Source organism: Serratia liquefaciens, from assembly GCF_027594825.1.
Lineage (GTDB): Bacteria > Pseudomonadota > Gammaproteobacteria > Enterobacterales > Enterobacteriaceae > Serratia > Serratia liquefaciens_A.
The window spans coordinates 1,728,068-1,783,086 of sequence record NZ_CP088930.1; the positions used below are offsets into that span (position 1 = coordinate 1,728,068).

Sequence of the window (55,019 nt, forward strand, 5' to 3'; positions counted from 1 at the left end):
TCCACCCGGTCGCCATCGTTAAGCACATCGCCCAACTTGGCCGGTCGGCTATAAATGCCTACCTTGTTACTTTGCAAATCAATGTCACTGCGCAGTTCCAGCAATCCGGAGGCCACAATGGCCTGCTCAACGCTGCTGCCCTCTGCCAGTTTCACGTTGCGCAGATACTGACGCTCCGGCAAGGCGTAAACCACCTCAACCCGTATCTCAGACACTGTAAACCTCTTTCGCCCGCTGGGTGAATGCCTGCACCATATTACCGGCCAACTCTTTAAATACCTTGCCGAACGCCAACTCGATCAGTTTGTTGGTGAACTCAAAGTCCAGATGCAGCTCAACCTTACAGGCTTCCGGGCTGAGCGGCGTAAAGTGCCAGCCCCCCATCAACTTGCGGAACGGGCCGTCAACCAGTTGCATATTGATGCTCTGGTTATCCAGCAGCGTATTGCGCGTGGTAAAAGTTTTGCTGATACCGGCTTTGGCAACGTCCACCGCGGCGGTCATTTCATTGTTGGACGCGTTAATCACCCTGCTACCGGTACAACCTGGCAGAAAATCGGGATAAGAATGAACATCGTTAACCAACTGATACATCTGCTCGGCGCTGAACGGCACTAACGCAGACCGACTGATCTGGGGCATATCATTTCCTGTGAGACACAAAACATACAAATCATACCATTTATCTATCGGCAAACAAAAAATCTGCTATGCAAGACAGGAGCCAAAAATGCGAAAAATTGCGCAGGTGCTGAGCGGTAAAGGATTTCTTTCGCTGACGCATCCAGTATAATGAACGCACTATGACAAAGAAAAAAGCTCACAAACCTGGTTCAGCCACCATTGCGCAAAACAAGCGAGCACGTTTCGAATACTTCATTGAAGAAGAAATCGAGGCGGGCTTGTCCCTGCAAGGGTGGGAAGTCAAATCGTTGCGTGCCGGCAAAGCCAACCTCAGCGACAGCTACGTGACCTTCCGTGACGGTGAAGCCTATCTTTTTGGCGCCACCATCACGCCGCTCAGCGTGGCTTCATCGCATGTGGTCTGCGACCCGATACGCACCCGTAAACTGCTGTTGAACAAGCGCGAGCTGGACTCGTTGTTCGGCCGCGTAAACCGCGAAGGCTATACCGTGGTTGCCCTGTCCATGTATTGGAAAAATGCCTGGGTCAAGGTCAAAATCGGCGTAGCCAAAGGCAAGAAAGAACACGATAAGCGCGATGACATCAAAGATCGTGAGTGGCAGACGGCGAAAGCCCGTATCATGAAGCACGCCAACCGATAAGCCTCTGGCTTAACGGGCTAAACTTCTGGTATACTGCACAAAGTTACTTGGGGCTGATTCTGGATTCGACGGGATTTGCGAAGCCCTAGGAGCATGCCGAGGGGCGGTTGGCCTCGTAAAAAGCCGCAAAAAAATAGTCGCAAACGACGAAAACTACGCCCTAGCAGCTTAATACCCTGCTAAGAGCCCTCTCTCCCTAGCCTCCGCTCTTAGGACGGGGATCAAGAGAGGTCAAACCCAAAAGAGATCGCGTGGATGTCCTGCCTGGGGCTGAAGCGTTAAATCCAATCAGGCTAGTTTGTTAGTGGCGTGTCCATCCGCAGCTGACCGGCGAATGTAAAGATTGGACTAAGCATGTAGTGCCGACGGTGTAGTAATTTCGGACGGGGGTTCAAATCCCCCCAGCTCCACCAAATGATGATCCGGGTATTACCAGATAAGTCCGGAGAAGTACGGAAAGCCCGCACCCAACCTAGGTTTGCGGGCTTTTTTGTGTCTGTAGTAGTCCGAGAGTATCCAGCTAAATCCGGGATTTATTGGTATACGTTTAGGTATACGTTAAAATGTATGCCATAAACGTATACCAATTATGGAAGAATCCTTACATGGCGCGGACTACACGCCCCCTCACACATACCGAAGTACAAAAAGCCAAAGCCCTCGAGAAAGACCTCACCCTGCACGACGGTGACGGCCTTTTCCTGTTAGTCAAAACCACCGGCAAGAAATTGTGGCGTTTCCGCTATCTCCGCCCCGGCACCCGTTCACGGACTATGGTTAGCCTCGGAGCCTACCCTGCCCTGTCACTTGCCGACGCACGGCAAGTACGTACCGAAAAGCTCGCGATACTGGCAAGAGGCATTGACCCACAGGCTAAAGAGGCAGCAGAAGCGGAACAGCAGCAGATAGCGCAAGAAAGCATTTTCCTGAATGTGGCAAAGCAATGGTTCGCGTTGAAGCAGGCCAGCGTTAGCGCTAAGCATGCGGAGGACATCTGGCGTTCTCTTGAAAAAGACATACTGCCATCTATCGAAAATATCCCGGTTCAGGACATCAAGGCGCGTTTGCTGATCCAAGTGCTGGAACCTATCAAAGCCCGTGGCGCATTAGAGACAGTCCGGCGTTTGGTGCAACGCATCAACGAAATCATGATCTACGCCGTCAACACTGGCTTGATTGATGCTAACCCGGCCTCTGGTATTGGTAACGCATTCGAAAGGCCTAAGAAGCAGCATATGCCGACTATACGACCAGAAGAATTGCCTAAGCTAATGCGCACAATCTCGATGAGCAATCTATCAATCCCAACCCGCTGCTTGCTTGAATGGCAGTTGTTGACGCTGATACGCCCTGCTGAAGCTTCAGCAACCGCATGGGCCGAGATCGATATTGAAAACCGTGAGTGGCGTATTCCGGCAGAAAGAATGAAGGCTAAGCGTGAGCATATCGTTCCACTGTCAGACCAAGCACTAGAAATACTCGAAATCATGCACCCTATCAGCGGCAGACGTGAGCACGTATTCCCTAGTCGTAACGATCCTCGAAAACCGATGAACAGCCAAACAGCTAATGCAGCTTTAAAACGTATTGGCTATGGTGGAAAATTAGTCGCGCATGGGTTACGTTCTATTGCCAGTACAGCAATGAATGAAGCTGATTTGAGCTCGGATATAATTGAAGCAGCACTTGCACACAGTGATAAAAATGAAGTTAGAAAAGCTTATAATCGCTCAACATATTTATCTCAGCGAGTGCCATTAATTAAGTCGTGGGGCAAATATGTTGTTAACACAAAAAATAACATTAAGGACTAAACAATGTCTAAAAAAACCAATGACCAAATTATCTTAGAGCAAATACTCAAAGATAAAAAAAGCGAATTAGAAATTGAAATATCCGATGCTGATTTTTTTGAAATGTACACTGCATCTGAAATTTTAAAAGATTACGATGTTACCTACGATGACATTGGTTATGGCGTGGTCGGCAATGGAGGTGATGGGGGAATAGACTCAATTTTTACTTTTGTAAATGGAGAGTTGCAGAAAGAAGATACTCAATTAAACATGCAAACGAGGAAAAATCATATCGAATTAATCATTATCCAATCAAAAACCTCACCTACATTTAAAGAAGATGCAATAACTAAGTTCCGTGAAACCATCCAAGATTTATTCAATTTAGCAAATGACGTTTCTAAATTCAAACAAAGATACAATGTTCTTCTTTTAGAGAAGGTTTTAATTTTTAGAAATGCATATTCAAAACTTGCAAAAACATTCCCTACCATTGTTATAAGATTTTTTATGCTACACAGGGTATGGATACAAGCATTCATGTCAATGTATCTGATAAATCAGTAAAGCTCCATGAGGATATAAATAAACTATTTAGTGGCGCGAATTTCGAGTTCAATTTTATTGGTGCGAATAGTCTATTAGAAATGAGTAGAAATATACCTGCCAGTTCCCGGATACTCGAGATATCGGAGCAACCAATTAGTACGTCTGCTGGAAGTTATATTTGTCTTACATCTTTGACAAAGTACTATGCATTTGTAAGTGATAATGGTGCCCTAGCTAGAAGCATTTTTGAATCAAACGTGCGAGATTATCAAGGTAGCGTAACTGTAAATACTGGAATACGTTTAACTTTAAATAACATTAATTCAGATGATTTTTGGTATTTGAATAATGGAGTAACAATAATAACTCCAAAAGCTGTAAGCGCTGGAAAACAGATAACTATAGAAGATCCACAGATTGTAAATGGCTTGCAAACGTCTCATGAAATCTATCGGCATTTCTCTGAATTGAGTCCAATAAATGATGATAATCGTTCAATACTTATTAGAATAATCTGTGAAGAAAATGAAGAAGCAAGAGACAGAATCATTAGGGCAACAAATAGCCAAACAGCAATTCTCCCAGCCTCGCTAAGAAGTTCAGATGAAATCCATAGGAATATTGAAGATTATTTAAAAGCAAACGATTTTTACTATGACAGGAAGAAAAACTTCTATAAAAACCTTGGTAAACCTGCATCTAAAATAATCAGTATCGCATACTTAGCACAGGCAATGATGACTGTAGTATTATTTAGACCTGACAGCGCTCGAGCGCGGCCATCAACGCTAATAAATTCAGATATAGAATATAAAAAAATATTCAGCCTGGATATAAGCATAGACACTTACTTAAAAGTAATTTTAATTATTAAAGCTACCGAAGCTTTCTTGAAAAGCGAAAGAGAAAATTATACTCCAGATGTGAAGACGATAACAAATATTAAGTATTACGTGGCAATGACAGCCGCAATAAAATACTTAGGGGCTAAAGAAAACATATTGAACGCATTGGCCAACATTTCACAAATAATAATTAGCGATGATATTTTCAATGAGAGCTTACAGATTGTACTAAAAAACTATGTCGAATTAGGCGCTGACGATCAAGTTGCAAAGGGTGCAGTTCTTACACCTAAAATTCTTTCTGAGCTTTAAATATTTATTACACATTCGAACCCTAGAAGCATCGCGCGCGCAATACTCCCTCGCCTACGCGTTCTGACTTTATCATGCACATTTCATGCATGACACAGAGGCCCTGCAAGCCCTTGTGGCGCGGGGTTTCGGCTGTTTTGAGAGGCTGGGGATTAATGCAAAATCATGCACCCTATGCATGCACGCGCAGTTTGAGGCAGGCTAGCCAGGAAAAAGGCTGTTTTCGGGCTTGGGGGAACGGTAAACGCCCCGCAGCAAAATCAGCAATGCTACGGGGCCAGTTCAATCAGTGAAGTGTTTGATTTCGGCTATAACTGCGGTAACGATTTAATGTCCTTTTTTCCGGCGGCGGTAAATCCTCACCGGTCACCGTTTCAGCTTTAATGGGCTGACATAAAATCTTATCGACGCTCTCTACTGTTTTAAACGTGCAGGAGCACACGATGTTTTGGCACTGGTAATAGGCCTCTTTCGTCTGTTCCGTGACATAACGGCTGGTACGGGTATAAGACGAATGAGTACACAGTGGGCAACGCATCATGATTTTGCCCCCTTCTGCTGCAAGCGCTGGCGTTTTTCCTTCAGTTCTGCGACAACCTGCATTCGTCTGGCAGGACTGCTTTGCAGTTCCGGTAATGCTCCGGTTTCTTGCGGTATCGTCAGGCCAATCTCATTAAGCACCGGGTGGTCAATATTTTGCTTTGCCATGGCAACGTGAATACGGCCTTGTAGCGTTCCCAGCAGCTGTTGGACGCCTACTCCACGCACATTCCGGCGGTGATTCTGGCGGTGAATAACAACCCGATGCAGTTCAGTGACCGCAGCGGCGGCGTGTCCCGTCGCCGAGTGATCCTGCCGTTCCCGGAAGTGATACCGGCCAACGAGCGTGACCCACAGTTGCTGGCAAAAATCACCGGTGAGTTGGCGGTGATCGTACGCCACCTGATGCAGCGTTTTGACGCGCCCAATGACGCACGCGTATTACTCGAAGCCCAACAGAATTCCGATGAAGCGCTGGAGATTAAACGCAGTGCCGATCCGCTGGTCGATTTTTGTGGCTACCTGCTGGCAGTCAATGCGCCCGACGGCCTCTATATCGGCAATGCCAACATTACCCTGGCGAACCCACGCAAATACCTGTATCACGCTTACCTCTCTTACATGGAAGCGCGAGGACACAAGTCCCCATTGAATCTGACCGCCTTCGGGCGTGCCGTACCGCAAACCCTGCGTGAGTATGAAATCGCGCTGTTGAAACGCAAGACTAATCAGGGGATGCAAACCAACCTGATATTGAGTGAAGACTGTGAAGCCGACTGGCTTCCCAAATGTGAAATGCGCTAAGCGAATAGCATCACGATCGTTTATGCCGATCAATACGCGGTTATTGATCTGCCGACCCCATTGGACGCTGTTGTGTGGGGCCGCTTATAGTCGAGCGGTACAAACCGCATACACCCAACACCGGGGAACCCCGTAGCGGTGACTACTCAGGCCTGCATTGCAGGCCTTTTCTTTGCCTGAAATCTTTCCCTGCTGTTCACTCACTGTGCAATAAATCACCGGCTCAGGCCGGTATTTTGCATTTATAGGGCTGACTATTCACTGAGAGTGACCAGTCAGGGCAAACTCATCACCAACCAATCACTGGTTAATTTATTGTTTTTAAACAACTAAAATCAAAAGTGAACAGTGTGACCAGTTTTTCTATAAATCTTTTTTTCTTGGCAGCTTTGCCGTAACTTACTACTAATAACCATCCCCAAGGATTGATGATGACAGCACAAATACCAAGCACAGTTTTTACTGTCTGTGTCTCTATGACTGACTGGACATGTTGCCCTGACGAGTACGGCCCTTTCTTCCCCAATGAAGATTTAAAAGCAGCGCTGGAGGCCATGCACATCAATCTTAATCTTTGTGGTCTATGCGATTACTATTTTGACGAAATTGCGGTAGGGACTGGCGATATCCTGGTATTCACATCATCCAGGTTTACAGAGACCTACTTCATCGCTGACCTGTATCGAGAGATGACCGACCAACTAGACATTGTCACCTTTTATGTAAGTTGCCCTCAGCAAGAGGTTTTTGAGCAGGTAAAACCTTACCTGCGGAGCTTCTTCGACCATGCTAGTTGTCAAATTGCCTACGAAGAAAACAACATATCAATGACCGCCAGTAGTCTTGTTGAAAGCAAATCGGGCGATACCTACCGCGTGATAGAAGAAACGGGTTACCGACAAAAGGTTATTTTTCAATCTGGGAGTTTTGCTAATTAAAAGATGTGATCAGGCATAGATGAGACCACTCTTCCAAACTTGCTCACGGTAGTTTGCCCTACTCGTTCTGCATTGAAATATTTGCTTGGAAAGAATTCACAGAAAGATATCACTTTTATAATTGGTATACATTTAGGTATACCCAACAAATCTGAACTCAATTTTTATCAATGATTACAACAAACTAATCAAGTTATTCAGATTCCCCCAGCCAAATGATGATCCGGGTATTACCAGATAAGTCCGGAGAAGTACGGAAAGCCCGCATACCACCTAGGTTTGCGGGCTTTTTTGTGTCTGTAGTAGTCCGAGAACATCCAGCTAAATCCGGGATTTATTGGTATACGTTAAAATGTATGCCATAAACGTATACCAATTATGGAAGAATCCTTGAGTGGCGCGGACTACACGCCCCTCTCACATACCGTAGTACAAAAAGCCAAAGCCATAGAGAAAGACCTCACCCTGCATGACGGTGACGGCTTGTTCCCGCTAGTCAAAACCACCGGCAAGAAATTGTGGCGCTTACGCTACCTTCGCCCCGGCACCAGCTCACGTACTATGGTTAGCCTCGGTGCCTACCCTGCCCTATAACTTGCCGACGCCCGGCAAATACGTGCCGAAAAGCTCGCGATACTGGCAAGAGGCATTGACCCACAGGCCAAAGAAGCAGAAGAGGCGAAACAAAAGCAGGTAGCCCAAGAAAGCATTTTCCTGAATGTGGCAAAACAATGGTTCGCGTCGAAGCAGGCCAGTGTTAGCGCTAAGCATGCAGAAGATATCTGGCGCCCCCCTCGAGGACTACCAAGTGGTTATGTGAAATCGCAGCCACTTTTTCTTATTAGTGGCGGCAGAAATCCTAGCGCATAAAGTTATCCAAGGGATTCACGACATATCAAAACGTACAGCAAAAAATATTGCAGTCCTTCCCCAAAAAGATCACTCAAGCACTGGAAATCGCATCGAAAACAATAATGCATGACTGTGCTGACCTGATAAAAAAAGCCACCCAAAAAAGAAGCATTTCTTTAAAGCGGTTTCCTAGCCAAAACAGGAGGGGTCTCTCTTAAAATTTATCTCTAATTGCAAACATAAAAAATGCCACCCATTAGGGTGGCATTTTGCATGATATATGACCTTAACTGTAGTGTCTTCTAAGGTTTCTCTTTCGTTATTGTCACCAAGAATGCCGTGTAACCATCTGCTGCATCTGATTTTATATTTTCAATTGCCATCTTGCTATTTTCAGAAAGCTTTGACTGATAATCATTAGGTCTGCTGTATGTCCATGAAGTGAAGCCATCAATCCTGAACCCCGGATTCATCCAATGCCCACCATCAATACCAGAGATCCATAATTTTCTCTTTTCCGCCTCTCGGCAAACTTCAATCGCAGCCTTTGGTGTAAGCACCATAGTTGAACTACCATTTTTCTCGAAAAAAACATTACCATCATCAAAAATATCGTTATATGTAAATCCATTAGTACTCATTTTATTTCCCCCATTCAATTCGTGAGTCATCAATCCAGCCTGGTTTATTTTTTCCACTAACTTGGACTACTTCACCGGTACGATCGTTAACCACCACATATTTGCCTGGCTCACCGTATACTGATGCTGTGTCGTTACGACCCAAATAATCAGGTGGTGTTTTCTTTGGGCTGCGCTTGTCAATAGATTTACCTGTAACACCTTTAGCTACGGTATCTTTGATATCTTGCTCAGTCCATCCCCGCTCTTCCATCTGATCTTTGATTTTCTCATCAATTTTAAGCTTAGGAGATTTTCCTTTAGGATCGCTCAGCATCACATACACCGGCTCCACACCCGTCCCTGCAGCATCTGGTCGCCAGTAGATAAAGTCCTGAACTCCATTTATCTCCGCCGCTGGTGTGGTCGTTACCGTGATGGTATCTACGGGTTTCAATTCGGTGCCCGTATGTACTGGTGCTACAGGAACTGACGGGGCCGGATTAGCGGTGCTCGAAGGTCTGGAAGGCACTGCCGCCGGGTTAACCAAGACAGTTCGCACTGGCATCCCTGCTACTGCTGGAACGGTAATGCGGTCTAGCCCAGTTTTAGGATCTCGCACCCCCGTCAGCACCTGAACCGCTGCCGGCAGACTCCCACCTGTTTTCAGCAGTTTTAACGCTAACTGACCATTACTGTTCACCAGGCTACCACGTGCCGGCATATTCACCGATTTCATCCCGGCCTCTATCGCCTTGGCATCAGCCAGAGTTCGGGCCGGAAACGCAAATAACGCAGGCACATCACGCCCAGGAACTTTGTCACTCCCCTGACCCGCGGGTTTCGAATGGAACCAAAGGGTCGCCATCGAAACTTTAAGAAGTCCCGGGCTTACCGCTGGTACTGACAGTTTGGACACTGCATTGCTGATCCACTTCGTAATGTTTCCCGCGACCTCACCGGCGGGTGTCCAGACGCCAGCACCGGCCAGCGCCATTTGCGCAGATCCCGGCGTTTGATTCAGCACCATCGCCCCCGGTGCTTTTAAGGCGCCATTAGCTGCTTTGAGCATCTCTGGCGTATACACGGGCGCTGGCTTGACGCCTGCTTTTGAGAACAGCGCATCTCTGTCAGCCTTTGCTTTTGCTTCGGCTTTCACCTTGGCCTCTGCTTCGGCTTTCGCCTTGGCTTCTGCTTCGGCTTTCGCCCTGGCTTCTGCTTCGGCTTTCGCCCTGGCTTCTGCTTCGGCTTTCGCCCTGGCTTCTGCTTCGGCTTTCGCCCTTGCTTCTGCTTCGGCTTTCGCCCTGGCTTCTGCTTCGGCTTTCGCCCTGGCTTCTGCTTCGGCTTTCGCCCTGGCTTCTGCTTCAGCTTTCGCCCTGGCTTCTGCTTCGGCTTTCACCTTGGCCTGCGCTTCTAATTCCTTTTGTAACCCCTTTCTACGCTCACCACTGAACACGTTCCTGAACTGCGCAAACCGTTGCATATAGATTTTTCGCGCATTGCCCGAATCACCTCTACGACAGGCTTCTAAAAGCGCACGGTAATTCTTGTCCTGCTTGATGTACGGGCAATTTTTCTTCCCGCAAATCAAGCAAATGTTATTGGTAATGCATTTCTTTATTTCATCATCCAATGTCGGGATCGGCACGCTAGTAACCGTCAATTCTTCTTCCGGCCATTCCCAGGACTTATTGTCTTTCCAAACCAACCCCGGTTCTGGAGGTACACCATTATTTTTATTGTAGGGGTCGTAATTAACTACCCATTTGTGATCCATGAAAACTCCTTTTGATTGTTGCGATCCAACTTTACTGTACATAAACACAGTGAAATGAAGTTACAACCATCCACAACCCTAATCAATAAATGATTATCATTATCAATTGTGCCAATCAGGATACAACGCCTATCGGGTCATCGGAAATGGGTTTGATGGATCAGAAGTGAAGAATTTCCCTCTTATTGCCCTCAGGTTTAGAAGAGAAATAAGACGGGCCGTTGTCATTTAATGTGAACCGAAAATTACATCGATTGTGAGCCGTTACACTAAGCTTCAAAAATTTCAGTTTCGCCAGAAAAGCTGCACAGGCTTCAAACCCTTGCGGCGTCTGGCCTACCTCGTTCTACCGGTATCTCCGTGCGAGCAGTTCCAAACGCCCCGCGATCCACATTATTTATATTTATTTATCAATTAATTGTAACTTTTACCCGTAACACTGCGCGATCCGAAAACTGAAATAACATGAAATTCTTTTCAATCTTTTCAGTTTGGATGTGCTCCCAAGGCCACAGGGGTGGCGCGGCCAGGCGGGATGTTTTGTAGAAATTCAGAACTGAAATAATTTCCTGATCCAAATCGTGCAGGCGGGTGCGGTGTAGTGCCGTTTCCGTGGGTGTGACGTTGATTTCGTGGCGATTCTGCCGTGCTGCGGTGATTGGATTTGTTCGCGTGAGATTGCCGTCGGGGTGGTTGGTGGCTCAGAAAGACACACAGGCGCGCCAAATGGCAGGCATGAAAACTGCGGCGCGCCGGTGTTGCTGTACGTATGGACGGCAGTCTGCTGCGCCAGCTCCTGCTACACTTCCAGGGTTTCCAACATCAGCGCCATCACGTTGATTTGTTGGCTACCTATCCACACCACCGAGGCAATAACATTCTGGTGCAATGCCGCAATGCTACTTCGGATATTGCCTATTTTCTCCGTCAGGCTGCCGGCCACTGCCGTGGTGGCATATCCTCCCACACTGGCCACCAAATTACCCTTGGTCGCTACGCTGTAATCCCCCTCGGCAATATGCTTCACTGCACCGGCCAGCAAGGTTAACATGCCCAGCACCGTGGTTTTATCCTTGGCCTGCACCGTTGTAATTTCGGACGGGGGGTTCAAATCCCGCCAGCCCAAATAGGTCACCGGTGACCCCAGATAGATCCGGTGGCAATAACGAAAAAGCCCGCAATTCACGTTGCGGGCTTTTTTGTGTCTGTAGTACACCACTGGCCGTTAGTGATCCAGATAGAGATAATGCAGCCAGCTGGTCATGCGCAGCAGGACTTTACGCATGATGGAAAGATGCTCAAAGTGCTCGGTGTAAACCGCAGCCTGTGCGGTCACCCCATCGGGCAATTTGTCGAGATCGGGAACAGGGTCTAAATCGATCATCACGTAAACGCCCTCCTGCTGAGCGCCGACGTTTAGCCCTTGCATCACTCCACTGGCCTGATAGCTGCCGTCGGGGACTACCGGCAGCACCCGCGTGACCGAGCCGCCATAGATTTTCCCCGGCAAGCCGTTAAATACCACCTCGGCTTTATCACCCTGGGCTAATCGCAGGATCGAGTTTTGACGGAATACCGCCACCACCTGCCGTTTTTGCTGCGGAATAAAAATCATCACCGGTTTGAACGGCAGACGCACTGCCGTGGTGCCGGGCCTGGCCAGCACCTGGGTAACATAGCCCTCGCTCGGTGCCCGAATGGTCGTTTGTTCCAGATTGTAGGTCGCCTCTACAACCTGTGATTTCAGGCTGGCAATGCGAGCATCCTCACCGTTGTAATGGCCCGAAAGCCGTTCTTTCGCCTGCTGATGCTGAGCTTTGGCAGCCTGCAGCGCTGCGGATTGCGCTTGATATTGCTGCCGGGCATGGCTGATGTCTTGTTCAGAGAAAGGGTTAACCGCCATTGCCGCGCCTTTGGCGTAACGCTGATAATCCTGACGAGTGCGCTCATACTCGGCATAAACCCGCTGCACATTGGCCGAGGACTCATTTAGCGTAGCCTGTCGTGTTCTGACATCCGCCTGCGCGCTGGCAAGATCTGCATGCAACTTGTTCAGCCGGGCACGGTAACGGGTATCATCCAGGCGAAACAGCAGATCTCCCTTATGCAATAGCACATTGGTCTTATCCGTAACCTCGACAATCACTCCCGATACCTGGGGAACAATGGGCACCGAAACAGCGATTTTCTGCGCCCGGTAGGTATAGGGATGGTTGTAATTCATCCCCAGAATCAAAGCTCCTACGATAAAAATGCCGCCCAGTACCGCGGTCGGCACGGTCCATTTATTGATGGGGATACGGAACAGTTTGAACACGCCGTAACTCAGCGCTACGTAGCTGAGAATAATTAAGAGATCCATACCCTTTCAACACCCTTTATTGGACGACGAGCTTTCATCTGCAACGGGCTTCTGCAAACGCTGCAACTCGCTTTGTAACTGATGAATTCGCGATTGCAGCACTTCAGGGTGTTCGGCCTTTTCGCTCATGCCCCATCCCCGCTCTGGCCTATATAACGTCGCCCAAATCCACAGCAGTGGCCAAATAGCATGCAGGGTAAACAGGCTGACCCAGCCAGCCACGTGAATGGCATCCTGATGGGGATGTTGCCGTTTTTTGGCCAGCAAATAAGGAATGTCGTGAATAATTATCACGCCGTAAAATAAAATCAAAAACACGGCGATCAATACGCCTAAAGCAAAATAATCTAGAAACATGCTACACCCTGGCTGGTAACGCTAAATAACGCATCGAGGCTTATGTTGTCTTATACTCTTTGATATCTTTGGCAATGGTATCAATGGCATTTTTAACATCGTCTACGGTGAGTTTTGCCTTTTCATTATTCAAATTATTACCGGACGCTTTCCGCACCACTTTGATAACCGGCTGATTAGTCGAAGCGTCGATAAACTCGCCTTCCATATACACCGCGCTCTCCATGGTGCGGTGACCGGTCACGCTCTGTGTTGCCGCCACCAGTAGCGTTATTGGCAGTACCTCATACACCTGAAGCCCTTTTTTATGGGTATCGATAGCCGTTATAGCCCCGCGGAAAATAAGCGTATTTTCACGTGGCACATCTTCTAAGGTAAAATGGGATGCCATCGCCTGCTTAAACTGCCGGTTGGTATAGTTCAGGATATTATCAAGCGCACGCTGGCTTACCATTTCAGTGGGTTTCGGCCGTGGGAAATAGATCATCGGCTGATAAACCAAATATTTATATTTAGAATAATCAACGTTAGTCTCTTTCCAATATAAAACGTCCTTACCGGAGGCCGATTTTCCCTGGCTAATATCATTGTAATTATTTAGGAACCTGGAGTACTTTTCTTTTTCAGTGACCTTGGATGAACAAGCTGCCAGAATGAATACCAAGGGCAAAATGGCCGCACGGGTTTTTCTCATCATAATTTCCAATGTTAATTTAATACGTAAAAACAATTTGGCGAAATAATACCCGCTGGTGACGGATAAGTCATATGACAATGCCGGCAAAAATGTATATCATTTTTGATATACGGAACCAGACTGGCGTGCAAAGTGAAATCAAAAGACTTCAAGATCGACGAGCTGCGGATCGTTCGCTGCATTGCCGAAACGGCCAGCGTCAGCAAAGCCGCTCAGCGGTTGGATATGCCGCAGTCTAACGTGTCACGCACCCTGACGGCGCTGGAACGTCGGCTTGGCCTGGAGATCTTCTTACGCACCCCGCGCAGCCTGTCGTTGACCGAGTTTGGCGAACAGTTTTTACGTCGGGCAGCCCAGCTATTAGATGAACATAGCGATCTGCTGGATATCTCAGGCACCTATAAACGCAGCCTGAATGGCATGGTGACGCTGGGCGCGCCTATTGGCATCCATTCATTTCTGACCCGTTATCTGCTGCCGCCGTTGTTACGCGAATCGCCAGAACTGATCGTTGATTTGGTTACCCGAAATCCGGATGAGCGAGAGAAGAAATACGGGGCTGTTTTCGACAGCGACTGCGATCTGTTGATCAGTTTTTTCCAGCCGCAAAATGAAAGCCTGATCGCCAGACCCTTAACCCGTTTCCGCGTCGGGTTGTTTGCCTCACCGGACTATATTGCTAACGCGCCCCTTGTCGAACCGGCCGAGCTGACAGCGCATCGCTGCATTACCCTGCGGGTACTGGGGGGGAGCCGCAACACCTGGAGCTGCTACAATTCACAGGGCCAATTAATGCAGGTGCCGGTCACCGGCAGCAGCATATGCGACAACATTCTGCCGGCCATCGAGCTGGCAAAACAGGGGCTGGGCATTGTGTATGCCCCCTATTACTCCGTGGCCTCTGCGCTGGAATCGGGGTCACTGATGCCTTGCATTGAACGTGAGCGCTGTATCGATATGCAAGCCTTTCTTATTTATCGCCAGCGTGGGGTATTACCCCACAGGGTTCAGGTGATGATGGACAGCATCATGCATAATATGAAATTGCATGAGCAGCGCCTGATTTAGCGATAACGGCCACAAACACTAAAAGCAAAACCCCGCCGAAGCGAGGTGATGTTGTTCGTCTTTCCGAACCGTCGACAGTTACTCGATTATCGGTCTTTCCCGATCGTCACTGCGTTCACCACCTGTTTCGTCATCAGGGCAGACTGACACGCATGCCCTGAAGTCTGAATAGGCTGTCGAACGCTCAACTTAAAACCGGTATCCACCACCCAGCAAAGCCTGGCTGGCGATGTCTTTATCCACCATTGGACTATCGGTGATTTCACTGCTCAGTTGAACGGCGCGAACGGACGCCATGGCATACCAGTGTTCGTTAAACTGGTAATTGGCGCTCAGCTCCACATAAGGACTCCAGCTCTCTCCGGCCGAGTACGTCGAGAAACCGCTGTTTTTTGCCTCCGCATGGCCAATGCCATAGTAGTAATCGTTCTGGTTACCGTTGTTGTAGACCGCGCCAACACCGGGCACCAGGCGCAACTTGCCTGCCTTTATCGGATACAGGAAGGCCACGTCTCCCACCACGCCGTTGCTGGTATCTAGGGTATCACCGGCCAGCGAAGCGCGGATAATCCCCCATTTCTCTTTATGGGTGAAAGCCATCCCGGCCATTAATGTGCCATCGCGCTTATCCAGCTTTTTCATTTGGCTGTTATTGCTATCATCCGGATCAAAACCGAGGGGGGAATAATAGGTGATGATCGAAATCTGATCCTTTGGCATATTCAGCAGATAATAACCCGCCGCCAAAGAGTGAATATAAAAGTTCCCTTTTTCATAATTTAACGTGGGCAATCCCTGTGTTTTAGCATCGGTATCAACATAACCATAATCATTCACCATAGCGGCCGCCCCTAAGGACCAGCCCGCTGCAGCTGAAAAAGGCGAATAAATAAGGCAAGCGAAAATGAGCGAAAGCGAAATACTAAACTTACTCCCCTTAAGACGAGGAGTTAGAAAATCTGAGCACGGTTTCATTATTATCATCCATAGTGGGAGCATCAAACGCCGTGCATACTACTCCACCAGGGTAATTGTCTGATAGCGGCTTAAGTGTCCAAAAATGCACACCAGGCAACAAGCTGATTTTTAATCACATTCACTCTATTTTACCATTAACTCTTCACTGCCCCCGGACAGACAGAGCCGCTTAATTGCATAGCTACAAGGCATAATATAGTATGCGGAAAAATTCGATCCTGGCTTCACCGTAATAAACTTACGCCCCTGGAACATGACATTATGGAAACAGACGTTCCCTTCACTCTTGGGAAAAGAAACTCAGCCACTTTATTTAATAAAGATGATAAGCCGATAGAAAATATCATAGCGATTAAGCACGCTTTAATGCCCTATGGTAAGAAATGTTCTTTTCCAGCGGGCACAAAAATTCGCTTATTTCACAATGGCATTCGCCATTGGTTCTTGCTCCAGTCAGGCGAAATGTCCGCATGCCGCGACAGCGATGGTTTGAAAATAGCCAACTTTAGAGAACCCTCGCTCGCCGGTATCGCGGAAACCTTCTTCCCTAAAGAGTTGATCTTTTTCCTGGCCGAATCACCGGTTGAACTGGTGATGTACCAGGAAAGTGACGTACTGGAAACGCTGGCACGGCAAAACCTTTGGCAAGACCTGGTGCATATTCAAGCCTATGTCATTCAAGTTTTGAGCATCCGTGACAGGCTGTTGTCGGGCAACGATGCCTACGAGGTTGTCTGCAATCACTTGCTGATGCTAATGAATGAAAAAGAAGCCTTTCGCTTATCCACCACGGTCCCGCGCTATATTCAGCAACGAACGCAGCTCTCTCGCAGTGGCATCATGAAAATATTATCTGACCTGCGCAAGGGGGATTACATTACCGTCGAAAAAGGTATTTTGCTGGCGGTTAACCGGCTGCCAAAGCGTTATTGACTGGCTATCGGTGCCAGTCAATCCTCTTACAGATCCCGTGTATACACCCGCGAAGCCTCACCCCAAGGGTGGTAACCCAACCCATTAAAGGCAAACCCCTGTTTCTCGTAGTAGCCTTCCAGATCGGTACACAAATGCAACTGTGGGAAACCCAGCCGGCGAGCCTCATCCGCTACATGGTTAATCAACAACGTGCCGTAACCGCGGTTACGGTGGGCCTCCTCCACATACAGCGCACACAGCCATGGATAGAGTTCACCGCGGCTAATGAAATCATTGGTGATTAACCCCGCACACCCCAGGATCTGGCTGTTATCCACCAGCAAATACCACTGCGGCAACGGGTTAGCCGCGTCGATGCAGCGGGTAATGGCATCCTCATACATCATCAGCGTTTCTTCCGAAGCCCATTGTCGTTGGAAATAACCGATCGCCTGCTGTTTAAACTCGGGGGACTGACGCACCGAAATAATCTTCATATCTTTTCCTGAGGTGATTTTTCATTCTTTTTCTGGCGTAAAATTATGCGGTAACCCATGGAAGTTAGCACGGTCTTTATCATGGAAATCAGCGGGATGTGCAGATAATATGGCGACGCTGCCCCTTAAGCGGCAGCGATTTCACCAAAACAGGAGTCATTATGACGCAAAATATTTATGACAATCAGGCCTTCTTCGACGGCTATGCCCAGCTCAGCCGCTCGGTGAACGGGCTGGACGGCGCACCGGAATGGCCGACTATCCGCAGCATACTGCCGGATTTGCACGGCAAGTGGGTAGTCGACCTCGGCTGCGGCTACGGATGGTTCTGCCGCAGCGCTCGTGAACAAGGCGCAGCTGGCGTACTGGGGTTAGACGTCTCAGAGAAAATGCTCGGTAAAGCGCAGGCGATGACCCAGGATGCCGGCATTGAATACCGCCAGCAGGATCTGGAACAGCTTCAGCTGCCGCAGGCGTCTTTTGATATCGCCTACAGCTCACTGACGCTGCACTACATCGAAGATCTGGCGCGGTTGTTCGCCACGGTTTATCAGGCGCTGACGGCTGGCGGGCAGTTTATCTTCACCGCCGAGCACCCTGTTTATACCGCACCGCAGCATCAGGGATGGTTGGTCGATCAAAACGGGCAGAAGTCGTGGCCGGTTAACGGCTATCAGCAGGAAGGTCAGCGGATTTCAAATTGGTTGGCAGAGGGGGTCATCAAGCAGCACCGTATGCTGGGCAGCTACGTAAACTTGCTGATCCAGCAAGGCTTCGTCATTAGCTATCTGAACGAATGGGGTCCTTCGGCTCAACAAATCGCAGAAAACCCGGCGCTGGACGAAGAAAAAGAGCGCCCAATGATATTTATTCTCGCCGCTCATAAACCCGCTTAATGCTTCTTTTCCGCAATAAATCCTGAACACATCCAATATTGGGGAGGCTGCCTCCCCCCAATGGCTTAGGCCGCGGTTGCAGCCGCTATCACGTTCTAATCGCCGATCGGCAAATAGCCCTGCCACAGCGGTTGCGCCGCTTTACCCTGCGCATTGGCCTGCAAATGAACATGGTATCCCTGCAGCGAGTGCAACAGCAGGCAATCGTCCACCTCTGCCAGATCATCCTTATGCTGCTTGAAGCTGCCGGTCAGTAGCGTCTGCTTGGCTTTTTCTTTGGCTTCATCCGCACTGTGCGCGACAAACAGGCCAAACTCGTGCAGCTCCGCCAACTCGTCACTGCGGTAACCGCCCACGTTAACGAAGAACAGTTTCTCCGGCCCGACGAACGGCTCAGCCCTTAGCGCCACGTCATAACCATCCGCCCATTCAATACACGTATAGCCATCAACGTGCACCTTGTTCTTATCGCCAAACCATTTCTCGCGCAGCAAGGGATAAGCCTGTTCGGGCCGATCCGCTGCGACAAATTGCACGTCGTGCAATTCGATATTGGCACCTGGCGCGGTACCGCCCACATAGAACATCAATAATCCCGGCATTAGCTCGCTATCCTTCTGTTTTAATAATCGTTATGTAATATATTATATAGCGATTATTATGCAACCAGCGCTTCCACAAAGAGCGAGTTCGCTATTGGGGGAAAAGCTTATCAGCATGGATTACGCGCAAAGACCGCAGGTTCCGGCCAACGCAGTGGTAGCAACTTTGGCATATGCTGAGCAGCAGGACGTGGTTACGCCCCGCTATGTTTCAGGCGCGTATGTCCTGATATTCTGGCGTGGTGTCGAATTCGTGTTTGGCGAACGGGCATAACGGAATGATTTTGCGGTTTTCCGCACGCATTTTGGCGACCACCAGTGCCACCAGCTTTTTACCTACCCCCTGGCCTTTCAGCACCTCATCTACCCAGGTGTGATCAATGATGGTTAATTTATCACCGCTGGGCACAAAAGATATCTCGGCAATCATTTTCCCCTGCCGATCGTTTATATAGAAACGCTTTTCATCTTCCAAAAATTTAAGATCCATAGAATTTATTCCTATAAAAAAGTGCGTCACTCTCGGTTGTCGCTACAACAAAGCCAATATTAGTCTATTCTTTAATCAGTAACACAACATAATTGTGACAGTGGCTGAGGAGTTCAAAATGGGTGAAAGCTCAAAAGACGGCGTTATTCTGCTATCCCGAATATTGTTGATGATCCTGTTTATCATTTTTGGCTGGATGAAGCTGGTTGGCTTTGGTGCAACCGTCACGGCAATGGAAGGGTATGGTACGCCCATGCCTTATTTAGCGGCGATTATCGCCGTGGTGGTGGAGTTCTTTTTCGGCATTGCGCTTATTCTTGGGTTATTTACCCGTCCTATCGCGGTTATTTTTGCCCTTTACGTACTCGGCACCGCGTTTATCGGCCACCCATTCTGGAAAATGACCGGCATGGAAATGATGGGTAATGAAATAAATTTCTTCAAAAACATCAGCATTATTGGCGGGCTGTTGCTACTGGCGGTCACCGGCGCCGGGCGCTATTCGCTGGATTATAAATTCTTCAATAAATAACCCCCACCAGCCGGTAGTTCTGCTGCCGGCTGGCCTTCTGTTTCCCCGTTTATCGACTGCGTTTGGCGTGACGTTCGAAGTTATCGGCTTTGGCCTGTGCCGATTTGCGCAGCGTCACGTAACAGGCACCCTCACCGCCATCGCGCGGCAGCGCCCGACAAAAAGCCTGCACCTGCTCAAACTGGGCCAGCCACTTGGCGACATAGCTGCGGATCACGTTGGCGTGGCTCTCATCATCTCGCCCGCGACCGTGAACGATCAACAGCGAACGCAGGCTTTGCTTTTCCGCCTGCACAATAAAGCGGAACAACGCTTGCCGACAGGCTTCCACCGGTTGTTTCAGCAGGTTCAGGCTGGCCTGCGGCGGATAGCGGCCATGGCTCAGCTTGTCGAGCACGCCCTGCTGAATGCCCTCGCCTTTGTATTCCAACGGCTGTTCGCAGGGGATCAGTTCGAGAAAACCGGTACTGAGAAAGTTTTCCTGCTCCAGTGCCTGCGCTTCACGGCGGGCGCGCTTATCCATGGTCTCCTGCGGCTTCAGGTACAACGTCTCGGGGCCGCTGGATAACGGAATGACATCCGCCATCGCCTGTTCAAAAAAATCTTTGTCTTGGTTGCTCATCTCACAGCCACTCTTGGACACTAAGCCTTTCATGCCGGAATAAGCCTGATTGTAAGACCCACAGCTGCGGTTGCAAGCCGGGAATTTCCCGCAATCGTCGTCAACGGGTGAGGTTCTGTGCAGTTTTCGTTATACTGCAAAACCATTATTGAGTGCCGCAAAGGATCGATCCCATGAAAATGCGCGAGCTGGAAACCCAGTTTCAAAATGCCATGAGTGAGTTGCAGGCCAGCTTCGAAAAGCAGCACCGTGAATGGCAGCACAGCTATCAGGCCCTGCAGCAGCTGCTGGAAGAGGCTAAACAGCGCGAAGTCGCATTGCGTATGCAGAACGAACAGTTGGTACGCAAGCTGAGCACCGCCAGTTCAGTGCCGGAGCAGCACGCATTGGTGAAGCAAATTAAAATGCTGGGCGCCCATCTGGACGCACTGGCCAAAGATGCCGCCAGCTTCAACCACCACCTGCGCAATCAGCAGCGGGCAGCCGACAATTTCAGCGGCGAACAGCGTTGACACCGGGCGCTGTCCTGCAGCGCCTCCTGCCAAATACTGGCGTTCCGAGAGTGTAATAAATCATAAATGACCTGGATCATCATCGCTGCCCTGATCGTTGTATTTATTATTGGTTACCGCATTCTGACTTCCGATACCCGCAAAGCCATTGACTCTCTGGCCCACCTGCTGAAAGTGAAGCCTATGCTGATTGAATCGATGATTCAGGAGATGGGCAGCCGCAACAGCCAGACCTTTATCCGCATGCTGAACAACGGTTACACCGAAGAGATGCACCAGGCGGCCTATTTGCTGTTTATCTATCTGACCTTTATCAAACAGGCAGACGACCACCAGATCGCCCTGTGGCGGGAAACCCTGCTGCGTGCCGGTCTGTCGCCAGAGCTACATGCCGAGCACACCGAGGCCGCGCTGTTTTATTTTGCCGATCTGGATATCGATGCTTTCGAGCTGGCGCAGTTCCGCCGCGCCTATAACGAGCGTTTTAACCAGGAAGCCATTGCCAATGGGTGAGGATGTCCCCCGCAGGCGGGGGAAGCATTACAGAAACATGCTGTAGATATAGCGCGAAAGCGCGTCACGCGAGCTGAAACCGTGGGGAATGCCATAACGCGCACTCGGGGTATCGCTGCTTAAATCCAGGGGAAACTCAAGGTACTGATCGCTGGTGCGTATCGGCGAGGTCGGCGTGGCGAAATGCACGCTTTTCTCTTTCAGCGCCGGGTGGATCACCAACGCGGTTCTGCCCATCCGCGCTTCACGATTCACATACACGTAGTGTTCACCCTTGCGGTAACCATAGGCTTGGTCGGTGACATAATCACGCTCAAACCCGGTATTCTCCAACACTCTAGCCACTTCATCCGGCCGTAAATACATCGATTTCTCCTCTCGTTCTGGACCGCTGAGCGACCTTACCGTAATCATGAGATGAAACAATAAATTTTTCGGTATGGATGTGGGTTTAGGAATAATCCTTAACTAGGTATTTTGCCGTTTTTGCAACAGCAGGCGCAGCATCAGCATCACGCCCGGAAATCCCCTCAGTGCCGCAAAATTAAGAGGTCGACGGCACGCACGTACGGTTCATCAACAGCATTTAGCATAGCTCCGATCCTAACCCGACGAGGGATAACGAATTATTATTTAAAGCCGCTGCTGTTGCCTGCGCCACTCACTTGGGCTCACACCCTGAATACGCAAGAATTCGCGGTTAAAATTCGATTTGGTAGTGAATCCGGCCTTTTGCATAATATCAGTCACCGGCTCATCACCGGCGAGCAACCACTGCGCCGCCTGACGAATGCGCAGCTGATTCACATATTGCGACACATTCATGCCCGTATGGCGGTTAATCGCCTGCGAAACCCGTCGCGCCGGCAACCCCACCTTGCGCGCCAACCGGGCCAGGTTCAGCTCAGGCTCCAGAAAGAAGTCATCTTGCCGCAGCCGTTGTTGCACCCGATCAAACCACTCGGTCAGTTGAGATTCGTCTTCCACCACGCTTTCAGCCGCTGCCGATAGGGCCTCAACCGGGCTATCCGCAGGTCGGCTGCGCGACAGCACCAAGCATAGGCTCAACGCCACCAACAGGTTATCGATCGTTGCCAGCCAACCGGCGTGCCGCCCGTCAAACAGGGAAAAGTCGAGAGCAATCACTAGTTCGGCTGCCGCCACCATGATCAGCAAGCCCCCCAAACCGCGCCACAGTCGGTAGCTCAGCCAACTTTCCGCCAGCGCCACCTGCGGCAAAGCGTTTTCGCCGCGCCGCAACGCATACAGCAATGCGACGCCATACCCCAGATATCCCCCGACAATTATGGCATCCAGCAAAAAGGGGGCCGTCAGGCTGGCCAGCAGCGTCAGGCACAGCGGCATCAGGTGCCACAGTTCGCGCCACCGCAAACGGCCCTGGGTACTCACCAGAAACGCCAGATAAGCCAGTGAAGGGATCGCCATCGCGCCGAACGGTTGCAGCCCATTGAATTGCGTTATGCCATAACCATAACGAAGCCCCATCAGCAGGCTTTGCCAGGCGCACAATAACAGCAACAGTTGAAAAACCCAGCGCCGCGATCCTGGCCGACCCAGGCGATACAGCAGCCCCAGGCATAGCAGGCCGAACAGAAATGTTAGGGGAATAAGCGGCATCATCGAGGTCTTGTTGCTAGCACACAGAACCGACAGTGTACTGTTAAAACAACCCTTTAACGACCCGGATCGCGATCGAGGTCGCCGAATAACGCCGCCAATGTCACCCTTTCAGCGTTGATACCTTGAGGAGTGAAAATGAAAAGAACCTTGTTGTTGTTAATGCTGTGGTGCGGTGCTGCCAGCGCGTCCCCCTATCAGGTCGCCACCCGCGATGAAACCTTTCAGGCCGGCTCGCGTTCGTTAGCCAGCCGTATTTACTACCCCACCACCGCAACGGCTAAACCGCAGCTCATCGGTGCCAATGCGGTCTTTATCGGCATTGAAAGTCAGCCGGACGCGCCGACAGCAAGCGGGCATTTTCCGCTGATCGTGATCAGCCACGGCAGCGGCGGCAATAACGCCAGCCAGGCCTGGCTGGCGGCAGCGCTGGCCCAACAAGGTGCGATCGTGGTGGCGGCCAACCATCCAGGCAGCACCACCGGTAACTCGGTTCCGGCTTTGTCTGCCGAACTGTGGTTACAAACCGGCGATATTTCCGCCTTGATTAGCGCCGTCACCGCCGAGCCTCGCTGGAAGCAGGTGATTAATCCTCAGGCGATTGGCGTTATCGGCCACTCCAAGGGCGGTTACAGCACCATTGCAGCTATCGGCGGTAAAGTCCGGCTGAGCGATTTCATCGACGGCTGCCGACAAGCACCGCGATCGCCCAACTGTCAGTTTTATACACAAGCCAACGTCGCGCTGACGAAGCTTTCCGCCAGGGCATTTGACGCCGACTACACCGACCCGCGCATTCGCTTCGCGGTGGCTCTCGATCCTGGCATGGTGCCCTATCTGCTGCCGACCAGCCTGCGTCGGCTCAGCGCACCGTTACTGATCGTCGAGCCACAGCACTTTTTGCCCGACGGCCAGGAGCCTGGGCTTGGCGGCGCCACGCTGGCGGCGGATAACGGAAAGCACCCTATTCATACACTGAAGCTATCCAGCGGCAATCATTTCGATTTTCTGCCGGTTTGTCAGCCCAAAGGCCGGCAAATCCTGGCGAGTGAAGAAGATGATGGGGCCGTGCTTTGCGCCTCGTCCAGCGAACAACGCGAAGCCGTACACCGGCAAACACTGGCCGCCATCATGGCATTTATTCATCCGTGGCTACCCGCGCCCGCAGAAAATCGATAAACGCCCTCACCTTTTCCGGCACGTGGCGGGTGTTGGGGTATAACGCATAAATACTTTGCGCAGGAAACTGATGGTCCGTCAGTAGCGGACACAGCTTGCCCTCGACGAGGGCAGGCCGCACCAGCCATTCGGGCAACAGCGCCACCCCGGCACCGTGCAAAGCAAACGCCAACAGCGCCGCGGCGCTGTCGCCCATCAGCGTGGCGGCATCTTCCACCTTGAACAGCACCGCCTGCCGCTCTGGGGTAATGACTTGCCAACTCAGCGGCGAGCTGAGGCGACTGTGGGCAATCCACTGTGCCTGTGCCAACTGGGCCAGAGACGCAACGGGATGGCGGGCCAGGTAGGCCGGCGAGGCGACCGGCACAATAGCGAAGCTGTCGAGCAATGCCGCCCGCAGGCTGGAATCCGCCAGTTGTCCCAGCCGGATGGCCACGTCGAAACGCTCTGAAATCAAATCGGCATGATAGGAAGAGGAAACGTGCTGAATGCGCAGACGCGGATGCAGTTGGGAAAACGCCGCCACCGCCGGTACCACCACCTGAGCGCCGTATTCCGGGGTAGTTGTGATGCGCAACACGCCGCTCAACCCATGGTGATCCCGACGTACGTCATCCAAGAGGTTTTCCGCATCCTGCAACAACCGCAGGCAACGTTGATAAAAACGTTCGCCGGCGTCGGTCAGCGCCAGCCGCCGGGTGCTGCGCACCAGCAGCGACACTCCCAGTTCGCTCTCCAGCTGTTTGACATTGAAGCTGACCACCGCCTTGGTTTGCCCCAACGCCAGCGCGGCGGCGGTGAAACTGCCGGCGTCTACCACGGCCACGAAGATAGCCAAACGCTGCAGGTTAAGCATGTTGTCGCCCCTTATTGTCAAAATAATTTTGACAGTGTAATCGCTCGCAGCCGATTTATCCGCACTTTCCCGCCCGTTACACTGCTGGCCTTCAACCGGAGGCACCATGCCCTATCGCATCAAAGTCGCAATCGTCTACCTGCTCGGATTTTTTGTCGATCTGATCAACATGTTTATCGCCAACGTCGCTTACCCCTCTATCGGCCATGCGCTGCAGGCTTCGGTCGGTGAACTGGCCTGGGTCAGCAACGGCTATATTCTCGGCCTGACGCTGGTGATCCCGCTCAGCGCCTGGTTAGCGCAGCGCATTGGCGGACGGCGGGTGTTTTTGCTGTCGTTAAGCTTGTTTATGCTGGCAACGGCGGCGGCAGGCTATGCCGATTCCATCGGCGAACTGGTTGGCTGGAGAGTGCTGCAGGGTATGGGAGGCGGACTGCTGATCCCGATTGGCCAAACGCTGACCTATCAACTGTACCGCAGCCATGAGCGCGCCGGGCTTTCCGCCGCCATTATGCTGGTAGGCCTGCTGGCCCCGGCGTTGTCACCGGCATTGGGCGGCCTTATCGTCGACCGGCTCGACTGGCGCTGGGTGTTCTTTGCCAACCTGCCGCTCGCCGCGCTGGCGCTGCTGTTGGCCGCACTCTGGCTGCGCCCTCAGGCCCCCGATCCGCAGCGGCGACCGCTGGAGGTCAAGGGGCTGCTCAGCGCCTGCGCCGCCCTGACGCTGATCTTACTGGGCCTCACTCGGCTGGGGGAAACCGAAGGGCTTTCTCAAGGCGCTTTGTTACTGGCCGCCGGGGCGGTGATCCTGGCCTATTTCCTGCGCCGCAGCCTGCGCATTGCCCACCCTCTGCTGAACCTGCGCCTGGTACAGGATCCGCTGCTGCGCACTTCCATGATGATTTATCAGTGCATTCCCGGCCTGTTTATCGGCGTCAGCCTGATCGCCATGCTGTATTTGCAAAATCAGTTGGGCATGCGCGCCGCACAGGTCGGCAGCCTGATGCTGCCCTGGTCACTGGCCTCGTTCCTGGCCATCACCTTGACCGGCAGGAAATTTAACCATTTTGGCCCGAAACCGCTGTTTATCTTCGGCTGTCTGCTGCAAGGGTTGGGCATTTTGGCGCTATCACAGATTGCACACGCCGGGGATTATGGGTTGCAGGTTACGGCCTTCGCCCTGATGGGCTTTGGCGGCAGCCTGTGCAGCAGCACCGCGCAGAGCAGCGCCTTTTTGCATATTGCCGATGAGCAATTGGCCGACGCCAGTGCGCTGTGGAATATCAACCGACAGCTCAGCTTCTGCCTGGGTGTCGCCCTGCTCAGCTTGCTACTCAACCTGCTGCTGGAACATTTTACCCCCGCCGTCGCCTACAAAAGTTGTTTTTACCTGGCCGCCGCCAGCACGCTGATCCCCATGCTGCTGTGCCTGCGCATCGCAAACCGCGCCATAGTGCGCCGTCTCAATACTCAACAGGAACACCAATGAACCGATATTTTACCGAAGTGATCGACGCACACGTCGCCATTGAAAACTGGCTGGAAAAAGGGGCCGGAGATGAACTGGGGCTGTTGGCGCGTTTTGATCCTGCCTTCAGCATGATCGCGCTGAACGGCAGCCGACTGGATTTTGCCGCACTGAGCGCGTTTTTCCGTGCTCATCGGGCTGCCAAACCGGGGCTGGCAATCAGCATAGAAGAGATGACGTTGGTGGCCGAATGGCCGACGGGGGCGGTGGTCAGCTATCGCGAGCAGCAGAGGCTGCCTGGACAGGCGGCGACGCTGCGCAATTCCACCGTGGTGTTTGAACAAACCGAAACCGGGCTGGGCTGGCGGCACCTGCATGAAACGCCCATCGCGCAGTAATCAGAGAAAACCGTCGGCCAGAAACAGTTCCCAGGCCACGATCAGCCCACACAGGGTGACGGCGCTGAAAATCACTTCGAACAGATAGCGATTGATCATCATGAGCTAGCCCTCAAAAGAAGACACCCGGCCAAGCCGGGTGTCTCAATAACTTCGGGATGATGCGGCCCCCTCAGGCACCGCATTCCTCACTCAATTAAGCGGCTGGCGTTGCTGCTTTTTTGGTGGCTTTGTGGTGTTTTTTAGCGGCCTGAGCTTTCTGCACTGGCGCTTTTTTGTGGTGTTTTTTAGCAGCCTGGGCTTTTTGAGCTGGCGCTTTTTTGCTTACTTTGTGGTGAGTTTTAGCAGCCTGAGCTTTCTGTACTGGGGCTTTTTTGCTCACTTTTTGGTGTTTTTTAGCGGCCTGAGCTTTTTGAGCTGGGGCTTTTTTGGTGGCTTTGTGGTGCTTTTTAGCCGCCTGGGCTTTCTGAGCTGGAGCTTTCTTGGTCGCTTTGTGGTGCGCTTTCTTATGATGAGTGGCTTTAGCAGGAGCCTTCTCAGCAGCAGCTGGCGCAGCGGTAGTGGTGGTTGCAGCCGGAGCAGCCGCTGCCGGAGCTGCAGCAGTATCAGCAGCGAAAGCAACAGAAGACAGACCCATGGTGGCAGCAACGATCAGGGCTAATACTTTTTTCATCTTTAATTCCTCAGAGTGTTTTTTCAGTAAGCCCCGTTGGGCCGTTGAAGCAGATACTAGAGGAATCGATGGACGGCTTCCGTGAGTGATTGGTTTCGCCGAGTAACCAAATGTACAACGCTGCATGACACCGCGGCGACAGTTCTCGGGTATGAATTTTACCGTGATCGCCGGCACATTTTCAGAAATGGTCTACACTTGATAGACATGTATCAAAACGGAGAGTCGAATGTTTAAGAAATCAGAAAAAGTAGAACGCGACATTGATCAGGACGTCACTCTTTTGGCTGATACATTGGATGAGGTGCTACGTGCATCCGGTGACAAGACCAAAGAGGAACTGAAAGAGCTGCACAGTAAAGCCAAAGGCGTGTTACGTGACGCCCGTGCACGCTTCAATGGTTCTAACAATCTGACACAGCACGCCCGTGATGCCGTCGAACAAGCCGACAGCTACGTGCGCGACAAACCTTGGCAGGGCGTAGGGATCGGGGCCGCGGTTGGCATCGTCCTCGGCGTTCTGCTGGCCCGGCGTTAACACCCCTTGCAGTCATAAAGATAAAACAGATGTGCGTCTGGCCCGTGGGAAACCGCGGGCCGTTTAATTTGTGGCTTCGAACAACTGGGCTAACCTGGCCACTGCCCGCTCGGCCTCGCTCTGCTGGGTAAAGTTGGCAAACCCCATCAACAGCCCATCCCCCGCAGGGCTGGCTATGTGCCAATCCGAAAGTGCCTGTATCGACAACCCGCGTTGCCAGGCCTCTTGAGCCAGGTGCCGATCCTGGCCTGTAGCCGTCAACCGCGCCAGCAATTGGATGCCGCCAGCCTGCGACGATACCGTCAAATACCCTGCCAACTGTCGTGCAAGCGCCTGCGCCAGCCATTCACGGCGCTGGCGATAGAGAGGTCGCATTCGTTTAAGATGGCGATAGAAATGCCCCTGATGGATAAAGTCCGCCACGCTGGCTTGCATCAGCGGCGGGCAGCCGCAACCGCGTAACCGGCTGCTGCGACCAAAAGCGTCCACCTGTTCAAGCGGCACCACCAAATAAGCCATACGCAGTGCCGGAAACAAGGTTTTACTGAAAGTCCCGGCATACAGCACTCGTCCCTGACGATCGAGGCTTTTCAACGGCGGCAGCGGCCGGCCATGATAGCGAACCTCGCTGTCGTAATCGTCTTCAAGGATCCATGCCCCCTGCTGCTGAGCCCACTCCAGCAAGGCCATGCGCCGCGCCAGGCTAAGCGAGACGCCCAGAGGGCTCTGGTGGGTCGGCGTCAGCACCGCCATGCGTGCCTTAAGCGCAGAGGCAACACCGACGGCGATATTCATCCCCTGTTCATCCACCGGCACGGCCACCGGCTGCATGCCGGCGGCGCGAAACAGCGGCAGGGTCACCGGGTAGCCGGGGTCTTCCAGCCACACCTCGTCACCGGTCTTGAGTAAAGTACCGATCACCAAATCCAGCAACGCCTGATAGCCGGCACAAATAAAAACTTGTTCCGGTCGACAATTGATACCACGCGAAAGCTGCAAATAATTCACGATCGCCGTGCGCAGTTCGGGTAACCCTTGGGTTGACGGGTGGGCCAGCGCCGCCAGCGGAGCCGTACGCAATTGGCGACCGACAATCCGCTGCCATAGCGCACGCGGGAACGCATCCAGCGCCGGCAGCCCCAATTGAAAAGGCTGCGTTGCCCCACTCGGGTGCAATGGGTTGGCCGCCACCGCCGGCAACGCCTCCGTCGTCAATGCCGCGCGTACCGGCAGATTCTGCAGCTGCGGCGATACGTAAGTGCCAGCCTGTCCCCGGCTTTGCAGAAAACCTTCGGCGATAAGTTGGCCGTAAGCGCTTTCCACCGTGGCCCGCGCCACCCCCAGATCGCTAGCCAACCCACGCACCGAAGGCAGCCGACTGCCCGCCGGCAGGCTTCCTTGTGCAATGGCGTCTTTAATCCGCAGATAAATCTGCCGGTACAAAGGATCCGCGAGCTGAGTATCCAGCCGCAAAGAGGAGAGAAACTGACGCATCATGACCCGGCTAAATAATCATTTTATGGCTCTATAGCATAGTCCATATCGCCGTTAAAGTAGCGTTATGATTCTGCTACCCGCTCACTGAGGTTGACCATGATTAAGCAACGTTTGAAATATTCCGAACTCTCTCCCGCCCCTTACAAAGGGATGGTGACCGCCCTGATGGCACTGGAGAAAGGCGCGCTGGACAAGGCGACGATTGAGCTGATGTTTATGCGTGTATCGCAGATTAACGGCTGTGCCTACTGCCTGGATATGCACGGAAAAGCCCTGCGCGAAAGTGGCGTCGACAACGCCAAGCCGGACCAGCTTGCGGGCTGGCGCGTGAGCCATGCGTTCAGCGACCGCGAGCGCGCTGCGCTGGAGTGGGCGGACTCCGTAACCCTGATCGCCGCAACCGGCGCACCGGACAGCGCGTTTGAAGCGCTACAGGCGCACTTTAGCGATGCGGAAATTGCCGATTTGACCTTCGCCATCAGCATCATGAACGCCTTTAACCGTCTGGCCATCAGCATGCGTCAATGACGAAACCGCACTTTTCCCCCTCTCGCCCGAGAGGGGTTTCCCGCCAACAACCGCCAAAAAAATTTTTCCCGCGACTTTTCCAGCCCTGATGCGGCCTCAGCGTGAATTCCGCCAAAACACCATATATAGCGTGGTTGATAAATTAAATATCCACATATAGTATTTAACCCATCAACCGCAGGGAACATGTAGCGGTGGGTAACGCCGTCAGAAACGCCGTTCAATGCTCCGTTATCTGACCTGTCCGCCTTTCCTTCAGCCTAAAAGGTAAATGCGAATCATGAGCATTATTATTTACAGTAAACCGGACTGTGTCCAGTGCAACGCCACCTATCGCGCATTCGATAAACAAGGGATTGGTTATCAGGTGATCGACCTCACCCAGGATCAGCAGGCGCTGAGCCATGTAAAATCCCTTGGTTACCAGCAGGTTCCGGTGATTATCGCCGGTGAAGATCACTGGTCTGGCTTCCGGCCGGACAAAATCGGCGCGCTGGCCCACGCCCTGGCGTCCTGAGGTTGCCCATGAACCCGCTGGTCTATTTCTCCAGCAGTTCGGAGAACACCCACAGGTTCGTTGAAAAACTGGGATTGCCGGCGATACGTATCCCTATCGCCGGCGCCCGCAGCAAACTGCTGATGGATAAACCCTATATTTTGATCGTGCCCAGCTATGGCGGCGGCAGCGCCGTAGGAGCCGTGCCGATCCAAGTGATCCGCTTTCTCAACGATCCACAGAATCGCGCTTTCCTGCGCGGCGTTATCGCCGCCGGGAATACCAATTTCGGCGCAGCGTACGGCATTGCCGGCGACATCATCGCCAAAAAATGTCAGGTGCCTTTTCTTTACCGCTTTGAGCTGCTCGGCACCACACAAGACGTTGCAAACGTTCGACAGGGAGTAACCGCATTTTGGCAACGACAGAACTGACCCGGCCCGCCGCAAGCGCGCTGGATTACCATTCGCTCAACGCGATGCTCAATCTTTATGATGCCGAAGGCCGTATCCAGTTCGACAAGGATCGGTTAGCGGCGCGGCACTACTTCCTGCAGCACGTGAATCAAAACACCGTGTTCTTCCATAATCTGGAAGAGAAGCTGCGCTATCTGGTGGAGGAAGGCTATTACGAACAGAGCGTGTTGGCGCAGTACGAGTTCGCCTTTATCAAACAGCTGTTCCAACAGGCCTATGCGAAAAAATTCCGCTTTGAGACCTTCCTCGGCGCCTTTAAGTATTACACCAGCTACACGCTGAAAACCTTCGACGGTAAGCGCTACCTGGAACGCTACGAAGACCGGGTGTGCATGGTAGCCCTGACGCTGGCGGCGGGCGATAACGCCCTGGCGCAGGATCTGGTGGAGGAGATGATTTCCGGCCGCTTCCAGCCGGCGACGCCGACCTTCCTCAACTGCGGCAAGCAGCAGCGCGGCGAACTGGTGTCCTGCTTTCTGCTGCGTATCGAAGACAATATGGAGTCGATCGGCCGGGCGGTGAACTCCGCACTGCAGCTGTCAAAACGCGGCGGCGGCGTGGCGTTTTTGCTGACCAATATTCGCGAGGTCGGCGCCCCGATCAAACGCATAGAGAATCAGTCTTCGGGCGTTATTCCCATCATGAAAATGCTTGAGGATGCCTTCTCTTACGCCAACCAGCTGGGCGCGCGTCAGGGTGCCGGTGCGGTCTATCTCAACGCCCACCATCCGGATATCCTGCGTTTCCTCGACACCAAGCGTGAAAACGCCGACGAGAAAATCCGCATCAAGACGCTGTCGCTGGGGGTGGTGATCCCGGATATCACTTTCGAACTGGCGAAGAACAACGAAGAGATGTACCTGTTCTCGCCCTATGACGTCGAGCAGGTGTACGGCGTGCCGTTCTCGGAAATCAGCGTCAGCGAGAAGTACCGTGAAATGGTGGATGACAAGCGCATCCGCAAATCACGTATCAATGCGCGTGAATTCTTCCAGGTATTGGCGGAGATCCAGTTTGAATCCGGTTATCCGTACATGATGTTTGAAGATACCGTCAATCGTGAAAACCCGATCGCCGGACGCATCAACATGAGCAACCTGTGCTCCGAGATTTTGCAGGTTAACCGCGCCAGCACCTATCACGATGACTTGAGCTACGACCAGGTAGGCAAGGATATTTCCTGCAACCTCGGCTCGCTGAACATCGCCAAAACCATGGATGCCCCCGACTTCGGCAAAGCGGTCGACACCGCAATCCGTGCGCTGACGGCAGTGGCTGACATGAGCGACATTCGCTCGGTCCCGTCGATCGCCGAAGGCAACCGCAGTTCGCATGCCATTGGCCTCGGCCAGATGAACCTGCACGGCTACCTGGCTCGCGAACGCATCTTCTACGGCTCAGAAGAAGGGATTGATTTCACCAACATCTATTTCTATACCGTCGCTTACCACGCCATTCGCGCCTCTAACCGGTTGGCCATCGAGCGCGGTAGCGCATTCGGCGGCTTCGAAGAGTCGACCTATGCTTCCGGTGAATACTTCAGCAAATACACCGAACGGGAATGGCAACCACAAACCGAACGGGTTCGCGCGCTGTTCGCCGACGCCAATATCGCCATCCCAGGCCGCGAAGAGTGGCTGGCGCTGCGCCAGTCGGTGATGATGCACGGCTTGTACAACCAGAATCTGCAGGCGGTACCGCCCACCGGTTCCATCTCCTACATCAATAACTCGACCTCCAGCATCCATCCGATCGTGTCACGTATCGAGATCCGCAAAGAGGGAAAAATTGGTCGCGTCTATTACCCGGCGCCCTATATGACCAACGACAACCTGGAGTACTACCAGGATGCCTACGACATCGGGCCGGAAAAAATTATCGATACCTATGCCGCTGCCACTCAGCACGTCGACCAAGGGCTGTCGCTGACGCTGTTTTTCCGCGATACCGCCAGCACCCGCGACATCAACCGCGCGCAAATTTATGCCTGGCGTAAAGGCATCAAAACCATCTATTACATCCGCCTGCGCCAGATGGCGTTGGAAGGCACCGAGGTGCAGGGCTGCGTGTCCTGTGCACTGTGAGGCAATCTATGAATACCACTAAACCGGCGCAGTTGGTGCGCGCGATCAACTGGAACATCATCGAAGACGACAAGGATCTGGAAGTCTGGAACCGCCTGACCTCCAACTTCTGGCTGCCGGAGAAGGTGCCGCTGTCGAATGACATTCCGTCGTGGGCAACGTTGACGCCAAAGGAACAGCAGTTGACCATTCGGGTGTTCACCGGCCTGACGCTGCTGGACACCATTCAAAATACCGTGGGCGCGCCGGCGCTGATCGAAGATGCGATTACGCCGCATGAGGAGGCGGTGTACTCCAACATCAGCTTTATGGAAGCGGTGCATGCCCGTTCGTACAGCTCCATTTTCTCTACGCTGTGTCAGACGCCGGACGTCGACGATGCCTACCGCTGGAGCGAGGAAAACCGCGCGCTGCAGAAAAAAGCCAGCATCATTCTGGCCCACTACCGCAGCGATGATCCGCTGATGAAGAAAGTCGCCAGCGTATTCCTGGAGTCGTTCCTGTTCTATTCGGGCTTTTATCTGCCGATGTACTGGTCGAGCCGCGCCAAGTTGACCAACACCGCCGATTTGATCCGCCTGATCATCCGCGACGAGGCGGTGCACGGTTATTACATCGGTTATAAGTTCCAAAAAGGATTGGAGAAGGTTGACGCGGCGCGCCGCCAACAGGTGAAAAACTTCGCCTTCGATCTGATGCAGGATTTGTACGATAACGAGGTGCGTTACACCGAAGAGCTGTACGACGGTGTTGGCTGGACCGAGGACGTGAAAACTTTCCTGCACTATAACGCCAACAAGGCGTTGATGAATCTGGGGTACGAAGCGCTGTTCCCACCGTCGATGGCGCAGGTCAATCCGGCCATTCTGTCGGCGCTGTCGCCAAACGCCGACGAGAACCACGACTTCTTCTCCGGCTCAGGCTCGTCTTACGTGATTGGTAAAGCGGTCAACACCGAAGACGACGACTGGGATTTCTGATTGAAATCACAGGTGGGAATCACCCCGCTCTAAACGATAATCGGTGAACGGGCGCAGTCTACCGCGCCCCTACTGTTTAGATATTTCCGGTACGCTGTCGGATGCGCTGCCAGATGGCCCGTTTTTCCTCGTCATCGGCACTCGACCAGGCGGTGATTTCCTCCAGCGTGCGCCAACAACCCAGGCACCACGCCTTTTCATTGTCGATCTGGCAAACATTATTGCAGGGTGAACGCACGCCATCGTCAATCTGACTGCCGGTTTTTCTTCTTCTGCTGCGGCCTACCATAAGGCGCTTCCTCCGGTGGATTTCTCGCGACAGGATACCCGATCCTGCTGCGAGAGAAACCGTTGCGGCAGGATCAGATAATGCCGCCGTTGGCGCGCAGGATTTGGCCGTTGATCCAGGCACCGTCAGCCCCAGCCAGGAATGACACCGCCGCGGCGATATCCTGTGGCTGGCCCAGACGCTCAAGCGGGGCCATTTTCGCCAGCCGGTCGATCAGTTCCGGCGTTTTGCCGTCGAGAAACAGTCCGGTGGCGGTCGGGCCCGGCGCGATGGCGTTGACAGTAATATTGCGACCCCGCAGCTCTTTCGCCAGCACGCTGGTCAGCGCTTCTACGGCGGCCTTGCTGGCGGCATACATGCCGTAGCTCGGTTGCAGCAGCCCGACCACGCTGGACGAAAAGTTGATGATGCGGCCGTTGTCGCGCAGGCGTTTCGCCGCTTCTCGCAGAGTGTTGAAAGTGCCTTTCAGGTTAATGTCGATCAGCCGATCGGCATCGGCGTCGCTCATTTCTGCGACCGGAGCCAGCGCAATCACCCCAGCGTTATTCACCAAAATATCCACGCCGCCGAAAGCCTGCTCGGCACGGTCAAACAACTGGGCAACGGCAGCGGCGTCGCTGACGTCCGCCCTGGCGCTCAGCGCCCGCCCCCCGTTTTGTTCAATTTTGCGCACCAGCTCATCGGCCAATGCCTGATTGCCTGAATAGTTGACGATCACGGTAAAACCGTCGGCGGCCAGCCGTTCGGCAATGGCCGCGCCTATACCGCGCGATGCGCCGGTGACAATGGCAACTTGCTGAGTCTTGGTGTTCATGCTCTCTATCCTCGTCGGCTATGCGCCGGCGACTTGCCGGCGTGACAACATCATGCACCTTTCGCCCTGGCGAATAATCCCCTACTCTTCGTTATCACTATCCGAATTTAGCGAACAATAACCATGGACAGAATCGATGCCATGCGCTTGTTCACCCGCGTGGTGGAACAACGCAGCTTTACCCAGGCCGCACAGGATCTGAACCTGCCGCGATCGACGGTGACCGATGCCATCAAGCAACTGGAGACCCGGCTGCAGGTGCGGTTATTGCAACGCACCACCCGCCACGTCAGCCCAACGCTGGATGGCGAAGCTTACTATCAACGCTGCCTGACCATTCTGGCGGATATCGAAGATGCCGAGATGGCGTTTGCCGGTGCCAAACCGCGTGGGCTGCTGCGCATCGACGTACACGGCACGTTGGCACGGCACTTTTTGCTGCCGGAACTGCCCGACTTTTTGACGCAATATCCGGATATCGAACTTTTTATGAGCGAGGGCGATCGGCTGGTAGATCCGGTGCGGGAAGGTATCGACTGCGTGGTGCGCGTCGGCAAACTGAAAGACAGCGATATGGTGGCACGTCGATTAGGTGAGCTTGAAGAGGTCACCTGCGCCGCCCCGGACTACCTGCAACGTTTTGGCACGCCGCACTCCATCAGCGAACTTGCAGGCCACCGAATGGTGGGCTTCCGTTCCTCGGCCAGCGGCACCCTGATGCCGCTGGAATTTACTGTCGCAGGCCAGACGCAGCAGGTGACATTGCCTTGCACGGTGTCGGTCAGTGCGGCGGAAAGCCTGGTTGCTGCGGCGCGCATGGGGCTGGGGATCATTCAGGTGCCGCGTTATCACCTGCGCGACAGCCTGGACAACGGCAGCTTGCTGCCCCTGCTGCCGCAATTCCCATCCACTCCGATGCCGGTCTCATTGCTCTACCCGCGCAACCGCCAACTTTCACCGCGGGTTCGGGTCTTCATCGACTGGTTCAGCAAAGTCTTCGCCGCCCGTAACCGATAAACGCCTTACATAGCGCCATATTCCAGCGGCACCCAGTCGTAACCTTCCCCCTGTTTATTCAGGTAACCCAAGCCGGGGAATGACAGATGCGGTCCGCCCACCAGCACACGGCGTTGAGCGCTATCGCTAAACACCCGCAGCCGCTGGGCTACTGCCGCTTTGGCATCTTTATCAAAACTTATCGCGACGCGCGGATGGGCAAACTGCACCGCCGCCACGTGGATCAAATCCCCCAGCAGCAGCAATTTTCTGCCCTGGCTTTCCACCAGATAAATGCTGTGGCCTGGCGTATGCCCATGGGCGGCGAACGCGCTGATCCCCGGCGACAGCTCACCATCATTACTGAACGTTTTAAAATGTCCGGCGGCCTGATAAGGCTTGAGCGCGGCGAGAACATTCTCGAACGAGGCTTTCTCCTTCGGCGATGCCTGTTTCAACCGACTCTCGCTAAGCCAAAAATCCGCATCCTGCTGCCCGGCACGCACCACTGCATTTGGAAAAGCAGCTTTACCGTTTTGCGTCAAACCGCCGAGATGATCCGGGTGCATATGCGTCAGATAAATTTCATCCACCTGCTGTGGCTGATAGCCGGCAGCCTCCAGGTTAGCGACCAGTTTGCCCAACCCCTCTCCCAGCAGCGACCCCGCACCGGTATCAATCAGGATCAGCTTGCTGCCGGTATTGATCAGATAGGCATTAACAGAGGTGACGACCGGCAGGTCCTGATGGTGCTCAGCCAGAGCGGTTTCGATCTGCTTTGGCGAACTGTTCAGCAGCAGTTTATCCACCGGCAAACGAAGCACGCCATCGGACAAAGCGGTGACTTCATAGCTGCCCAGCATGATGCGATAGAAACCCGGCGCGGGGGTTTTCACCTGTGGTGCTGCGGCCAGGGTTTGCAGCGACATAACGGCCAGCGCCGCCCCCAGCAGGTAACGTTTCCAGAACATGGTGACTCCTTGTTGTCGTTTGAGCGCTAAGTATTAACCCAAAGCGGAAATGACGCCTGCCGGAGGAGAAAATGAATAAAAAAATCCCCGCGGGGGCGGGGAAAGGCAAAGAAACACTAAGGATTTTTTAGAGTTATACGAAAAATTTGGCCAGTACCAGCAGAGAAAGCGAGACGTTAATCGCGCCGCCGATACGGGTAGCAATCTGGGCAAAGGGCATCAGCGACATTCGATTACCGGCGGTGAGGATGGCCACATCGCCGGTGCCGCCCTGCCCACTCTGGCAGCAGGAGACAATTGCCACATCGATCGGGTGCATGCCGATTTTCTTGCCGACGAAGAAACCGGTCGCCACCAGCGCAGACACGGTGCTGACAATCACCACCAGATTTTGGATGGTAAAGGCGTTAACCAGTTCCTGCCACGGGGTGATTGCTACGCCGACGGCAAACAGAATCGGGTAGGTCACCGCGGTACGGAAGAATTTATAGACCACCTGCGAACCTTCCTGAATGCGTGGCGACACACCGTGCGCCAGCTTCACCGCCACCGCGGCGAACAGCATGCCGACCGGTGCCGGCAGGCCAATCATGCGGTGCAGCAACATCCCCACCATGTACAACAGAATGGCCAACAGCGCGCCGCAGGCAATAGTGCTGACATCCACCTTACCGCTGATTTTATCCACCGCGCTCATCTCGCTTTCGCCCTGCTTGCTCGGCATCAGGCTGCCTTCGCCAGTCAGGTGTGGGTAACGTTTACCCAGTTGGTTGAGCAAGCCGGCCAGAACGATAGCAGTCAGGCTGCCGAGCATCACGATAGGCAGAATTCGCCCCAGGGCTACCCCCTGCTCCATATGCAAGATGGCCGCGTACCCCATCGACAGCGGGATCGCGCCTTCGCCGACGCCACCGGCCATGATCGGCAAGATCAGGAAGAAGAAGATTTGGAACGGTTCCAGCCCCAGCGCCATACCCACCGCCATGCCCACCAGCATGCCGACAATCTCACCGCACAGCATCGGTGCAAAGATGCGCAAAAAACCCTGGATCAGCACCTGGCGGTTCATGCTCATAATGCTGCCAACGATAATGCAGCAAATGTAGAGATACAGAATATTGGTCGATTTGTAGAATTTGGTGGTCGACTCCACCACTACGTCCGGCAGCAGGCCATAATGCACCAACGCCGAAGGGATAAAGGTGGCGCAGATTGCCGCGGCCCCCATTTTGCCGATCAGCGGCAGGCGTTTGCCAAATTCGCCGCAGGCAAAACCAAAGAACGCCAATGTGGCAACCATAACCACGATATCGCTCGGTAATTTCCCTTCCAGGCAATCCAGTAAAATAAGTACGCCGGCCAGAACAAAGAACGGCAACGGAATAATTCCTACTTTGTAATTGTCCAGTATATGCCACCATTTCTCCCGCAGCGGTATTTCAGCGGTTTTGTCTTTGGCGGCGAGGAAAGAATCATCTGTTGTGCTCATAATCTGGCCTCTTATTAGTTTGTTCAGCCATAATAGAGAAACGCACGGATTATCTGCTGTGATTTTGTTCAAAGTTAAAAAGGGTTTTTAATGGTGGTTATGGTTTCTATGGTGTTAATTAGGATTATGTAAAATTTGGCGTGGTTTTAATGGTGTTAACGTTATTTTTACTTTAAGAATTATCAGTTTTATTGCAGCCGCTGCATTAACCACCCCGACTAGAATAATCCCGTGGCTGCGATCACAAGTTGATCCGGCGCAATATTACATTAACGGCCACTCATGATAGGGTAAGCACTCAGGATTTATCAGGGCGAACCCCGGTCATGCGCATAAAACTCTCATTTCAAATCAAGCTATTCCTGTGCCTGGTTGCCTTCTCCTGCCTGCTGTTGACGTTTATTGGTGCTTACACCTACTACCAACTCGATGCTCAACTGCACCGCGACCTTGGCGCGCGAGCGCAGGTGCAGGCACGCGAGATTGCCCTGATCCCCTCCTTGATCACCGCTGTGGAAAAAAAAGACCCGGTTAAAATTGCAGCGCTAATGAAAAAAATACGCGCCAGCAGCGATGCCAGCTATATCGTTATCGGCGATAAGCAAACCCGCCATCTTTATCACTCTGAATATGCCAACCGTATCGGCACGCCGATGGTCGGCGGCGATAATAAAGAGGTTCTCGAAGGCAAAAGCATTATTTCCATCCGCAAAGGCGGCATCGGCATTTCATTGCGCAGTAAAGCACCTATTTTGGACGAAAATAATAATGTTATCGGCATTGTTTCGGTGGGTTATCTCAAATCCCATATCGACAATTTAAATTCCAGAACTCTGACGCAAATTCTTGGGTCGATAGTACTTTTATTGATCGCGCTGTTCGTATTTTCGTGGCTGTTATCGAAAAATTTAAAACGCCAAATGTTCTGGCTGGAACCGAAAGAAATTGCCCTGCTGGTACGCCAACAGAAAGCCTTGCTGGAAGCGATCTATGAAGGGGTGATTGCCGTCGATCCTCAGTTGCGGATCATCACCATCAACCACGCGGCCCGCGAACTGCTGGATCTGCGTCAGCCCGCCGGCGCCCTGATGGGCCGCGAAATCGGTGAGGTGATCCAATCCCAGCCGGATTTCTTCGGCGCCTCACAGTTAGGGCATGATACCCATGACGAGGTCTGCCGCTTCAACCATGTGCGGGTCATCGCCAGCCGGGTACGCATCATGCAGGAAGAAGAGCTGCAGGGCTGGGTGATCAGCTTCCGCGACAAGAACGATATCAATACCCTGAGCAGCCAGCTTAGCCAGGTGAAGCGCTATGCCGACAACCTGCGCATCATGCGCCACGAACAGCTGAACTGGACCGCCACCCTCGCCGGCCTGCTGCATATGCAACGCTACGACGAGGCTATCCGCTATGTGGAGGCGCAATCGGAAGGTGCGCAGGAGATCCTCGATTTTATTTCACAGCGTTTCAGTTCGGCGGCTTTATGCGGCCTGCTGCTGGGTAAATACTCCAGCGCGAAGGAAAAAGGCGTGGAATTGCGTTTCGATCCGGCCTGCCAGCTGCGGCAGATCCCAGCGGCATTGAATGAAACCGAATTGATGTCGATCATCGGCAATTTGCTGGATAATGCGGTAGACGCTACGCTGCATTACGGTGCGCCCTATGAGGCGGTAGAACTTTATATCAGCGACAGCAGCAATGAACTGGTGATTGAAGTGGCCGATCGCGGAACCGGCATTGCCGCTGAGGTGCGCGATACGCTGTTCGAACAGGGCGTCACCACCAAAGATGACAAGGGTGACCACGGCATCGGCCTGCATCTGGTTGCCAGCCACGTGGCGCAGGCGCACGGCAGCATAGAAGTGTCGGACAACGATCCGCACGGCGCTATTTTTTCTTTGTTTATCCCTAAACAATCTTGAGCACCCGAATGATGCAACCAGAAGCACTGGACGTTTTGATCGTGGAAGATGAGCCACAGCTGGCGACTCTGCACGCAGAGTTTATCGAGCAGAACTTTGCTCTGCGGGTGGTGGCCTATGCCGCCACGCTGGCCGAGGCCAGAGCCAAAGTCAACGCCCACCAGCCACGGCTGATCCTGCTGGACAACTTTTTGCCCGACGGCCAGGGGATTGAGCTGATGGAAGAAGCGGCGGTGAAAAACCCCGGTTGTTCGGTGATCTTCATTACCGCCGCCAGCGATATGAATACCTGCAGCCAGGCGATCCGCAACGGCGCCTTCGATTACATCATTAAACCGGTCTCCTACAAGCGGCTGCGCAACTCACTGGAGCGCTTTATGCAGTTTGTGCAAACCCAGCGCACCTTCAAGGTGATCGACCAGAGCAACGTCGACGCGCTGTATAACCTGCAATCCAAACAGTTCTCCAGCGAACCCAGTGCCAAAGGCATAGAAGCCAACACGCTGGAACTGGTACAGGCGCTGTTTATCAAGCAACCAGAGGCCGCGCATGCGGTAGAAGACGTGGTAGAACAGGTTGGGATCAGCAAAACCACCGCCCGACGTTATCTGGAATATTGCGTCGCTACCCAGTTTGTGCGCGTTGAAATGATGTACGGCAATATCGGTCACCCGCGGCGCCTGTATCGCAAGGCATAGGCTGCCATCTGGCTGTCATATTGAAGGGGTAATATAACTTCGGCGATATCCCCTCGATATCGGCACCTGTCGTTAAAAATTGATGAAATACTGATGACTTTTACCCGGCCTCTGGTCGGGTTTTTTATTGTCTGAAAACAGGCTTGGGCAGGCAAATAATAGCAATAATCAGAACGGATTATTCTTACTAAAAACCAACCGTTTATCGAAAATATCAGCCACTGATAATTGAGCACTCACCCCATTACCATAACTAATCGAAAACTTGATGTAAATCGTTAATATCCCATTCATCGGACATTGAGGGTTGTCTCAGATATTCACTGTGTTAGGGTATAGGGGACTATTATTTTCTATTGGGAAATTTTTATCGTTTGATAATTCATCAGAGGAAACAGCAAATTGCATGGCAATTAAACTCGAAGTAAAGAACCTGTATAAGATATTTGGCGAACATCCGGATCGCGCTTTCAAACTGATTGAAAAAGGCCTGACAAAAGACCAATTGCTTGAAAAAACCGGATTATCATTGGGCGTAAAAGACGCCTCTCTGGCCATTGAAGAAGGCGAGATATTTGTCATCATGGGGCTTTCCGGATCTGGAAAATCCACCCTGGTACGCCTTCTCAATCGTCTGATAGAACCCACCCGCGGTCAGGTGCTGATTGATGGCGAGGATATATCTAAAATATCCGACAGCGCACTGCGCGCCGTACGCCGTAATAAGATCAGCATGGTGTTTCAATCATTCGCTTTAATGCCACATATGAATGTATTGAATAACACCGCATTCGGTATGGAATTGGCCGGTATTCCACCGCAGGAACGCCAGGAAAAAGCTCTGGAAGCATTGCGTCAGGTCGGGCTGGAGAATTATGCCTATTCTTATCCCGATGAACTTTCCGGCGGGATGCGTCAGCGCGTGGGATTAGCCCGTGCCATGGCGAATAATCCGGACATATTATTGATGGATGAAGCCTTCTCGGCGCTGGATCCATTAATCCGTACCGAGATGCAAGATGAGCTGGTCAAATTACAGGCCCAGCATCAGCGTACCATCGTCTTTATTTCCCATGATTTGGATGAGGCGATGCGTATTGGCGATCGTATTGCCATTATGCAAGGCGGAGAAGTTATTCAGGTCGGTACGCCGGAGGAAATATTAAATAATCCGGCCAACGATTATGTCCGCACCTTCTTCCGTGGCGTCGATATCAGCCACGTTTTCAGCGCCAAGGATATCGCCAAGCGTCGTCCTGTCGCCCTTATTCGTAAAACCCCCGGTTTTGGTCCGCGTTCAGCGCTACAGCTGCTGCGCGATGAAGACCGCGATTATGGTTATGTTATTGAACGCGGGAAGAAATTTATCGGCGTGGTGTCGGTAGATTCACTTAAGCAGGCGCTGGCGGCCAACCAGACGTTGGATGACGCCCTGCTGGAAGCCCCTGCCCCGGTCCCGGCCGACATGCCGTTGAGCGAACTGATTTCATTGGTTGCCTTGGCGCCTTGTGCGGTCCCCGTGGTCTGCGAAGAAAATAACTATATCGGAATTATTTCCAAGGCCATGCTGTTGCAGGCCTTAGATAAAGAGGGCCCAGCGAATGAGTGATACTACACAGGATCCATGGGCGACTGCGCCTGCCGACCCCAGCGCCGCAACATCGACAGCGCCCGCCGGTGATGCCTGGTCCAGCGCACCGCCACCGGAAACCCATGACGCCGCCAATCAGGCCGCGCAGGGTGCCGACTGGCTTAACAGCGCACCGGTCCAACAGGAACATTTCAGCCTGCTGGATCCGTTCCACAAAACCTGGGTGCCGTTTGACTCCTGGGTCACCCACGGCATCGACTGGCTGGTACTGCACTTTCGCCCGCTGTTTCAGGGCATTCGCGTGCCGGTCGACTTTATTCTCAGCGGCTTTCAGCAACTGCTGCTCGGCATGCCTGCCCCGATCGCCATTTTGCTGTTCTCGTTGATTGCCTGGCAGCTCTCCAGCCTTGGTATGGGTGCTGCGACGTTGGTGTCGCTGATTGCCATTGGTGCGATTGGCGCCTGGTCGCAAGCCATGGTGACCCTGGCGCTGGTTCTGACCGCCCTGTTCTTTTGTATCGTCATCGGCCTGCCGCTCGGTATTTGGCTGGCGCGCAGCAAGCACGCCGGCAAGGTGATCCGGCCACTGCTCGACGCCATGCAGACCACGCCGGCCTTCGTCTATCTGGTGCCGATCGTCATGCTGTTCGGTATCGGTAACGTGCCGGGGGTGGTGGTGACCATTATCTTTGCGCTGCCGCCGATCGTGCGACTGACCATTCTGGGCATTAAGCAAGTGCCGGAAGATCTGATCGAAGCCGCCGAATCCTTTGGCGCCAGCCCGCGCCAACTGCTGTTTAAAGTGCAATTGCCACTGGCAATGCCGACCATTATGGCCGGCGTAAACCAAACGCTGATGCTGGCGCTGTCGATGGTGGTTATCGCTTCGATGATCGCCGTTGGCGGCCTGGGCCAGATGGTATTGCGCGGTATCGGTCGTCTGGATATGGGGCTGGCCGCCGTTGGCGGGGTCGGTATCGTGATCCTGGCGATAATTCTCGACCGCCTCACCCAGTCGCTGGGGCGCGATCGCCGCAGCAAAGGCATGGGCCGTTGGTATGCTCACGGCCCGATCGGATTAGTCACCCGGCCCTTCATCAAAAAGCCTTAATCGCCCTGCCCCCGGCCAAACGTCGGGGGCACCGACAGCACCTCTAAAATCGAAGGAACCACTATGCGCTCGACAGGAATTTGGGCTCTGGCCCTGACTTCATTGCTAAGCACACAGGCGTTCGCCGTCGAATTACCCGGCAAAGGCGTCACGGTGAAACCGTTGCAGAGCACCCTCGCCGAAGAAAGTTTCCAGACCGAATTGGTCAACCGCGCCCTGGCCAAGCTGGGCTATGACGTCCAGCCTACCGACGAGGTGGAATACAATATCGCCTATACCTCTATCGCTTCCGGCGATGCCACCTACATGGCGGTGAACTGGGATCCGCTGCAAACCGACATGTACCAAAGCGCCGGCGGCGACAAGAAGTTCTATCGTCAGGGCGCCTATATCACCAATGCGGCCCAGGGTTATTTGATCGACAAGAAAACCGCCGATCAATACCACATCAGCGATATCTCCCAGTTAAAAGATCCCAAGCTGGCGAAGTTGTTCGATGCCGACGGCGACGGCAAGGCCGACCTGGCAGGCTGTGAACCGGGCTGGGTGTGCGGCAACGTCATTAACACCCATATCAAAGCCTATGGCCTGAGCGACACCGTGACTCAAAACCAGGGCAATTACTCCGCCATCATCGCCGACACCCTGACCCGTTTCAAACAGGGTAAACCGGTGCTGTATTTCACCTGGACGCCATACTGGGTCAGCGATGAGTTGGCACCGGGCCGCGATGTGGTTTGGTTGACCGTGCCCTTCTCCGCCAGCCCAGGCTCGTTGAAAGACAACGATACCGCCTTGCCGAACGGCAAGAATTACGGCTTTTCCGTCAACAACGAACATATCGTCGCCAACAAGCAATGGGCGCAAGCCAACCCGGCCGCGGCCAAACTTTTCGCCATCATGAAATTGCCGCTGGCGGACGTGAACGCGCAAAACCTGCGTATGCATAAAGGCGAGAACAGCGCCGCCGACATACAACGTCACGTAGACGGCTGGATCAAAGCCCACCAGGCCACTTTTGACGGCTGGATCACTACGGCTGCGGCAGCAGCGAAATAATCCCAGGGTGCCGGAAATCCCGGCTTCATAACATAAAAAGGTATTTCACTATGCGCACTACAGGAATCTGGGCGGTTGCCCTTACCACATTGATTAGCTCACAGGCGGTTTCCGCCGCCGACTTGCCCGGCAAAGGCGTCACCGTTCAGCCGGTGCAAAGCACCATTTCAGAAGAGACCTTCCAGACGCTGCTGGTCAGCAAAGCGCTGGAAAAGCTGGGCTATGACGTTAAAGACACCCGTGAAGTGGACTATAACGTCGCTTACACCTCCATCGCCTCCGGCGACGCGACCTTCCTGGCGGTAAACTGGGATCCGTTGCACGCCGATCAATACAAGGCCGCAGGCGGTGACGCCAAGTTTTACCGTGAAGGGGTTTACGTCAACGGGGCGGCCCAGGGGTATCTGATCGACAAGAAAACCGCCGATAAATACCACATCACCAACGTTGAACAGTTGAAAGATCCCAATATCGCCAAGCTGTTTGATACCAATGGCGACGGCAAGGCCGACCTGACCGGCTGTACGCCAGGCTGGGGCTGCGAGGCGGCCATTAACCATCACATCAAAGCCTACGGCCTGGAGAAAACCGTCGAGCACAACCAGGGCAACTACGCGGCGATGATCGCCGATACCATTACTCGCTACAAAGAAGGCAAGCCGGTGCTGTACTACACCTGGACGCCGTACTGGGTGAGTGACGTGCTGGTACCGGGCCGCGACGTTGTTTGGTTGCAGGTGCCGTTCTCCGCCATGCCGGGCGAGCAGAAAAATCTCGATACCAAGCTGCCTAACGGTGCCAACTATGGCTTCCCGGTCAACACCATGCGCATTGCCGCCAACAAGCAGTGGGCCGAAGCCAACCCGGCGGCCGCCAAGCTGTTTGCCATCATGAAACTGCCGATTGCCGACGTGAATGCGCAGAACCTGCGGATGCATGAAGGCCAGGCCTCCGAAGCCGATATCCAAAACCACGTGAATGGCTGGATCAAGGCGCATCAGGCTACCTTCGACGGCTGGGTGAAAACCGCCGCGGAAGCCGCGAAGAAGTAATCTCCCCGGCGCGGCAGTTCAGTCTGTCGCGCCCTATTTGCCGATTTCAATGCCGCTAAATTGTAAAAACCGCTCGGCGGTCCGTGGCAGTGTCTGCGGCCAAACGCAATACACCTGGCGTCGTGGGCCATCTTCTATCGGAATCGACACCAGCGCACTCAGGCGTTGCGCCGTCGAAATTGGCACAATGCCCGTCGCCAACCCACGCCGCACCAGGTTCTCCAGCCATTCGATATGATCGATCTCAAAACTGACGTGACGTTTGATGCCCGCCGCCTGAAACGCTCGGTCGGTCTGGCGTCTAGCGCCGGTTCCACTGTAGAAGTCCACCAGCGGCACTTCCGACAAGGTTTGCAAATTCACGCGCTCCCGACTGGCTAACGGATGTTGTGGCGACACCAACGCCACCAGCGGCTCATCGGTCAATTGCCGGTGAGACACCGGCAACATATCGATATCCCCCGGCCAAAGGCCGACAAAGGCCACATCGGTCTTTTGCTGCCGGACGTCTTCGAGCAGTTCCTCGCTCATGCCCACGTACAGGCGGATATTTACTGCGGGATAATGGCGGTGAAAGTTACCCAGTTTTTCAGTCAGATCAATCGCGTTTATGGTTGAAATGGTGCCGATGGTCAGGGTACCGGAAACCGTGCCGCTGGCGGCGACGACCTCTTCCACCAGCATCTGTTTTGCCGCCAGCAGTCGCTGCGCCGGTTGAATAAATGCCTGCCCGGCAGCTGTCAGCCTGACCCGGCGGGACGTACGCTCAAACAATGCGCAGCCGAGCTCCTCTTCCAATTTGGCGATCTGGTGGCTGAGCGCCGATTGCACCGTATGACAGCGCTGCGCCGCCCGGGTAAAACTCTGCTCTTCGGCAACCGCCAGCGCGAAACGGATCTGTTTCAGGTTCATTCATTTATCTCTAAATGAGATTGATCAGATGAAAATTATACATTGGTTTAACCCGCTGTCCTGCCCGATACTTGCACCACTTTTTCTTGTGATTGAAACTTATGAGCCAACAAAATTCATCTCCTGGCCTCAGCCCGGCACTGATTGTGCTGATCGCCATCGCCACCGGTTTGGCCGTCGCCAGTAACTACTACGCGCAGCCGCTGCTGGAAACCATAGCCCAAAACTTTGGGCTATCGGTCAATCAGGCCGGTTTTATCGTTACCGCCGCCCAAATGGGCTACGCCGTGGGCCTGCTGCTGCTGGTGCCGCTCGGCGATATGTTTGAACGTCGTGGGCTGATCGTTTTTATGACGCTGCTGGCCGCCGGAGGCATGCTGATCACCGCCAGCTCCACCACGCTGCCGATGATGATCCTGGGGACTGCACTCACCGGGTTGTTCTCGGTCGTGGCGCAAATTTTGGTGCCGTTGGCCGCTACGCTGGCACACCCGGAAAAACGAGGAAAAACCGTTGGCATCATTATGAGCGGCCTGCTGCTCGGCATTCTGCTGGCACGTACCGTAGCGGGCGCACTGGCATCGTTCGGCGGTTGGCGCACCATTTACTGGGTGGCCAGCGTACTGATGATCCTCATGGCGTTGATCTTGTGGCGCGCGCTGCCACGTTACAAACAGCACTCCGGACTGAATTACCCTCAGTTGCTGAAGTCTATTTTCACCCTGTTTTGCGGTTCACCGCTGCTGCGAACCCGCGCAGTGCTCGGCGCGCTGTCCTTTGCCAACTTCAGCGTGCTCTGGACCTCAATGGCCTTCCTGTTGGCGGCACCGCCTTTTGGTTATTCCGAAGGGGTCATCGGCCTGTTCGGGCTGGTGGGGGCCGCCGGGGCGTTAGCCGCTTCCCGGGCTGGACATTTGGCGGATCAGGGCAAGGCGGGGTTAACCACCACGGTAGGCCTGGTGCTGCTGTTGCTGTCTTGGATCCCCATCGCTTTCGCTAAACAATCGCTGTGGGCACTGATCGTCGGCATTCTGATCCTCGATCTGGCCGTACAAGCCGTACACGTTACCAACCAGAGCGTGATTTACCGCATTATGCCGGAAGCGCGCAATCGCCTGACGGCCGGCTACATGACCAGCTATTTTATCGGCGGCGCTCTGGGTTCGCTGCTGTCTGCCTCAGCCTACCAGCACGCAGGGTGGACAGGGGTTGCTGCCGCAGGGGGCATTTTGTGCCTGTTTAACCTGCTCACCTGGTGGTTGGGCAAGCGCCATGATCCCCAGGGACCGGCGGCCATCTGATTAGCAAGCGAATAGTCATAGCAGAAATTTATTAGCGGCGCAGGGTATAAACATTACTTACTCTCTGGTAATGTTCTGGGGATAAACTATTGGTTCCCTATATACCCTGCGATTCAAATACATTATGCAAAGCCAAGCTGCAGAAAGTATCAATCCCCCTGCCGTCAGTTCCACCTTCACCCACGGCATCGTCGACAGTTTACCGATCGTCATCGGCTATGTGCCGGTGGCTTTTGCGTTTGGCCTTAGCGCCGTTAAGCTGGGGTTCTCCCCGCTAGAGAGCATTTTCTTCTCCTGCATCATCTATGCGGGCGCCAGCCAGTTCGTGATCACCGCCTTGCTGAGCGCCGGGATGTCACTGTGGGTTTCCGCGCTGACAGTGATGGCGATGGATATACGGCACCTGTTATATGGTCCTGCTCTGCGCCACCGCATCGTCTCGCGCATGTCTGGCGGCAAAACTGCACTTTGGGCCTTTGGCCTGACTGATGAAGTGTTCGCCGCGGCCACCGCTAAATTGATGCGCAATAATCGCAGTTGGAGCGAGAACTGGATGATTGGCATCTCGCTTTGCTCCTGGCTGTCTTGGGTCGCAGGCACCGCGCTTGGCGCCGTGTTCGGCAATGGGCCACTAGAGCAGTTCCCGGTGATTGAAGCCTCATTATCCTTTATGTTGCCGGCGCTGTTCCTCAGCTTCCTGCTGGCGGCATTCAAACGCCCGCAAAGCCTGACCATCGCCGCCGCGCTGGCCGGTGCCCTGCTTGGCGTAGTGCTGTTTTCTATTCCGGTGGCCATTTTGGCCGGCATCAGCGCCGGTTGTCTCGCAGCCCTGTTCCAACCCACGGCAACGGAGGCCATTGATGAACACTGATGTGCTGGTGATCGGCCTGGTGGTCGGCTGTGCTAACTACCTTTTCCGCTACTTACCCTTGCGTTTGGCACCTGCGCGGGCACAACCGGGAATCAAACGCGGCAAAACCGCGCTGTTGCTCGACAGCATCGGCATCGCCTCTATCTGCGCGTTGCTGGTGGTTTCCAGCACCCCGGTGGTCATGCGCGAGCCGGACAAACTGTGGCCCACCCTGGTCGGTTTCGCCGCGCTGGGCCTGTGTTTTTACCGAACCAAAAGCATCATTTTGTCGACGCTGATTGGCGCGGCATCCTTTGGCATTACATTAAAGTTATTTATGATTTTCAGTCAGGGTAACCTTTAATCTTAGGCAGCACGTCGCATTAACCCTTTTGCTTAAAGTGGGTTTATTGACAATCCGCTGACAAATGACACGAATTGCTAAATTAATCACCCTGCTGAACATTTACATTATTAATCACTATCGTTACTATCTCGGACGAAACTAATGAGGCCCAAAATTATGGAAAGCTCGTTTGCTCCCATTGAACAGATGCTTAATTTCCGCGCCAAGCGTCAGAAAGATTTCCCTTATCAGGAAATCCTGCTGACCCGCCTGTGCATGCACATGCAAAGCAAGCTGCTGGAAAACCGCAATAAAATGCTCAAAGCACAAGGGATTAACGAAACATTGTTTATGGCGCTGATTACCCTGGATGCGCAGGAAAGCCACAGCATTCAGCCTTCTGAGCTAAGCTCTGCCCTGGGCTCGTCACGGACCAATGCCACGCGCATTGCCGACGAACTTGAGAAACGCGGTTGGATTGAACGCCGTGAAAGCGACAACGATCGTCGCTGCCTGCACCTGCACATGACGCCGCAGGGAGAAGAGTTTCTCAATCAATTGCTGCCACCGCAGCACAAGTGTCTGCATTTCCTGTGGTCCACGCTGAACGATGAAGAACAGCAACAGCTTGAACAGCTGACGCGTAAGTTGTTGACGCGCCTGGACCAGATGGAAGTTACAGAACAGTTATCCCAATAATTTCTGTTCAGGTACCTACATACTATGCGATCCCCATTTAACTGGAGATTCACCCCACTGTTCGCCGTATTACTGCTGGCCGGGTGTGCGTCTACCGATAATATTGCCCCGCAATCCACCCTGATGGATCCGCAGGCTCTGCAGCTTGCGCAGCCGAAGGTCAGCTCGTTGAACGTCAGCCCGCAGTGGTGGCGCGCACTTAACGACCAGCAACTTGACGCGCTGATGACCCAGACGCTGCAAAGCTCCCCTTCGCTGCGACAGGCAGCGGCACGCGTGCGCGAAGCACAAAGCGTAATGGGAGAGGCCAGCGCGGCCAACGGACCGAATCTCGATCTCAACGCCAGCAGCAACCGCCAAAAAGTGCCGCAAAACGTGAACCTGGGGCTGGGGTATCCTCATCAACCGATCTACGAAACCTCCAACTCGTTGGGGCTGAACCTGGCCTATGAGTTCGACTGGTGGGGCAAATACCGCAACCAGGTCAACGCCGCCAAGGCACAGGTCGATGCAGCCCGCGCCGAGCAGGAACAGGCCGCATTGACGCTGACCAGTTCGGTAGCCTCTGCCTATTACCAGCTGCAGAGCAATTTCGCGCTGGAAAAGCTGTTGCAGCAGGAAGTGGACAACAACCAACGCCTGGCGGACTTGCGCCAACAGCAATATAAGGCCGGCATTACCGGCGTTGACGTCCCGCAACAAACCCAGGCGCAAGCCGACGGCGCCAAGCAGCAGATCCTTCAGCTGCAATCGCAGATTGAACAACTCAGACACCAACTGGCTGCGCTGGCAGGCCAGGGCCCGAGCGCCATGCAGCACCTGCGCCCGGTGGCCCTTCCCGCCAGTAGTTTGATGGCGCCAAAAGGTGAACTGACCGCCGATCTGCTGGGCAAACGTCCGGATATCGCCGCGCAACGTCAGTTGGTAGAGTCCTATAACCAACGCGTCAGCGCCGCCCGTAAAGAATTTTATCCCAGCCTGACCATTTCAGCCTTTGCCGGCCTGACCACCACCAACACCAGTGGGACCAGCCCGAATCTGTTTGAAGCGGCCAGCCAGGCCTGGAACGTGATGCCGGCAATTTCATTGCCGATCTTCCACGCCGGTGCGCTGCGCAGCAAGCTGGGTGAGGAGTCCGCGCTGTATGACCAGGCGGTGGAGTCCTATAACCAAACCATCCTGAATGCCGTGCAGGAAACCGCCGATGCCATCACCGTCCAACAAAGCACTGCGCAACAGCAGCTGCAGGCGGCATCTGCGTCCGAATCGATGCAACAGGTGTACCGCGTCGCTAACGCTCGATACCAGGCAGGGATTATCGGGCGCGACCAGTTGTTGACCAGCCAAACGCAGCTTTTGCAGCAGCAGCAGGCGGAACTGAATGCCAGCAGCAACTTGCTGCAGGCGAAGATAGGACTGATCCGTGCGCTGGGCGGTGGCTATCAGGCCCCGGCCGCTGCGGGTTCAAAAGCATAATAAAATAGAGAGCTTGGAGAACACCATGAGCGCAAGCGCGGAGACTCAAAACCCGCAGCAACCGTCAGGCAAAAAGAAGCAGCGTAAATTTTGGCTGCTGCTGCTGACGGTTATTTTCATCGTTATTGGGGTGGCATATTTAGTCTATTGGTTCCTGGTGTTACGTCATCATCAGGAAACCGACGACGCCTATGTTTCCGGTAACCAGGTCCAGATCATGGCCCAGGTGAACGGCAGCGTTAACCGCGTCAACTTCGACAATACCGACTATGTGAAACAGGGTGACGTGTTGGTAACCCTGGATCCGACCGATGCCGAACAGGCGCTTGAACGCGCCAAAACCGGCCTGGCCAATAGCGTGCGTCAGACCCACCAGCTGATCATCAACAGCAAGCAGTATCAGGCCAACATTGCCCTGCGCAAGTCTGACCTGAGCAAGGCTGAGAACGATCTGAAACGCCGTGTAGTGCTCGGCAGCGTTGACGCTATCGGCCGTGAAGAACTGCAACACGCTCGCGATGCGGTCGACAGCGCCAAAGCGGCGTTGGAAGTGGCGGTGCAGCAATACAACGCTAACCAGGCGATGGTATTGAACACCCCGCTGGAGCAACAACCGGCTATTCAACAGGCCGCAGCGCAAATGCGCGACGCCTGGCTGGCATTGCAGCGGACCAAAATCATCAGCCCGATCACCGGCTATGTCTCACGCCGCAGCGTACAGGTTGGCGCGCAAATCGCCGCCGGCTCTCCGCTGATGGCGGTGGTGCCGGCCGATCACATCTGGGTTGACGCCAACTTCAAAGAAACCCAGATCGCCAATATGCGTATCGGCCAGTCGGCTACCGTGGTCAGTGACATTTACGGTGATGACGTGGTGTATCAAGGGAAAGTGGTCGGTATCGATATGGGTACCGGCAGCGCCTTCTCGCTGCTGCCTGCGCAGAACGCCACCGGTAACTGGATCAAAGTGGTTCAGCGTCTGCCGGTGCGTATTGAGCTGGATGCCAAGCAGATAGCCGATCATCCGCTGCGTATCGGTCTGTCGACCCTGGTTAAAGTTGACACCACGAATCTGGACGGCCGCGTGCTGTCTGACGTGGTGCGCGACAAACCGCTGTACCAGAGCGATGCCCTGGCGTTGAACCTGGCGCCGGTTAACCAAATGATCGCCGACGTGATCCATGCGAATGCCGGTTAAGCGCGCGGGAGGCTACCTTGGCACAGAAACCGCTTGAAGGCGCTCAGCTCGCCTGGATGACGGTCGCGCTCGCCATGGCGACCTTTATGCAGGTGCTGGACTCCACCATTGCCAACGTGGCGATCCCAACGATTGCGGGTAACCTCGGGTCCTCCAACTCGCAAGGGACCTGGGTGATCACCTCGTTTGGCGTGGCGAACGCCATTTCCATCCCGATCACCGGTTGGCTGGCGAAGCGCGTCGGTGAAGTGCGGTTGTTCCTTTGGTCCACCGCACTGTTCGTGCTCGCTTCCTGGCTGTGCGGCATTTCCAACAGCCTGGGCATGCTGATCTTCTTCCGCGTGATCCAGGGTGTGGTAGCCGGGCCGTTGATCCCGCTGTCGCAGAGTCTGTTGCTGAACAACTATCCGCCCGCCAAGCGAGCGATGGCCCTGGCGCTATGGTCGATGACGGTGATCGTCGCGCCGATTTTCGGGCCTATCCTCGGCGGTTATATCAGTGACAACTACCACTGGGGCTGGATCTTCTTCATCAACATCCCGATCGGTGCCGTGGTGATCCTGGTGGCGATGTCGACGCTGAAAGGCAGGGAAACCAAAACCGAAATCAAACCGATCGACACCGTCGGTCTGGTGCTGCTGATCGTCGGTATAGGGTCACTGCAGGTGATGCTCGATCAGGGTAAGGAACTAGACTGGTTCAACTCGACCGAGATCATCGTTCTGACGGTGGTGGCGGTGGTGGCGCTGCTGTTCCTGATAGTCTGGGAACTGACGGACGACCACCCGGTGGTGGATTTGTCGTTGTTCAAATCGCGCAACTTTACCGTCGGCTGTCTGTGTATCAGCCTGGCCTATATGCTGTACTTCGGCGCCATTGTGCTATTGCCGCAGTTGCTGCAGGAGGTTTATGGCTATACCGCCACCTGGGCCGGATTGGCTTCGGCGCCCATCGGGTTGATACCGGTATTGCTGTCGCCGATCATCGGCAAGTTCGGCAACCGGCTCGACATGCGGCGGCTGGTGACCTTCAGTTTCATAATGTATGCCGTGTGCTTCTACTGGCGCGCCTATACCTTTGAACCGGGAATGGACTTTGGCGCCTCGGCCTGGCCGCAGTTTGTCCAGGGCTTCGCCATCGCCTGCTTCTTTATGCCATTGACCACCATTACGCTGTCCGGCCTGCCGCCGGATCGCATGGCGGCGGCATCAAGCCTGTCGAACTTTACCCGTACGCTGGCGGGGTCGATCGGGACGTCGATCACCACGACCTTGTGGACCCAGCGCGAATCGCAGCACCACTCGCAGCTGGCGGAGTTTGTGAACCCTTACAGCCCGCAGTCACAAGAGATGTACCGGCAGTTGGAACAAATTGGCATGAGCAAGCAGCAGGCTTCGGCCTACATCGCCAACGAGATCACCGCGCAGGGGTTGATTATCTCCGCCAACGAGATCTTCTGGCTGTCGGCCGGGGTGTTTCTGGTCCTGCTGGCGCTGGTCTGGGTGGCAAAACCGCCGTTCAGCTCCGGCGGTGGGGGCGGCGGCGCTCACTAAACCAGAGAAAGCAAAACGGGCGCCCAAAGGCGCCCGTCAGACTGCCGACAAACATATAATGTTTGGCGGTAGGCGTTAAAGGTTTGAAAATAAACCAGAAAAATCAATTTATTGATTTTCGGCTGATAACACAAAGGGGGAAAAACCACGCTTTTATCCCCCTTTGTCAATAACCTGACGGGCGCCCAGAGGCGCCCGTTTTTTATTCCGCACAGCATCAAGCCTGGTTTTGACGCCACCAGTCAGCCAACAGAATACCGGTCGCGACCGAAACGTTCAGGCTTTCCACCTTGCCGGTACCGCCGATAGACACGTTCATATCACCCTGCTGCCAGGCGCTGTCGCTCAGGCCATCACGCTCCTGACCCAACACCAGCACCATTTTGGCCGGCAGCTTAGCCTGCGCCAACGGGGTGCCTTTATGGCTCGAGGTGGTCACGATGGCATAACCGGCCTTGCGGAAAGTATCCAGCACCGACAGGAAGTCATCTGCGCTGATCGCCTTGATGTGTTCCGCG

60 protein-coding genes, 1 other RNA gene and 2 pseudogenes (2 of these 63 running past the window's edge) are annotated in these 55,019 nt (G+C 53.6%); 37 read left to right on the forward strand and 26 right to left on the reverse strand.

Annotated elements, in window-relative coordinates; all coding sequences use genetic code 11:
• Positions 1-215, reverse strand: the 5' portion of a protein-coding gene (locus LQ945_RS07845; RefSeq protein WP_269935372.1) for an RnfH family protein. 70 nt of this gene lie to the left of the window's left edge; 215 of the gene's 285 nt are visible here — the first part of the coding sequence; it begins with the start codon at positions 213-215; its stop codon lies off the left edge, out of view.
• Positions 208-642: a type II toxin-antitoxin system RatA family toxin gene (locus LQ945_RS07850; RefSeq protein ID WP_020828273.1), complete on the reverse strand. Its 435-nt coding sequence runs from the start codon at positions 640-642 to the stop codon at positions 208-210. The genes LQ945_RS07845 and LQ945_RS07850 overlap by 8 nt, the downstream gene beginning before the upstream one ends.
• Before the next feature lie 161 nt (positions 643-803).
• Between LQ945_RS07850 and smpB the strand changes: the two genes are divergently transcribed.
• The 5 genes from smpB (at position 804) to LQ945_RS07875 (ending at position 4,788) form a co-directional block, all read left to right on the forward strand.
• Positions 804-1,286 carry an SsrA-binding protein SmpB gene (smpB, locus tag LQ945_RS07855; protein ID WP_061808353.1) on the forward strand — a complete coding sequence of 161 codons (483 nt, stop codon included), beginning with the start codon at positions 804-806 and terminating at the stop codon, positions 1,284-1,286.
• A 49-nt stretch (positions 1,287-1,335) separates the two neighbouring features.
• Positions 1,336-1,699, forward strand: a transfer-messenger RNA (tmRNA) gene (gene ssrA, locus LQ945_RS07860).
• Between the two features lie 192 nt (positions 1,700-1,891).
• Complete coding sequence (locus tag LQ945_RS07865) at positions 1,892-3,100, forward strand: integrase domain-containing protein (RefSeq protein WP_270102649.1); 1,209 nt, start codon at positions 1,892-1,894, stop codon at positions 3,098-3,100.
• 3 nt (positions 3,101-3,103) lie between these two features.
• Complete coding sequence (locus LQ945_RS07870) at positions 3,104-3,649, forward strand: hypothetical protein (protein ID WP_270102650.1); 546 nt, start codon at positions 3,104-3,106, stop codon at positions 3,647-3,649.
• Positions 3,607-4,788: an AIPR family protein gene (locus LQ945_RS07875; protein ID WP_270102651.1), complete on the forward strand. Its 1,182-nt coding sequence runs from the start codon at positions 3,607-3,609 to the stop codon at positions 4,786-4,788. The genes LQ945_RS07870 and LQ945_RS07875 overlap by 43 nt, the downstream gene beginning before the upstream one ends.
• Positions 4,789-5,074: 286 nt before the next feature.
• On the opposite strand, the gene LQ945_RS07880 is transcribed toward LQ945_RS07875, so the two are convergent.
• Positions 5,075-5,329, reverse strand: coding sequence for an ogr/Delta-like zinc finger family protein (locus tag LQ945_RS07880; RefSeq protein WP_270102652.1), 255 nt, complete (start codon positions 5,327-5,329; stop codon positions 5,075-5,077).
• On the reverse strand, positions 5,326-5,496 hold the full coding sequence (locus LQ945_RS07885) for a hypothetical protein (RefSeq protein ID WP_269935367.1): 171 nt from the start codon (positions 5,494-5,496) through the stop codon (positions 5,326-5,328). Before LQ945_RS07885 ends, LQ945_RS07880 begins: the two co-directional genes overlap by 4 nt.
• 42 nt (positions 5,497-5,538) lie before the next feature.
• Between LQ945_RS07885 and LQ945_RS07890 the strand changes: the two are divergent.
• The 3 genes and pseudogenes from LQ945_RS07890 to LQ945_RS07900 all read left to right on the forward strand — a co-directional run.
• A pseudogene (locus LQ945_RS07890) lies at positions 5,539-6,132 on the forward strand (primase-like DNA-binding domain-containing protein); the annotation flags it as partial.
• 428 nt (positions 6,133-6,560) lie between these two features.
• Complete coding sequence (locus tag LQ945_RS07895) at positions 6,561-7,070, forward strand: hypothetical protein (RefSeq protein WP_270102653.1); 510 nt, start codon at positions 6,561-6,563, stop codon at positions 7,068-7,070.
• Between the two features lie 394 nt (positions 7,071-7,464).
• A pseudogene (locus LQ945_RS07900) lies at positions 7,465-7,859 on the forward strand (integrase arm-type DNA-binding domain-containing protein); the annotation flags it as partial.
• Positions 7,860-8,224: 365 nt separating this feature from the next.
• Here the strand turns inward: LQ945_RS07900 and LQ945_RS07905 are convergent.
• From LQ945_RS07905 to LQ945_RS07930, 6 genes are all read right to left on the reverse strand, one after another.
• A complete protein-coding gene (locus tag LQ945_RS07905; RefSeq protein ID WP_262242178.1) occupies positions 8,225-8,563 on the reverse strand; it encodes a colicin transporter in 339 nt (112 codons plus the stop codon).
• A gap of 1 nt (position 8,564) precedes the next feature.
• The gene (gene tolA, locus LQ945_RS07910; protein ID WP_270102654.1) at positions 8,565-10,319 is read right to left on the reverse strand and encodes a cell envelope integrity protein TolA; all 1,755 of its coding nucleotides are present in this window, start codon (positions 10,317-10,319) and stop codon (positions 8,565-8,567) included.
• Between the two features lie 799 nt (positions 10,320-11,118).
• Positions 11,119-11,454 (reverse strand): hypothetical protein, encoded by a 336-nt coding sequence (locus LQ945_RS07915; protein ID WP_270102655.1) that lies wholly within the window; start codon positions 11,452-11,454, stop codon positions 11,119-11,121.
• Between the two features lie 90 nt (positions 11,455-11,544).
• On the reverse strand, positions 11,545-12,681 hold the full coding sequence (locus LQ945_RS07920) for an HlyD family secretion protein (RefSeq protein ID WP_269935365.1): 1,137 nt from the start codon (positions 12,679-12,681) through the stop codon (positions 11,545-11,547).
• A gap of 6 nt (positions 12,682-12,687) precedes the next feature.
• Entirely contained in the window at positions 12,688-13,038 is a 351-nt protein-coding gene (locus tag LQ945_RS07925; RefSeq protein ID WP_270102656.1) for a DUF3302 domain-containing protein, read from the reverse strand.
• Between the two features lie 40 nt (positions 13,039-13,078).
• Entirely contained in the window at positions 13,079-13,732 is a 654-nt protein-coding gene (locus tag LQ945_RS07930; RefSeq protein ID WP_270102970.1) for a DUF3313 domain-containing protein, read from the reverse strand.
• 135 nt (positions 13,733-13,867) lie between these two features.
• On the opposite strand from LQ945_RS07930, the gene LQ945_RS07935 reads away from it, so the two are divergent.
• Positions 13,868-14,803, forward strand: a complete 936-nt coding sequence (locus LQ945_RS07935) for a LysR family transcriptional regulator (RefSeq protein WP_270102657.1) — start codon at positions 13,868-13,870, stop codon at positions 14,801-14,803.
• Between the two features lie 189 nt (positions 14,804-14,992).
• Here the strand turns inward: LQ945_RS07935 and LQ945_RS07940 are convergent, their stop codons facing one another.
• Entirely contained in the window at positions 14,993-15,778 is a 786-nt protein-coding gene (locus LQ945_RS07940; RefSeq protein ID WP_270102658.1) for a MipA/OmpV family protein, read from the reverse strand.
• Positions 15,779-16,042: 264 nt separating this feature from the next.
• Here LQ945_RS07940 and LQ945_RS07945 point away from each other — a divergent pair, with 264 nt between their 5' ends.
• Positions 16,043-16,714, forward strand: a complete 672-nt coding sequence (locus LQ945_RS07945; RefSeq protein ID WP_081835895.1) for a winged helix-turn-helix transcriptional regulator — start codon at positions 16,043-16,045, stop codon at positions 16,712-16,714.
• Between the two features lie 26 nt (positions 16,715-16,740).
• On the opposite strand, the gene LQ945_RS07950 is transcribed toward LQ945_RS07945, so the two are convergent.
• Entirely contained in the window at positions 16,741-17,193 is a 453-nt protein-coding gene (locus LQ945_RS07950; RefSeq protein ID WP_044554522.1) for a GNAT family N-acetyltransferase, read from the reverse strand.
• Positions 17,194-17,354: 161 nt separating this feature from the next.
• On the opposite strand from LQ945_RS07950, the gene LQ945_RS07955 reads away from it, so the two are divergent.
• Positions 17,355-18,089, forward strand: coding sequence for a class I SAM-dependent methyltransferase (locus LQ945_RS07955; protein ID WP_270102659.1), 735 nt, complete (start codon positions 17,355-17,357; stop codon positions 18,087-18,089).
• Positions 18,090-18,184: 95 nt separating this feature from the next.
• Here the strand turns inward: LQ945_RS07955 and LQ945_RS07960 are convergent, their stop codons facing one another.
• Together LQ945_RS07960 and LQ945_RS07965 are read right to left on the reverse strand one after the other, a co-directional pair.
• Positions 18,185-18,691 carry a DUF1543 domain-containing protein gene (locus tag LQ945_RS07960; RefSeq protein ID WP_270102660.1) on the reverse strand — a complete coding sequence of 169 codons (507 nt, stop codon included), beginning with the start codon at positions 18,689-18,691 and terminating at the stop codon, positions 18,185-18,187.
• A gap of 211 nt (positions 18,692-18,902) precedes the next feature.
• Positions 18,903-19,181, reverse strand: a complete 279-nt coding sequence (locus LQ945_RS07965) for a GNAT family N-acetyltransferase (protein ID WP_044554519.1) — start codon at positions 19,179-19,181, stop codon at positions 18,903-18,905.
• A 118-nt stretch (positions 19,182-19,299) separates the two neighbouring features.
• On the opposite strand from LQ945_RS07965, the gene LQ945_RS07970 reads away from it, so the two are divergent.
• Entirely contained in the window at positions 19,300-19,713 is a 414-nt protein-coding gene (locus LQ945_RS07970; RefSeq protein WP_020828285.1) for a DoxX family protein, read from the forward strand.
• A gap of 49 nt (positions 19,714-19,762) precedes the next feature.
• Here the strand turns inward: LQ945_RS07970 and smrA are convergent, their stop codons facing one another.
• A complete protein-coding gene (smrA, locus tag LQ945_RS07975; protein ID WP_044554518.1) occupies positions 19,763-20,335 on the reverse strand; it encodes a DNA endonuclease SmrA in 573 nt (190 codons plus the stop codon).
• A gap of 173 nt (positions 20,336-20,508) precedes the next feature.
• Between smrA and LQ945_RS07980 the strand changes: the two genes are divergently transcribed.
• A complete protein-coding gene (locus LQ945_RS07980; RefSeq protein WP_020828287.1) occupies positions 20,509-20,847 on the forward strand; it encodes an MbeD/MobD family mobilization/exclusion protein in 339 nt (112 codons plus the stop codon).
• Between the two features lie 66 nt (positions 20,848-20,913).
• On the forward strand, positions 20,914-21,360 hold the full coding sequence (locus LQ945_RS07985) for a DUF1198 family protein (RefSeq protein ID WP_044554517.1): 447 nt from the start codon (positions 20,914-20,916) through the stop codon (positions 21,358-21,360).
• Between the two features lie 27 nt (positions 21,361-21,387).
• Here LQ945_RS07985 and LQ945_RS07990 read toward each other — a convergent pair whose 3' ends face one another.
• On the reverse strand, positions 21,388-21,726 hold the full coding sequence (locus LQ945_RS07990; RefSeq protein ID WP_020828289.1) for a DUF2002 family protein: 339 nt from the start codon (positions 21,724-21,726) through the stop codon (positions 21,388-21,390).
• Between the two features lie 267 nt (positions 21,727-21,993).
• The gene (locus tag LQ945_RS07995; RefSeq protein WP_333482962.1) at positions 21,994-22,998 is read right to left on the reverse strand and encodes an AraC family transcriptional regulator; all 1,005 of its coding nucleotides are present in this window, start codon (positions 22,996-22,998) and stop codon (positions 21,994-21,996) included.
• 138 nt (positions 22,999-23,136) lie between these two features.
• Between LQ945_RS07995 and LQ945_RS08000 the strand changes: the two genes are divergently transcribed.
• Positions 23,137-24,177: an alpha/beta hydrolase family protein gene (locus LQ945_RS08000; RefSeq protein WP_270102662.1), complete on the forward strand. Its 1,041-nt coding sequence runs from the start codon at positions 23,137-23,139 to the stop codon at positions 24,175-24,177.
• Here the strand turns inward: LQ945_RS08000 and LQ945_RS08005 are convergent.
• Positions 24,137-25,033, reverse strand: coding sequence for a LysR family transcriptional regulator (locus LQ945_RS08005; protein WP_269935356.1), 897 nt, complete (start codon positions 25,031-25,033; stop codon positions 24,137-24,139). The two genes, LQ945_RS08000 and LQ945_RS08005, sit on opposite strands and share 41 nt — an antisense overlap.
• Positions 25,034-25,139: 106 nt before the next feature.
• On the opposite strand from LQ945_RS08005, the gene LQ945_RS08010 reads away from it, so the two are divergent.
• Both LQ945_RS08010 and LQ945_RS08015 read left to right on the forward strand, forming a co-directional pair.
• Entirely contained in the window at positions 25,140-26,522 is a 1,383-nt protein-coding gene (locus tag LQ945_RS08010) for an MFS transporter (protein WP_269935355.1), read from the forward strand.
• A complete protein-coding gene (locus LQ945_RS08015) occupies positions 26,519-26,899 on the forward strand; it encodes a hypothetical protein (protein WP_044554514.1) in 381 nt (126 codons plus the stop codon). Before LQ945_RS08010 ends, LQ945_RS08015 begins: the two co-directional genes overlap by 4 nt.
• A gap of 196 nt (positions 26,900-27,095) precedes the next feature.
• On the opposite strand, the gene asr is transcribed toward LQ945_RS08015, so the two are convergent.
• Positions 27,096-27,572 (reverse strand): acid resistance repetitive basic protein Asr, encoded by a 477-nt coding sequence (asr, locus tag LQ945_RS08020; protein ID WP_269935354.1) that lies wholly within the window; start codon positions 27,570-27,572, stop codon positions 27,096-27,098.
• 229 nt (positions 27,573-27,801) lie between these two features.
• On the opposite strand from asr, the gene LQ945_RS08025 reads away from it, so the two are divergent.
• A complete protein-coding gene (locus tag LQ945_RS08025) occupies positions 27,802-28,110 on the forward strand; it encodes a DUF883 family protein (RefSeq protein WP_044554512.1) in 309 nt (102 codons plus the stop codon).
• A 63-nt stretch (positions 28,111-28,173) separates the two neighbouring features.
• Here the strand turns inward: LQ945_RS08025 and LQ945_RS08030 are convergent, their stop codons facing one another.
• On the reverse strand, positions 28,174-29,607 hold the full coding sequence (locus LQ945_RS08030; RefSeq protein ID WP_270102663.1) for a PLP-dependent aminotransferase family protein: 1,434 nt from the start codon (positions 29,605-29,607) through the stop codon (positions 28,174-28,176).
• A 96-nt stretch (positions 29,608-29,703) separates the two neighbouring features.
• Here LQ945_RS08030 and LQ945_RS08035 point away from each other — a divergent pair, with 96 nt between their 5' ends.
• The 5 genes from LQ945_RS08035 (at position 29,704) to nrdF (ending at position 34,171) form a co-directional block, all read left to right on the forward strand.
• Positions 29,704-30,135: a carboxymuconolactone decarboxylase family protein gene (locus LQ945_RS08035; protein WP_270102664.1), complete on the forward strand. Its 432-nt coding sequence runs from the start codon at positions 29,704-29,706 to the stop codon at positions 30,133-30,135.
• Between the two features lie 280 nt (positions 30,136-30,415).
• On the forward strand, positions 30,416-30,652 hold the full coding sequence (nrdH, locus tag LQ945_RS08040; RefSeq protein ID WP_044554508.1) for a glutaredoxin-like protein NrdH: 237 nt from the start codon (positions 30,416-30,418) through the stop codon (positions 30,650-30,652).
• An 8-nt stretch (positions 30,653-30,660) separates the two neighbouring features.
• A complete protein-coding gene (gene nrdI / locus LQ945_RS08045; protein ID WP_020828300.1) occupies positions 30,661-31,065 on the forward strand; it encodes a class Ib ribonucleoside-diphosphate reductase assembly flavoprotein NrdI in 405 nt (134 codons plus the stop codon).
• Positions 31,047-33,191, forward strand: coding sequence for a class 1b ribonucleoside-diphosphate reductase subunit alpha (nrdE, locus tag LQ945_RS08050; protein WP_071827081.1), 2,145 nt, complete (start codon positions 31,047-31,049; stop codon positions 33,189-33,191). The genes nrdI and nrdE overlap by 19 nt, the downstream gene beginning before the upstream one ends.
• Before the next feature lie 8 nt (positions 33,192-33,199).
• Positions 33,200-34,171, forward strand: coding sequence for a class 1b ribonucleoside-diphosphate reductase subunit beta (gene nrdF / locus LQ945_RS08055; protein ID WP_044554507.1), 972 nt, complete (start codon positions 33,200-33,202; stop codon positions 34,169-34,171).
• A 76-nt stretch (positions 34,172-34,247) separates the two neighbouring features.
• Here the strand turns inward: nrdF and LQ945_RS08060 are convergent, their stop codons facing one another.
• Together LQ945_RS08060 and LQ945_RS08065 are read right to left on the reverse strand one after the other, a co-directional pair.
• Positions 34,248-34,460, reverse strand: a complete 213-nt coding sequence (locus LQ945_RS08060; RefSeq protein WP_270102665.1) for a DUF1289 domain-containing protein — start codon at positions 34,458-34,460, stop codon at positions 34,248-34,250.
• A 73-nt stretch (positions 34,461-34,533) separates the two neighbouring features.
• Positions 34,534-35,274 (reverse strand): SDR family oxidoreductase, encoded by a 741-nt coding sequence (locus tag LQ945_RS08065; RefSeq protein WP_270102666.1) that lies wholly within the window; start codon positions 35,272-35,274, stop codon positions 34,534-34,536.
• A 123-nt stretch (positions 35,275-35,397) separates the two neighbouring features.
• On the opposite strand from LQ945_RS08065, the gene LQ945_RS08070 reads away from it, so the two are divergent.
• Positions 35,398-36,291 carry a LysR family transcriptional regulator gene (locus LQ945_RS08070; protein WP_044554502.1) on the forward strand — a complete coding sequence of 298 codons (894 nt, stop codon included), beginning with the start codon at positions 35,398-35,400 and terminating at the stop codon, positions 36,289-36,291.
• Positions 36,292-36,296: 5 nt separating this feature from the next.
• Here the strand turns inward: LQ945_RS08070 and LQ945_RS08075 are convergent, their stop codons facing one another.
• On the reverse strand, positions 36,297-37,241 hold the full coding sequence (locus LQ945_RS08075; RefSeq protein WP_270102667.1) for an MBL fold metallo-hydrolase: 945 nt from the start codon (positions 37,239-37,241) through the stop codon (positions 36,297-36,299).
• A gap of 133 nt (positions 37,242-37,374) precedes the next feature.
• Positions 37,375-38,730: a 2-hydroxycarboxylate transporter family protein gene (locus tag LQ945_RS08080; RefSeq protein ID WP_262242203.1), complete on the reverse strand. Its 1,356-nt coding sequence runs from the start codon at positions 38,728-38,730 to the stop codon at positions 37,375-37,377.
• A gap of 326 nt (positions 38,731-39,056) precedes the next feature.
• On the opposite strand from LQ945_RS08080, the gene LQ945_RS08085 reads away from it, so the two are divergent.
• The 6 genes from LQ945_RS08085 (at position 39,057) to proX (LQ945_RS08110) (ending at position 46,166) form a co-directional block, all read left to right on the forward strand.
• Positions 39,057-40,655: an ATP-binding protein gene (locus LQ945_RS08085; protein ID WP_270102668.1), complete on the forward strand. Its 1,599-nt coding sequence runs from the start codon at positions 39,057-39,059 to the stop codon at positions 40,653-40,655.
• Positions 40,656-40,666: 11 nt separating this feature from the next.
• Positions 40,667-41,353, forward strand: a complete 687-nt coding sequence (locus LQ945_RS08090) for a response regulator (protein ID WP_044554686.1) — start codon at positions 40,667-40,669, stop codon at positions 41,351-41,353.
• A 406-nt stretch (positions 41,354-41,759) separates the two neighbouring features.
• Positions 41,760-42,962 carry a glycine betaine/L-proline ABC transporter ATP-binding protein ProV gene (proV, locus tag LQ945_RS08095; protein ID WP_262242216.1) on the forward strand — a complete coding sequence of 401 codons (1,203 nt, stop codon included), beginning with the start codon at positions 41,760-41,762 and terminating at the stop codon, positions 42,960-42,962.
• On the forward strand, positions 42,955-44,055 hold the full coding sequence (gene proW, locus LQ945_RS08100) for a glycine betaine/L-proline ABC transporter permease ProW (RefSeq protein WP_270102669.1): 1,101 nt from the start codon (positions 42,955-42,957) through the stop codon (positions 44,053-44,055). The genes proV and proW overlap by 8 nt, the downstream gene beginning before the upstream one ends.
• Positions 44,056-44,118: 63 nt before the next feature.
• Positions 44,119-45,114: a glycine betaine/L-proline ABC transporter substrate-binding protein ProX gene (gene proX, locus LQ945_RS08105; protein WP_182825235.1), complete on the forward strand. Its 996-nt coding sequence runs from the start codon at positions 44,119-44,121 to the stop codon at positions 45,112-45,114.
• A gap of 50 nt (positions 45,115-45,164) precedes the next feature.
• Entirely contained in the window at positions 45,165-46,166 is a 1,002-nt protein-coding gene (proX, locus tag LQ945_RS08110) for a glycine betaine/L-proline ABC transporter substrate-binding protein ProX (RefSeq protein ID WP_020828313.1), read from the forward strand.
• 33 nt (positions 46,167-46,199) lie between these two features.
• Here the strand turns inward: proX (LQ945_RS08110) and LQ945_RS08115 are convergent, their stop codons facing one another.
• Complete coding sequence (locus tag LQ945_RS08115) at positions 46,200-47,078, reverse strand: LysR family transcriptional regulator (protein WP_269935345.1); 879 nt, start codon at positions 47,076-47,078, stop codon at positions 46,200-46,202.
• A 101-nt stretch (positions 47,079-47,179) separates the two neighbouring features.
• Here LQ945_RS08115 and LQ945_RS08120 point away from each other — a divergent pair, with 101 nt between their 5' ends.
• The 7 genes from LQ945_RS08120 to emrB all read left to right on the forward strand — a co-directional run bounded on the left by LQ945_RS08120 (position 47,180) and on the right by emrB (position 54,501).
• Positions 47,180-48,379 carry an MFS transporter gene (locus LQ945_RS08120; protein WP_044554495.1) on the forward strand — a complete coding sequence of 400 codons (1,200 nt, stop codon included), beginning with the start codon at positions 47,180-47,182 and terminating at the stop codon, positions 48,377-48,379.
• A gap of 124 nt (positions 48,380-48,503) precedes the next feature.
• Positions 48,504-49,250, forward strand: a complete 747-nt coding sequence (locus tag LQ945_RS08125) for an AzlC family ABC transporter permease (RefSeq protein ID WP_262242208.1) — start codon at positions 48,504-48,506, stop codon at positions 49,248-49,250.
• Positions 49,240-49,593: an L-valine transporter subunit YgaH gene (gene ygaH, locus LQ945_RS08130; RefSeq protein ID WP_020828317.1), complete on the forward strand. Its 354-nt coding sequence runs from the start codon at positions 49,240-49,242 to the stop codon at positions 49,591-49,593. The genes LQ945_RS08125 and ygaH overlap by 11 nt, the downstream gene beginning before the upstream one ends.
• A gap of 159 nt (positions 49,594-49,752) precedes the next feature.
• The gene (mprA, locus tag LQ945_RS08135; protein ID WP_262242209.1) at positions 49,753-50,274 is read left to right on the forward strand and encodes a transcriptional repressor MprA; all 522 of its coding nucleotides are present in this window, start codon (positions 49,753-49,755) and stop codon (positions 50,272-50,274) included.
• 24 nt (positions 50,275-50,298) lie between these two features.
• Positions 50,299-51,750 (forward strand): efflux transporter outer membrane subunit, encoded by a 1,452-nt coding sequence (locus LQ945_RS08140; protein WP_182825243.1) that lies wholly within the window; start codon positions 50,299-50,301, stop codon positions 51,748-51,750.
• Between the two features lie 25 nt (positions 51,751-51,775).
• Positions 51,776-52,948 (forward strand): multidrug efflux MFS transporter periplasmic adaptor subunit EmrA, encoded by a 1,173-nt coding sequence (gene emrA, locus LQ945_RS08145; protein ID WP_269935343.1) that lies wholly within the window; start codon positions 51,776-51,778, stop codon positions 52,946-52,948.
• A gap of 17 nt (positions 52,949-52,965) precedes the next feature.
• Entirely contained in the window at positions 52,966-54,501 is a 1,536-nt protein-coding gene (gene emrB, locus LQ945_RS08150) for a multidrug efflux MFS transporter permease subunit EmrB (RefSeq protein WP_044554490.1), read from the forward strand.
• A gap of 217 nt (positions 54,502-54,718) precedes the next feature.
• Here emrB and LQ945_RS08155 read toward each other — a convergent pair whose 3' ends face one another.
• Positions 54,719-55,019: the 3' portion of a tRNA/rRNA methyltransferase gene (locus LQ945_RS08155; protein WP_020828322.1), read on the reverse strand. It continues 800 nt past the right edge of the window; the window shows 301 of its 1,101 coding nt (coding positions 801-1,101); its start codon lies off the right edge, out of view; the stop codon is at positions 54,719-54,721.

What these genes read in the sequence shown, in the direction of transcription:
- LQ945_RS07950 (WP_044554522.1), bottom strand. Translation starts at nt 17,193, where the DNA reads ATGAAGATTATTTCGGTGCGTCAGTCCCCCGAGTTTAAACAGCAGGCG.
- nrdF (WP_044554507.1), top strand. Translation starts at nt 33,200, where the DNA reads ATGAATACCACTAAACCGGCGCAGTTGGTGCGCGCGATCAACTGGAAC.
- LQ945_RS07875 (WP_270102651.1), top strand. Translation starts at nt 3,607, where the DNA reads ATGGATACAAGCATTCATGTCAATGTATCTGATAAATCAGTAAAGCTC.
- LQ945_RS08125 (WP_262242208.1), top strand. Translation starts at nt 48,504, where the DNA reads ATGCAAAGCCAAGCTGCAGAAAGTATCAATCCCCCTGCCGTCAGTTCC.
- LQ945_RS07895 (WP_270102653.1), top strand. Translation starts at nt 6,561, where the DNA reads ATGATGACAGCACAAATACCAAGCACAGTTTTTACTGTCTGTGTCTCT.
- LQ945_RS08010 (WP_269935355.1), top strand. Translation starts at nt 25,140, where the DNA reads ATGCCCTATCGCATCAAAGTCGCAATCGTCTACCTGCTCGGATTTTTT.
- proX (WP_020828313.1), top strand. Translation starts at nt 45,165, where the DNA reads ATGCGCACTACAGGAATCTGGGCGGTTGCCCTTACCACATTGATTAGC.
- LQ945_RS07865 (WP_270102649.1), top strand. Translation starts at nt 1,892, where the DNA reads ATGGCGCGGACTACACGCCCCCTCACACATACCGAAGTACAAAAAGCC.
- proV (WP_262242216.1), top strand. Translation starts at nt 41,760, where the DNA reads ATGGCAATTAAACTCGAAGTAAAGAACCTGTATAAGATATTTGGCGAA.
- LQ945_RS08115 (WP_269935345.1), bottom strand. Translation starts at nt 47,078, where the DNA reads ATGAACCTGAAACAGATCCGTTTCGCGCTGGCGGTTGCCGAAGAGCAG.
- LQ945_RS07995 (WP_333482962.1), bottom strand. Translation starts at nt 22,998, where the DNA reads ATGCCGCTTATTCCCCTAACATTTCTGTTCGGCCTGCTATGCCTGGGG.
- nrdH (WP_044554508.1), top strand. Translation starts at nt 30,416, where the DNA reads ATGAGCATTATTATTTACAGTAAACCGGACTGTGTCCAGTGCAACGCC.
- LQ945_RS07850 (WP_020828273.1), bottom strand. Translation starts at nt 642, where the DNA reads ATGCCCCAGATCAGTCGGTCTGCGTTAGTGCCGTTCAGCGCCGAGCAG.
- smrA (WP_044554518.1), bottom strand. Translation starts at nt 20,335, where the DNA reads ATGAGCAACCAAGACAAAGATTTTTTTGAACAGGCGATGGCGGATGTC.
- LQ945_RS08140 (WP_182825243.1), top strand. Translation starts at nt 50,299, where the DNA reads ATGCGATCCCCATTTAACTGGAGATTCACCCCACTGTTCGCCGTATTA.
- LQ945_RS07870 (WP_270102650.1), top strand. Translation starts at nt 3,104, where the DNA reads ATGTCTAAAAAAACCAATGACCAAATTATCTTAGAGCAAATACTCAAA.
- LQ945_RS08035 (WP_270102664.1), top strand. Translation starts at nt 29,704, where the DNA reads ATGATTAAGCAACGTTTGAAATATTCCGAACTCTCTCCCGCCCCTTAC.
- LQ945_RS08025 (WP_044554512.1), top strand. Translation starts at nt 27,802, where the DNA reads ATGTTTAAGAAATCAGAAAAAGTAGAACGCGACATTGATCAGGACGTC.
- LQ945_RS08030 (WP_270102663.1), bottom strand. Translation starts at nt 29,607, where the DNA reads ATGATGCGTCAGTTTCTCTCCTCTTTGCGGCTGGATACTCAGCTCGCG.
- proW (WP_270102669.1), top strand. Translation starts at nt 42,955, where the DNA reads ATGAGTGATACTACACAGGATCCATGGGCGACTGCGCCTGCCGACCCC.
- LQ945_RS07990 (WP_020828289.1), bottom strand. Translation starts at nt 21,726, where the DNA reads ATGTATTTACGGCCGGATGAAGTGGCTAGAGTGTTGGAGAATACCGGG.
- LQ945_RS08065 (WP_270102666.1), bottom strand. Translation starts at nt 35,274, where the DNA reads ATGAACACCAAGACTCAGCAAGTTGCCATTGTCACCGGCGCATCGCGC.
- LQ945_RS08070 (WP_044554502.1), top strand. Translation starts at nt 35,398, where the DNA reads ATGGACAGAATCGATGCCATGCGCTTGTTCACCCGCGTGGTGGAACAA.
- LQ945_RS07880 (WP_270102652.1), bottom strand. Translation starts at nt 5,329, where the DNA reads ATGATGCGTTGCCCACTGTGTACTCATTCGTCTTATACCCGTACCAGC.
- mprA (WP_262242209.1), top strand. Translation starts at nt 49,753, where the DNA reads ATGGAAAGCTCGTTTGCTCCCATTGAACAGATGCTTAATTTCCGCGCC.
- LQ945_RS07885 (WP_269935367.1), bottom strand. Translation starts at nt 5,496, where the DNA reads ATGGCAAAGCAAAATATTGACCACCCGGTGCTTAATGAGATTGGCCTG.
- LQ945_RS08015 (WP_044554514.1), top strand. Translation starts at nt 26,519, where the DNA reads ATGAACCGATATTTTACCGAAGTGATCGACGCACACGTCGCCATTGAA.
- emrA (WP_269935343.1), top strand. Translation starts at nt 51,776, where the DNA reads ATGAGCGCAAGCGCGGAGACTCAAAACCCGCAGCAACCGTCAGGCAAA.
- LQ945_RS08000 (WP_270102662.1), top strand. Translation starts at nt 23,137, where the DNA reads ATGAAAAGAACCTTGTTGTTGTTAATGCTGTGGTGCGGTGCTGCCAGC.
- LQ945_RS07965 (WP_044554519.1), bottom strand. Translation starts at nt 19,181, where the DNA reads ATGGATCTTAAATTTTTGGAAGATGAAAAGCGTTTCTATATAAACGAT.
- LQ945_RS07940 (WP_270102658.1), bottom strand. Translation starts at nt 15,778, where the DNA reads ATGAAACCGTGCTCAGATTTTCTAACTCCTCGTCTTAAGGGGAGTAAG.
- ygaH (WP_020828317.1), top strand. Translation starts at nt 49,240, where the DNA reads ATGAACACTGATGTGCTGGTGATCGGCCTGGTGGTCGGCTGTGCTAAC.
- LQ945_RS08075 (WP_270102667.1), bottom strand. Translation starts at nt 37,241, where the DNA reads ATGTTCTGGAAACGTTACCTGCTGGGGGCGGCGCTGGCCGTTATGTCG.
- smpB (WP_061808353.1), top strand. Translation starts at nt 804, where the DNA reads ATGACAAAGAAAAAAGCTCACAAACCTGGTTCAGCCACCATTGCGCAA.
- tolA (WP_270102654.1), bottom strand. Translation starts at nt 10,319, where the DNA reads ATGGATCACAAATGGGTAGTTAATTACGACCCCTACAATAAAAATAAT.
- LQ945_RS07930 (WP_270102970.1), bottom strand. Translation starts at nt 13,732, where the DNA reads ATGAGAAAAACCCGTGCGGCCATTTTGCCCTTGGTATTCATTCTGGCA.
- LQ945_RS08120 (WP_044554495.1), top strand. Translation starts at nt 47,180, where the DNA reads ATGAGCCAACAAAATTCATCTCCTGGCCTCAGCCCGGCACTGATTGTG.
- LQ945_RS08005 (WP_269935356.1), bottom strand. Translation starts at nt 25,033, where the DNA reads ATGCTTAACCTGCAGCGTTTGGCTATCTTCGTGGCCGTGGTAGACGCC.
- nrdI (WP_020828300.1), top strand. Translation starts at nt 30,661, where the DNA reads ATGAACCCGCTGGTCTATTTCTCCAGCAGTTCGGAGAACACCCACAGG.
- LQ945_RS08080 (WP_262242203.1), bottom strand. Translation starts at nt 38,730, where the DNA reads ATGAGCACAACAGATGATTCTTTCCTCGCCGCCAAAGACAAAACCGCT.
- LQ945_RS08060 (WP_270102665.1), bottom strand. Translation starts at nt 34,460, where the DNA reads ATGGTAGGCCGCAGCAGAAGAAGAAAAACCGGCAGTCAGATTGACGAT.
- LQ945_RS07980 (WP_020828287.1), top strand. Translation starts at nt 20,509, where the DNA reads ATGAAAATGCGCGAGCTGGAAACCCAGTTTCAAAATGCCATGAGTGAG.
- LQ945_RS07905 (WP_262242178.1), bottom strand. Translation starts at nt 8,563, where the DNA reads ATGAGTACTAATGGATTTACATATAACGATATTTTTGATGATGGTAAT.
- LQ945_RS07925 (WP_270102656.1), bottom strand. Translation starts at nt 13,038, where the DNA reads ATGTTTCTAGATTATTTTGCTTTAGGCGTATTGATCGCCGTGTTTTTG.
- LQ945_RS07985 (WP_044554517.1), top strand. Translation starts at nt 20,914, where the DNA reads ATGACCTGGATCATCATCGCTGCCCTGATCGTTGTATTTATTATTGGT.
- LQ945_RS07970 (WP_020828285.1), top strand. Translation starts at nt 19,300, where the DNA reads ATGGGTGAAAGCTCAAAAGACGGCGTTATTCTGCTATCCCGAATATTG.
- LQ945_RS07920 (WP_269935365.1), bottom strand. Translation starts at nt 12,681, where the DNA reads ATGGATCTCTTAATTATTCTCAGCTACGTAGCGCTGAGTTACGGCGTG.
- LQ945_RS08085 (WP_270102668.1), top strand. Translation starts at nt 39,057, where the DNA reads ATGCGCATAAAACTCTCATTTCAAATCAAGCTATTCCTGTGCCTGGTT.
- LQ945_RS07945 (WP_081835895.1), top strand. Translation starts at nt 16,043, where the DNA reads ATGGAAACAGACGTTCCCTTCACTCTTGGGAAAAGAAACTCAGCCACT.
- asr (WP_269935354.1), bottom strand. Translation starts at nt 27,572, where the DNA reads ATGAAAAAAGTATTAGCCCTGATCGTTGCTGCCACCATGGGTCTGTCT.
- LQ945_RS07960 (WP_270102660.1), bottom strand. Translation starts at nt 18,691, where the DNA reads ATGCCGGGATTATTGATGTTCTATGTGGGCGGTACCGCGCCAGGTGCC.
- LQ945_RS08090 (WP_044554686.1), top strand. Translation starts at nt 40,667, where the DNA reads ATGCAACCAGAAGCACTGGACGTTTTGATCGTGGAAGATGAGCCACAG.
- LQ945_RS07955 (WP_270102659.1), top strand. Translation starts at nt 17,355, where the DNA reads ATGACGCAAAATATTTATGACAATCAGGCCTTCTTCGACGGCTATGCC.
- proX (WP_182825235.1), top strand. Translation starts at nt 44,119, where the DNA reads ATGCGCTCGACAGGAATTTGGGCTCTGGCCCTGACTTCATTGCTAAGC.